Source organism: Streptomyces sp. NPDC059649, from assembly GCF_042734445.1.
Taxonomy (GTDB): Bacteria; Actinomycetota; Actinomycetes; order Streptomycetales; family Streptomycetaceae; genus Streptomyces.
Map to the genome: position 1 here is coordinate 1 of NZ_JBHWDV010000015.1, position 55499 is coordinate 55499.

Here is a 55499-nt window from a genome sequence, read left to right on the forward strand (position 1 = left end):
AAGGTACGTACGGGGCGCCGCAAAGCGCGCAACGGCGAGACGACCCGCGGCGGGACGGCAAGGTACGTGGGGAACTAGGCAGCCTTGAACGGCTGCCGTTGCCGGCCGAGGCCGTCGATCTCCAGCTCGACGACGTCGCCGGGCTTGAGGTACGGCTTGGGTTCGGGCTGGCCCATGGCGACGCCGGCCGGGGTGCCGGTGTTGATGATGTCGCCCGGGTACAGCGTCATGAACTGGCTGACGTAGCGGACCACTTCGGCCACCGGGAAGATCTGCTCCGCGGTCGTGCCGTCCTGTTTCAGTTCGCCGTTGACCCACAGCCGGAGGCCGAGCGCCTGCGGGTCCGGTACCTCGTCGGCGGTCACCAGCCAGGGGCCCAGCGGGTTGAACGTCTCGCAGTTCTTGCCCTTGTCCCACTGGCCGCCGCGTTCGATCTGGAAGGCGCGCTCGGAGACGTCGTGCGCCACCGCGTAACCGGCCACCGCCGCCAGCGCCTGCGCGTCGGTCTCCAGGTAGCGGGCGGTACGGCCGATGACGACCGCCAGTTCGACCTCCCAGTCGGTCTTCACGCTGCCGCGCGGGACGAGCACGGTGTCGTCCGGCCCGATGACCGTGTCCGGGGCCTTCATGAAGATGATCGGCTCCTCGGGGGTCGGGGCGCCGGTCTCGCGGGCGTGGTCGTGGTAGTTCAGCCCGATGCACACGATCTTGCCGATCCGGGCCACCGGCGGTCCGGTGCGCAGTCCCGCGGCGTCCAGCGCGGGCAGGTCGCCGGCGGCCGCGGCGGCGCGGATCCGGGCGAGCTTCTGGTCGTCCGCGAGCAGCGTTCCGTCGATGTCCGGCACCACTGGCGACAGGTCCCGCAGGACCCCTTCCTCGTCGAGCAGCGCCGGGCGTTCCGCCCCCACCGGTCCGACACGCAGCAGCTTCATCGGTTCAACTCCCGTGGTCGAAGGGTCGGCCCTGGAAGGGGTCTTCCGGGCCGGCCGATGGGGGACGGCCATCGAGTGATTTGGTCGATCCTCCGAGAACGGGGTCCAGTCCGCAAGACCCCGTTCACGGACTGGACCCTTACTGAGCGGTAGTAACGATCTGTTCGGCACCACCCGAGTCGGCCCGGGTCCGCGCGGGGGCGTCGCCCGCCCTGGCTGGGGAGCCGGCCGCCCGGGCCGGAGTGTGCGCCTGCTCGGTGGCGCGGGTGCGCGCCTGTGCGTGGGCCCTCGCCCGCGCCGCCCGCTGACGTGCCGCGCGGCTCTTCGGCGCGCGCTGCTGCGGTGCGCGGCGAGGGGTGGTGGTGCTGGCGATGGGCGCCGTACCGTCGGCGGGGGCTTCCGCCGGCTTCTTCCCCGCGGCCGGATCCTCACCTCCCCGTTGCTCCCTCTGCCCCCGCTGCTCCTGCTGCTCGTCCTCCTTGGGCGCCTTGCTCCCCTTGGGCCCCTTGGGCCCCTTGACCCCCTGGCTCTCCTTGACCCCCTGGATCCCCTTGGGCCCCCGGCTCCCCTTGTCCCGCTGCAGCAGCGCCCGTTCGCACGCCGTCCAGGTCGTCGTCGTCACCATGTACAGGCCGGCGGCCAGCGGGACCACCGCCACCGTGATCAGCGTGCCGAACGACAGCAGCGGCATCAGCTTCGCCATGGAGGCCATGCCGGGCAGCGCCCGGTCCGGGGACGAGGCCGGGGCCTGGGCCGTGGTCGCGCGGGCGCGCCGGTAGTTCCAGGTGGCGACCGCCGCGATCAGTACGAACAGCGCGAGGTAGACCAGGCCCTGCGGGCCGAAGGGGCCGCCGTCCGCCAGGGCCCCGGTCCAGTGGCCGCCGAGCGGTGCGCCCAGCAGTGTGTGGTCGAGCAGACCGCCGCCCCCGGTGGAGAAGAGGTGGTACATCACGAAGATCACCGGCAGTTGGAGCAGCGTCGGCAGACAGCCGGCCAGCGGCGAGGCGCCGGTCTTGGCATAGAGGTCGGCCATCGCCTTCCGCAGCCGCTCGGGGTCGTTCTTGTGCTTGCGCTGGAGTGCCTGGAGTTGTGGGGCGAGGGCCGCGCGGGCCTTCTCGCCGCGGACCGCGGCGCGGGCGAGCGGATGGAGTGCGGCGCGTACCGCGAGGGTGACCAGGACGATGGTGACGGCCACGGCCGCATCGCCGAAGAGCGGGTCGAGCACTGCGGCGCCGCGTTCGAGCGCGTCGCCGAGGAAGCCGAACATGGACATGGGTGAGCCCTCCACGGGTCTCGTCGTGCCGGGAGACGGGTTTTCGGCGTGACGAGCTGCGTGGACGCGGGCGAGGAGAAGCGCAACTGAGGTTCCTCGTGCGGCAATTCGCGCCCGGAATGCGGGAGTCTCCGTGGGCGGGAGTGGTCCCGGGGTGAGGGCGCCGCCCCCGAGGAATACGGGAGGTGCCCGTGCGTCTACGCGGCCGTCGGGAGGGGGTGCCCCGGTGCTCGGGGGCGCGGTCGGCCGGCCGCGTCGGGGTCGCGTTGTGGCAGGAAGGCCGTACGCCGCTCTCGGTCGCGGATCGCCGTACGGATCCGCCCGGGTGGCACCGGCTGGGCAGCGGCCGCGATCAGGAAGGCGCTGCACAGCAGCAGCAGCGCGGCGGTGGTCGCGGCCGCGGTCAGGGCCGTCGCGAGGCCCGACTGGGTGAGGAGCAGGCCGGCGAGGAGGAAGAGGGCCGCGGAGGTGTACAGCCGCCAGGCTTCGAGGAGCCGGTACATGCTGTGCCTCCTTCCGCCTACCCGCTTACCAGGACTTGTCGTCTTCCGCTCAAGAGTAGCCGTAGACCTGGGCAGCCGGGACGCCTGTGGGTAACTTGCCCTGCCTGCCGTCGGGACGGCGGTGGACCGGGGGTGGGGGACCGGGGACCAAGGGGGAACATCTAGGAGGTGCTGTGCGCGATATCAGCGTTCCGGCCCTGGCGGCTCCGCTGCGGACCGGCGGCCTCGCCGATTCCGTCTTCGACACCGCCACCCACCAGCCGGACTTCGTCCAGCTGGCGCGGCGCGACGACAGGACGCCGGACGGCTGGCAGGAGGTGACCGCCCGGGAATTCCGCAACGAGGTGATGGCCCTGGCCAGAGGGCTGTTGGCGGACGGGATACGGCCCGGCGAGCGGGTCGCGCTGATGTCCCGGACCCGTTACGAGTGGACGCTGTTCAGCTATGCGCTGTGGGCGATCGGCGGGGAGCTGGTGCCCGTCTACCCGACCGCGTCGGCCGAGCAGCTGCGCTGCATCCTCAACGGGGCGGACGTCACCGCGATCATCGTCGAGCACGAGGCGCACGCCATGACCGTGGCGGAGGCCTGCGACGCGCGCTCCCGGCTGCGCCGGCTGTGGCAGCTGGACCTGGACTGCGTCCAGCGGCTGATGGAGGAGGGCACCCGGCTGCCCGAGGCCGATGTGCACCGGCTGCGGCACGCCGTCGCGCCCGGTTCGACCGCCGCGATCGTGCACACCTCGGGCACCACCGGGCGGCCGCGCGGCTGCATCATCACGCACGCCAATCTCGCCGCCGAGTGCGACACCCTCTACGCGGGCTGGGGCGGGCTGCTCGCGCCGCCCGGGGAACGCCCGTCGCTGCTGGCGTTCCTGCCGTTCGCGCACGTCTACGGGATCGTGGTGCAGGTGGCGTGTCTGCGCGGCGGGGTCAAGCTCGCCCATCAGCCCGACCCGTCCACCGAGGTGCTGCTGCCCGCCCTCGCGTCGTTCCGGCCGACGTTCCTGTTCGCGGTGCCGCACGTCTTCGAGAAGATCTGCGCCCGCGCCCGGCTGGCCGCCGAACAGGCGGGCCGGCGGCGGACGTTCGACGCCGCCATGGCCGTCGCGGTGCGCTACGCGGAGGCGCAGGCCGCGGAGGCCCGGGGCACCGGGCGCGGCCCCGACCCGTTCCTGCGGGCCCGGCACGCGCTGTACGAGCGGCTGGTGTACTCCCGTATCCGGGACCTGCTGGGCGGCCGGGTGCGCACCGCGGTGTCCGGCGGTTCGCCCCTGCTGCGGGAGTTGGGGCTGCTCTTCGCCGGTATCGGCATCACCGTGTACGACGGTTACGGCCTGACGGAGACCAGCGGGGCGATCACCGCGCAGCCGCCGGGCCGGGTCCGCTTCGGGACGGTGGGGCTCCCGCTGCCCGGCAGCGCGATCCATCTGGCGCTGGACGGCGAGGTGTGGGTGCGCGGGCCGGTGGTGTTCGCGGGCTATCTGGACGAGGAGGAGGGGGTCGAGGCCCGGGACGGGGCTGCTGCGGCGGGCGGCCGGCACCGGCGCGGTGCGGGTCCGGTCAACGGGCCGTCCCCCGGCGCCGGCCGCGGTCACGGCAGTGGCCACGGTCCCGGCAGTGGCCACGGTCCCGGCAGTGGCCACGGTCCCGGCAGTGGCCTCGGTCCCGGCCGCGGGCTGTACGACGGCTGGCTGCCCACCGGCGATCTCGGGTATCTGGACGACGACGGCTATCTGGTCATCACCGGCCGCAAGAAGGACATCATCATCACCAGCAACGGCAAGAGCGTCGCCCCGCAGGGCCTGGAGCAGCGGCTGTGCGCCCATCCGCTGATCTCGCAGTGCGTGGTCGTCGGCGACAACCGGCCGTATGTGACGGCGTTGATCACCCTCGATCCGGAGGCGCTGGCGCAGTGGCGGAAGCTGCGCGGCGAGCCGGAGGAGGGCGGTGCGGGCGGTGGCGCGGGTTCGGGGCCGTCGCCGGAGGAGCAGTTGCAGGCGGAGGTCCGGCGGGCCGTGGCGCGCGCCAACGCCTCGGTGTCCCGCGCCGAGTCGATCCGCGCCTTCCGCATCCTGCCGGGCGAGTTCAGCCAGCGGGCCGGCCTGGTGACGCCCTCGATGAAGCTGCGCCGGGCCGCGATCGTACGGGCCTACGCGGCGGAGATCGACGCCCTGTACGCCCAGGGCGAGCGCCAGGAACCAGAGACCCGCAAGGAACGCCGCCGGTGGGCGGCGGCGGGCCTGTACGCACGCTGAAGGACGCGGCCCCGGCGGTGGGTTGGGCGCATGGCCCCGCCCGCGCGCCGGGCACACGCATGCCCGTCCGCGCACCGGTTCCCGGCCGGGCCCGCCCGCGGCACCGTAGCAGTGTCGCGGCGGGCCCGGCCGTAATTTGTCCAGGGGTGAGAACCCGCGTCCACGGGGCCGGTGCGCGGCCTAGCGTCCGGTGGCATTCCAGTCCATTCCCGTAGGGACGAACCGGGAGGCGCTCCGTGCGGTCGATCCTCAGCAATTCCGCAGCATCCGGGCGGTCCATCGCCACGGGGCTGGTGGTCGCCGCGCTCGTGGCCACGCTCGCGGCGCTGCTGCTGCCCGTACAGCTCTTCGGGGAGAGTGCGTCGGCGGCGACGAACACGGTCTCGTACGACGACGACGGCGGCGGCACGGTCAACACCCGTTACGGCCCGCTGACCGCCATGGACCGGGACTTCGTACGCAAGGTCAGGCTGGCCGGGCTGTGGGAGATGCCCGCGGGCCGGCAGGCCCAGGAACGCGGTAGGACGGCGGCGGTGCGTACCGCGGGCGACCACCTCGTGGCCGGCCACACCGAGCTGGACCGGCGGTCGGTGGAGGCCGGCCGGGCCCTGGGCATCCCGCTGCCCAACCAGCCCAGCGCCGAACAGCAGGGCTGGCTCGGGCAGTTGAACTCCGCCTCGGACGCCGAGTACCCCCGCCTCTTCGCCGAGCTGCTGCGCCGGTCGCACGGCAAGGTCTTCGGTCTGATCGCGATGGTCCGCGACCAGACCCGCAACACGATCGTGCGTTCCCTGGCGAACAAGGCCAACTCCACCGTGCTGGACCACATCACGGTCCTGGAGAACACCGGCCAGGTGGACTTCAACACCCTGCACAGCAGCTGAGCCGCCCGGCGGCGGGCCGTACCGGCCGCCCTACAAGGCGCATTCACCCCACACCCCCTACACCGGACGAAGCGAAGTGATCCCATGACGCAACGGCAAGGGCACCGCCCTCGGCAGCAGCGCCAGCAGTCCCACAAACGCTCCCGCCTGACGAACAGAATGCTGGTCGCCGCGGCCGCGCTCCTGCTGGGCGGCGGCGGCCTCGCAGCGGTCGCGACCACGGCACTGGCCGGCGGCTCCGACTCGGAGCCGACGGCCGGCCATCAGCACACCGTTCTGGCCAGCACGATCTCCTGTCCGGACGTGGGGATACGGCTCCGCCAGGTCCCGCACAGCGCCCAGCTCCAGGTCTCCAAGGGCCTGGCGACGCTCGACCGTCAGGTGCACGACGCCTACCACCGGATGATGGAGGGCAGCGGCAGCAGCGTCCTCAGCCAGCTCAAACAGCAGCGGCAGCGGACCATCAGCACGATGATCACCGCGATCGCGCGGGACGCCAAACGGCCGTCGTACCTCTCGGGCATGAGCGGCTGCACCATGAAGCCCGTCGACGAGGGCGCGGGCACCGGCGGCCACGACTCGACGAAGTCCACCCGGGACGGCTGGTACCAGGGCCAGCAGCCGCAGACCCAGGACGGCGGTCAGCAGCAGGGCCAGCAGCCGGGCCAGGACGGCGGCCAGCAACAGAGCCAGCAGCCGGGCCAGGACGGCGGCCAGCAGCAGGACCAGAACGGCGGTCAGCAGCAGGGCCAGCCCGGTGGCCCCTCCCCCGACGACTTCGTCGACATCAACGCCGTCCAGCCGAACGCCGGGGACCCGCCGTTCGCCGCGCCCGACGGCGACAACGCCACCACCGGCACCTTCACCACCGAGTGCGGCCGCAACGAGGAGGGCCACTTCAACCCCGACAACGTCATCGTCACGCCGGGCGTGAGCAACGGCGCCCACCACACCCACGACTACGTCGGCAACAAGACCACCGACGCCTTCTCCAACAACGACTCGCTCGCCTCCTCCGACACCACCTGCACCAACGGCGACCAGTCCACCTACTACTGGCCGGTGCTGCGCAAGCTCGACGGGAACGCCGAGCAGAAGCCGGGGGCCGCACAGGACGCCAACGTCGGCTCGGTGTTGACCCCGGCCACCGTGACCCTCACCTTCCGCGGCAGCCAGGCCGGCCAGGTCGAGGCGATGCCGCGCTTCCTGCGCATCATCACCGGTGACGCGAAGGCGTTCACCAACGGCACGAAGAACGCCAACGCCTCCTGGTCGTGCACCGGTTTCGAGGACCGCCAGCTCAAGGACAAGTACCCGATCTGCCCCGAGGGCTCGCAGGTCGTGCGTACCTTCGCGTTCCAGAACTGCTGGGACGGCCAGAACATCGACAGCGGCAACCACCGCGACCATGTGGCGTTCTCCGACCAGAACGGCAACTGCCCGAACAACTTCCGGGCGATCCCGCAGCTGGTCGAGCGGCTCACCTACGACGTCCCGCAGGGCAACAGCTTCGCCGTCGACAGCTTCCCCGAGCAGCTGCACAAACCCGTCACCGACCACGGCGACTTCATCAACGTGATGTCGGACGACTTGATGAACAAGGCGGTCTCCTGCATCAACAGCGGGCGCGAGTGCCGCTGATCCCCTGATGTGCCGGGCCCCGGGGCGGACGACCGCCCCGGGGCCCTCGCACGCGGTCCGGCCGCCCTCACCTGTGGTCGGTCATGACGCCCGGCCGGAAGGCGCGGGCCGCTGGTCGTCCGCCCGGTCCACGGACTCCATGAACGCCAGCATCCGCTCGTTGACCAGGTCCGCGTGATCGATCTGCGGACCGTGACCGGTCGCGGAGACGATCTCGGCGCGGGCCCCGGGAATCAGCCGCGGCACCCTCTCGGCCTGCCGCTTCGGGCGCAGCAGCAGGCTCCGCCTGCCGAGCACCAGGTACAACGGGGTGCGGATGGTGCGGAGTTCGTCCTCGGACAGCGGCAGCGGGGCCGGGCGGCGGATGCGGAAGGCGCGGACGCCGGCCCGGATCATCGCGCGCAGTTCCGGGACGATGAGCACCGGCTGCTCCAGCCACTTCGCCAGCCGGGGTCGCCAGGCCCGTGGCGCGGAGGTCGCGAAGAGGCTGATGAAGATCCAGACGAAGAAGCGCAGCCCCACCTTCTCCAGGCCGCCGGGGTCCAGCGGTATCACCGAGGCGAGCCGGCCGGGCGCGCGGTGCACCTGGTTCAGGACCAGCCATCCGCCGTACGAGGACCCGACCAGGTGCACCCGGTCGAGGCCGAGCGCGGCCAGCGTCTCGTCGAGCCATTGTGCGGCGTCCTCGGGCCGGTACAGGGGTGCGCGGTGCACGCTGCGGCCCGGGTCGCCCGGGGTGTCGATCGCGTAGACCGTCCGTTCGGCGGCGAGCGCGGGGGTGTTGGGGTACCACATGGCGGAGCAGCTGCCCGATCCGTGCATCAGGACGACGGGCGTGCGCCGCGCGGCGGCGGGGTCCGCCGGGCCGTACCGGTAGACGTGCGTGGTCCCGTAGGAGGTCTCCACGTCCCTCTCCTCACGGATGGGCGCGCCGAGGGCGTAGACCGCATCACAGGCCGCGAAGTAGCGGTCGCGCAGGGCGTCGTTCACATAGCGGCCGAGATCGGCCCGGCTACGGGTGGTGGACGGGGACACGGTCACCTCCAAGGGCGGCTGGTTTTCGTGATACGACCGTACCACGTTGTTGGTACAGCGGTATCATCAAATACGGCCCGGGCGGTCCGCCCGGGCACGGCAACCACGAGCGGAGACCCGACCCCATGCCCAAACGCGTGGACCACGCAGAGCGGCGCGCCCAGATCGCCGAGGCCCTCGTCCGGGTCGCCGGACGGCGCGGTCTGCACGCCGTCGGCATGCGGGACGTGGCGGCGGAGGCCGGCGTGTCCCTGCGGCTGGTGCAGTACTACTTCGAGACCAAGGAGAAGCTGCTGCTCCACGGACTGGAGCACCTGACCGCCCGCTTCGGCGAACGCGTCGCCGCCCGCGCCCGGTCCGCCGGCACCGCCCCCGAGGACCCGCGCGCCGCCGTGGAATCCCTGCTCATGACGTCCCTCCCCACCGACGAGGAGAGCCGCACCTTCCACCTCGTCCACACCTCGTACGCGGTGCTGTCGGTGACCGAACCGGCCCTCGCCGCCCAGCCCTTCCTCCAGCAGCCCGCCGCCGCCGAGGACGCCCTCACCGACCTGCTCCACCAGGCCCGGACCGCCGGCCTCACCCACCCCGACCTGGACGCCCGCACCGAGGCCATCACCCTCCTCGCCCTCTCCGCCGGCCTGGGCACCAGCATCCTGGTGGGCCACCGCACCCCCGACTCGGCCACCGCGGTCCTCCGACACCAGCTGGACCGGGTCTTCGAGGGGACGGGGCGGGACTGACGGAGCGCCGGCCCCCGGGCAGCACGACCGGGGCAGCACCGCGACCCCGCCCCGGATACCCGGGACGGGGCCGCATCCGGCGGACGGCCGCTGTCGTCAGATCAGCGGGTACGCCGGGACATCGTGGTCAACTCCCTTGCGCTCACAGCCCGTTCACCCGCGCCTCCCGGGCCATGCCCAGGGGGCGTATGGAGGAGGCGACGGCGCGGGCGCGGCGGCCGGCGCGGGCCCGGTAGGAGCGGACGTGGGCCATCAGGCGGCGACTGCGGAGGGCCATTTCGAGTTCGAAGCGGGTGCGGGGGTCGCGGAGCACCGGGCCGAAGAGCTTCTCGATCTGGCGCAAGCGGTAACGGACCGTTTGCGGGTGGACATGCAGGAGTTTCGCCGCCTCCGGGGCGCCGCCGCCCTCCAGCCAGGCGAGCAGGGTGACTTCCAGGCGTTCGCTCTGGCGGGGGGTCAGCTCCTCCAGGGGGCCGAGCCAGCGGGAGGTGAGGGCGTCGGCGAGGGACTCGTCCTGCAGGAGGAGCAGGGCGGAGAGGTGGTCGTCGACGAAGGCGGGACGGGCCTCCGGGCCGACCCGGCCGGGGCCCAGCGTGAGGAGGTAGCGGGCCCAGCGGAGCGAGGAGGCGGTGTCGGTCGCCGGTACGGCGTGGCCGACCGCGGCCGCGCGGCCCTTGAGGGCGGCCTCCAGGCGGGCCCGGGTCTGGGTGGCCGGGTCGGGGACGAAGAGACAGGTGTAGCCGTCGACCGTGCCGATGAGCGCATGGCCCAGTGCGGCGGCGAGTTGGGGCGCCTCGGCGGGGGTGGCGAGGACGACCGCCTGGAGGGTGTCGGGGACCGGCCAGCCGGCCGCGCGGGCCAGGTCGCCCAACCCCTCCTCCGGCGTCTCCCGTTGGCCGGCGAGCACCTCGAAGAGGTCCTGGCGGGCCCGGGCGACCGGCATCGGTGTGACCACCGATGGCAGGGCCGGACGTTTACTTTCCGACTCCTTTTGGTAACCCAGAACTGTCAGCAGCGCCTGTTCCAGGGCCCATTGAGCCTCTTCCACGGGGGTATCGCCGAGAAGTGCCGCCAATGCGGGAAATCCGCGTTGCAACTCCGCGACGACCTTCTCGGCGAGGCCCGGGAGTTCATTTCTGACTACTCGGGTCCACTCGCCTCGGGGACGCGACCAGATGCGGTTCAGGAGATCACACATCAGTTACCTCGATCCTGGCGGGGATGCAGTTGGACTGGAGATGGGCGCCCCCGTGCGCCTGACTGGGCATCATCCGGAGTCCTCCGGCGCGACCGCGACGCCGCTGCAGGAATTTGTCACAGCGCGATAAACCTTACGAAAGCTTGAACACGCTCGTAGATGCTTTTGCACATCCGGTTTACGGCCCTGTGTATCCACCCGGTTACGGAATGTTCAGTGTTACCGGGGGTCACCCACACAAAAGCCCCGCAATAGCTTGGGGCAAATACCCCGCCGACGGAATTTCACCGGAATTCGCGTCCCGCACCCGTGCCCCGACACCGGGAGGTCCGATGTCCGCACCGCGTTTGCAGACCCAGAACCGCCGGGCAGCACACCGCGCCAGGCCCTCGCCGGACCGCCAGCGCGCCCGGCGGCCCCCGAAGGAACCCGGGCCGCCGGGCCGCCGTGCGCCCGGCGGCCCCGCCCCGACCGCCCTGCTGCGGCCGGCACTTCCGGCCGCGTTGCTGCTCTTCATCGCCGTCACCCTGCACTCCGGGGCGATGGACACCCTGATGCGCTTCCTCGACTTCGGCGCGGGCGTCCTCGCACTGGTCTCGCTGTCGGTGACGGTGCTGTGGGGCCTGGCGGCCACCGACCGCATGGTGCTGCAGACCGGCCACCGGCTGCTCGCCCAGGCCGTGCACCGCGGCACCGGCGTCGCCGGACTCGGCTTCCTCGGCCTGCACATCTGGGTCAAGGTCGCCGAGGGCCACACCGGCACGGTGTCCGTCGCCGTGCCCTTCACCGACGGCGCCCGCCCGGTGCTCATCGGCCTGGGCACGCTCGCCGCCTACGTGTTCGTCGCCGTCGCGGTGACCGGCGCGGTGCGCGGTGCGTTCACCGGCATCGCGGCCTCCCGCTGGTGGCGGGCGCTGCACATGAGCGCCTACCTGGCGTGGGGACTGGCGCTGGTACACGGCCTCAAATCGGGCCGTGCCGCGGCCGGTTGGGCACTGGCCGGGTACGCCGTCTGTCTCGTCGCGGTGGCCGTACGGCTGGCGCTGCGACTGCGCGATGCACGCACGAACTCAGGAGAACTCCCATGACCGCCCCCGCCCCCACCCGTCTGCTGCCGGCGCTGACCACGCCGGAGCCCGTACCGACGCTGGCGTCGTTCGGCCCGCCACGGCTGCTGGCCGGGCTCGACGAGATGCCGCGCATGGACCGGGTGGCGCATCTGGCCCGGCACGGCAGCCTGCCGCAGCTCACCGCGCAGGAAGTGGTGGCGCTCGCCGAGGACATCGATCTGCGCGGCCGCGGCGGCGCCGGCTTCCCGTTCGCCCGCAAGGTCAGCGCGGTGCTGGACGGGATGCGGCGCGCCGAGGGCAAGGCCGCGGTGGTCGTCAACGGCAGCGAGGGCGAGCCGAGTTGCCTCAAGGACACCGCGCTGCTGCTGCACGCCCCGCATCTGGTGCTGGACGGCGCGCTGCTGGCCGCCGACGCGCTCGGCGCCCAGGAGGTCGCCCTCGGGGTGACCCGTAAGGACGTCGAGGACTCGGTGCGGCGGGCGATCGCCGAACGGGGCCCGGTGCGGCCGGCCTTACGGGTCACCCTGCTGACCGAGCGGTTCGTCACCGGCGAGGGCAGCGCGATGACCAACGGGCTGGGCGGCGGCCCCGGACTGCCCTCGGGCCGCAAGATCCGCTCCAGCGAGCGCGGGCTGAACGGGGTGCCGACCCTGCTGTCGAACACCGAGACCTACGCCCAGCTCGCCGTGGCGGCCCGGCTCGGCGCGCTCGGCTACCGGACCGTGGGCCTGCCCACGGAGCCGGGCACCCTGCTGCTGACCGTCGCCGGCAACCGGGTCGTGGAGGTCCCCTACGGGGTGCCGCTGGCCCGGGTCCTGGCACTGTGCGGGATGGACCAGGGGCAGGGCGTGCTGATCGGCGGCTACCACGGCACGTTCGTCTCCCCCACGGACGCGCAGACCGTCACGCTGTCCCGGGACTCGCTGGCCGAATGCGAGGCCGTACTGGGCGCGGGCGCGGTGCTGCCGCTGCCGTACGACACCTGTCCGGCCGGGGAGACGGTACGGGTCGCGCAGTGGATGGCCGCCGAGTCCGCCGGGCAGTGCGGCCCGTGCGTACTGGGCCTGCCGGCCCTCGCCGACCAGCTCGACCTGGCCGTACGGGGCGGCGGAGAGGCCGCCCTGGAAGCCGTGCAGGACCGGATGCGGGCGGTCCGGAAGCGCGGCGCATGCAGCCACCCGGACGGCACCGCGCGCTTCGTGGCCTCGGCCCTCGCCGCCTTCCCCGAGGAGTTCGAGCGCCATGCCCGCGGGTTCGGGTGCGGCCGCCCGGTGACCGGAGCGCTGCCGGTCACCGGGCACCGGCCGCCGCCCGCCGCGTTGCCCGCCCCGGTGCCCGCCCCGGCCAAGCCCGCCGCTCCGCCGCAGGAACGGCTGCTGGTCGACTGGACGCTGTGCCGTGGCCACGGCCTGTGCGCGGACGTCGTGCCGGGCGTCATCAAGCTCGGCCCGGACGGCTACCCGGAGCGGGCCAGCATGCCGCTGCCGGCCCGGATGCGGCGCCGGGCACAGCTCGCGGTACGCCGCTGCCCGGCCCTCGCGCTGCGGGTGCAGGGCGGCAACTGACCGCCCGGGGACCGTTCTTGGCCGCCGGAGAAAAACTTCGCGCGGCTTGAACGCCGGACACCCCGTACGCCGTATCCCCGTGCGACGGCAACCGGCAAGGCAAGCAACGCACCACCTCACCCATCGACTTCGCCCAACGGCAATTGGAGACACCATGATCACTCGTCGTCGTGCGGGACTCGCGGCCGCCGCGGTCGCCACCCTGGCGCTCACCGCCGGCTGCGGCAGCAGCGACAACCAGAGTGCCGGCACCACCACCGACAACGTCCAGCCCGCCGGCCAGGGCACCAGCCAATACGGCTACGGCTCCGCCGGCTCCGGGCAGGGCTCCGACCCCTACGGCGGGCAGGCGGGCGGGGACAGCGGCAAGCCCGCGGCGGCCGGGCCGAGCGCCGGGACGCTGGCACTGCACCAGGACGCCAAGCTCGGCCCCGTCGTCACCGACTCCAAGGGCATGACCCTCTACCGCTTCGACAAGGACACCGCCGAGCCGCCGAAGTCCAACTGCTCCGGCTCCTGCGCCACCACCTGGCCCCCGGTGCCGGCCGACGGCTCCTCGGCACCCGCGGGCATCGCCAAGAGCGCGCTGGGCTCGGTCACCCGCGCCGACGGCACCAAGCAGCTGACCATCGGCGGCTGGCCCGCCTACCGCTACGCCAAGGACACCAAGGCCGGCGACACCAAGGGCCAGGGCGTCGGCGGCACCTGGAACGCGCTGACCGCGGAGGGCAAGAAGGCGGTCGCCCAGGAGCCCATGGACGTCTCGGTGCTCAACCAGCCCGAGCTCGGCCAGATCCTCGTCGACGGCAACGGCATGACCCTCTACCGCTTCAACAAGGACAGCGCCTGGCCGATGAAGTTCGGCTGCAACGACGCCTGCCTGGACACCTGGAAGCCCGCCAAGCCCGCCGACCGCTCCAAGCTGAAGGGCATCGCCCCCAAGCTCATCTCCACCGTCACCCGCCCCGACGGCATCCGCCAGCTGGCCGTCGACTGCTGGCCGGTCTACACCTTCACCGGCGACAAGCAGCCCGGCGACATCAACGGCCAGGGCAAGATGGGCCTGTGGTTCGCGGTCTCCAAGGACGGCAAGAAGATCACGACGACGCCCTGACCGGTTCGGCCTCCCCCTCCGGGAACTCGTCGTCCACCGCCAGCACCTCGGCGTCCGGCCGGTCGTCCGCCTCCCGCGGCCCCAGCCAGGTGACCGTCAGCGCCACCGCCAGATTCACCGCGAGCCCGACGAGCCCCGCGTTCATCCCCCACACCGGGTCGTGTCCCCCGAAGACCAGGACACAGACCAGAGCGAAGCCCGCCACCAGGCCGCTCACCGCGGCGAGCCACGTCAGCCGCCGCCACACCAGCCCCAGCAGCAACATCGGCACGAGCTGCGCCATGCCCTCGTACGAGATCAGCGACAGCCGGACCAGGGTGTTCGGGGCGGTGTACGTCAGCAGCAGGGCCAGCGCACCGGCCGCCACCACGACCACCTGCGACCACAGCTTCTGCCGCATGGCCAGGCGCGGTACCGCACCCAGCACGCTCCTCCCCCACATCGTGCCGATGACCAGCATGAACACGGCCATCGGCACGATGGAGGAGAGCGCCGCGGCCACCCCGATCAGCCCCACGGCCCAGGCCGGAAGGGAGTCCACCACCAGCTTGAACAACGCGAGATTGGAATCCGCCCCGGTCAGCCCCGGCACCACGAACAGCGCCGCCAGTCCCAGCAGCACCGGCACGAACAGCAGCACGTTGTAGAAGGGCAGGTACATCGCATTGCGGCGCAGCGCCTCGGCGTTGCGGGCACCGAGGTAGCCGGCCACGGTCGTCGGGAAGACCACCACCGTGAGGGAGTTGACGACGGTGGTGGTGACGAACCAGACCTGCCCCAGCCCGCCCGAGGCGTGCCCCGGGAACGTCAGCCACTGGGCCTTCTCCGCGGTGACCCGGTGCAGGAACTCCCCGTACCCGCCGAAATAGTGCAGCGGCACGTACACCACGAGGAAACCGAGCGTCCCGATCACCAGGACGTCCTTGAGCACCGACACCCAGGCACTCCCGCGCAGCCCACTGACCACGACGAAGCCGCAGGTCACCGCGAACCCGAGGAAATAGGCCCAGTTGAGGCTGATGGTCCCGTACGAGATGGTCGAGACGACCACGCCCATGCCGGTGATCTGCAGCTGGACGTACGGCAGCAGACACACCGTCGCGAGGACGGCGACGGCGGCGCCCAGCCAGGGCCGGCGGTAGCGGTGGGTCACGATGTCGGTGATCCCGACCAGGCCGTGCCGGCGGGCGTAGCCCCACAGCATCGGCCCGACCACGTACCCCAGCGCATAGCCGCAGGACATGTAGGCCACCACGTAGAGCACCGGCGCACCGAAGTTGTAGCCCCAGCCGGCCGCACCGAGGTAGCTGAAGCTGGTGTAGCTCTCACCGGCCATCAGCACCCAGATGAAGACGGTCCCCAGGCTACGGCCGCCGACCGACCACTCCGCGAGCCCACCGCCGGAGCCCCGCCCCCGGACGGCCAGCAGCCCGAGGACGACGGTGACGACCATGAACCCGCCGAACAGGGCCGTGGAAACAGTCGCGTTCACGGTGCCGTTCACACCCCTTCCCGGTCGCGGCCCCGCACCCGCTCACCACGCCGCGCCAGCCACACGGCCAGCGGAGTCGCGAGCGTCGCCACCAGCATCCAGAAGAACAGGAACGGCAGCCCCAGCACGGTCGGCACCACACGGTTCGCCGCCGGCAGGACCGCGAGGAAGAGGACGTAGGGCAGCAACAGCCAGAGGAGGGCGGGCCGGCTTCTCGAACGCTTTCGCACGGGTCGAGGGTAGGGCCCCGGATGCTCGGCCGTCCCGCCGCGGGCGTTGGTCCTCGTTGCGGACAAGCCAGCGACGCGGGAAGTCAGCCGAGCGCCTGGGACACCGAGTAGATCGCCAGGCCCGCCAGGGCTCCCACCACCGTGCCGTTGATGCGGATGAACTGGAGGTCGCGGCCGATGTGGGCCTCGATCTTGCGGGAGGTGTGGGCCGCGTCCCAGCCGGCGACGGTGTCGGTGATCAGCGACGTGATCTCGTGCTGATACGTCGTCACGACGTACACCGCCGCGCCCTCCAGCCAGCCGTCCACCTTGCCCTGCAACCGTTCCTCGTCGGACAGCCGGCGGCCCAGGGACAGCAGCGCGGCCCGGACCCGGAGCCGCAGTTCGCTGCGTTCGTCCTCCGCGGCGGCGACGATCATCGCGCGGACCGCGCCCCAGGCCGAGGCGATCAGGTCCTGGACCTCGCCGCGGCCGAGGACCTCGGACTTCAGGTGCTCGACCCGGGCCCTGGTGTCCGGGTCGGTCTGCAGGTCCTCCGCGAAGTCCCGCAGGAAACGGTCGATGGCGCCGCGCGCGGGGTGTGCGGGCATGTCCCGCATCTCGGTGACGAAGCGCAGCAGTTCCTTGTAGACCCGGTCACCCACCTTGCGGTCGACGAACCGGGGCGTCCATCCGGGGGCGCCGCCGGAGACCGCCGCCATGACGGAGTCGCCGTGCTCGACCAGCCAGTCGTGGGCGCGGGCGACGACCAGGTCGACCACCCGCCGGTGACCGCCCTCGGCGACGACCTTCTCCAGCAGGGTGCCGAGGCCGGGCGCGATCTCCTGGTCGTGGGCGCGGCGGGTGATCGCCTCGCCGACCACCGCCTGGACGTCGGAGTCGCGCAGTACGGTCAGCGCGCCGCGCAGCGCGGTGGAGAGCTCGGCGGTGACCCGGTCGGCGTTCCGCGGTTCGGCGAGCCAGCCGCCGAGCCGGCGGCCGATGCCCACGGACCGCAGCCGGCGGCGGACGACCTCGGCGGAGAGGAAGTTCTCACCGACGAATTCCCCCAGACTCTGTCCGAGTTGGTCCTTTTTCGTGGGAATGATGGCGGTGTGCGGGATCGGTAGTCCCATGGGCCGTTTGAACAGTGCGGTGACCGCGAACCAGTCGGCCAGCGCACCGACCATGCCGGCCTCCGCGGCCGCCGCGACGAACCCGGTCCAGCCGCCCGCCCCGGCGCGGCCGGCCCACGTCGCCAGCGCGTAGACCAGCGCGACGGCCAGCAGCAGACCGGTGGCCAGCGTCTTCATCCGGCGTACGGCGCGCCGCCGCTCCTCGTCGGCGGCACCGTAGACGAAGCCGGCGACCGGCGCCACCGGGCCGCTCGGCGCCGCGGCGCCCGGCGCCGGGGAGACGTCCCCCGCCGACGCCCTGTCCGTTCTCGTGCGTTCCATCCGCTCCACCGCTCCCACCGTGCCCCCCGTCACTCCCACGGCCTATGCTGCGCCGCGGGTCCGGCCACCGGTCCGGCCGTATGTCCCACTGTGACCTACTCCTGGAGCGAACCACGAGTTCCCGGCGCCCGCCGGGGGGCGGCACCGAGCGGGGCGCCGGGCGGCTCCCGGAAGGTCCGTGGGATCATGGGGGACCGACCGGACGCCAACGGTGCCGCTGCCCACCCGCTGCCCTTGCCCGCCCGGAGCCTGGAGCTCCGCTTTCCCCAGGAGACCCTTCCCGCATGAAGAAAAGTGTGGGTTACGCCCTGCTCGCCGGCCTGGCGGCAGTGGTGGTGCTGATCTCGGCCGCGATATTCGCCGGCTTCGGCGGCGAGGACGGCGGACCGGGCAGCTCCCCGCACAAGCCGCGCGATCCCGCCGCACCGGCGGTCTCCGGACAGTGGGTCGGCACCTGGTCGGCGGCCGCGGCGGCGGCCGAGCCCGGCACCCTGGACGGCTACGCGGGGATGTCGATACGCAACGTCGTGCACACCAGCGTCGGCGGCTCCGGCGTCCGCATCCAGCTCTCCAACCTCTACGGCACCCGGCCGCTGGTGGTCAGCCACGCCACGGTGGCGCTGGCCGCGGCCCCCAGCGACCCCACCGCCGCGGACGGCACGATGCACCGGCTGTCCTTCGGCGGCAAGCCCGCGGTGACCATCCCCGCGGGCGGCGCGGTCACCAGCGACCCGACCCGGCTGAAGGTCCCCGGCGACGCGGACCTCCTGGTCACCACCTACTCCCCCTCCCCGTCCGGCCCGGCCACCTACCACCCGTACGCCCGGCAGACCTCCTACCTGGCGCGCGGTGACCGCGCCGAGGACGCCACCGGCGCCGCCTACACCGAGCAGAGCCCCTACTGGCGCTATCTGACCGGGGTCGACGTGTGGAGCACCGAGGCGCAGGGCTCGGTGGTCGCCATCGGCGACTCGATCACCGACGGCATCACCTCCACGGCCGGCGCCAACCACCGCTGGACGGACTTCCTGGCCGCCCGGCTGCGCAACGAGCCCGGCGCACCCCGCTACGGCGTCCTCAACCAGGGCATCAGCGGCAACCGCCTGCTGGTCAACGGCAACCGCTTCTCGCCGAACAACGGCCCCAGCGTGCTGTCCCGCCTCGACCGCGACGCGCTCTCCCGCACCGGCGTGAAGGCGGTGATCGTCGAGATCGGCCTGAACGACCTGTTCAAGTCCCCGCGCCAGCTCGACCCGCGGAAGATCGTCGCGGGCATGCGGCAGATCGTCCACGAGGCACACGCCCGGGGCCTGCGCGTCACCGGCTCCACCCTTACGCCGTTCGGCGGGCACCGCGGTTACTCCGCCCAGCTGAACTCGGTCCGCGAACGGGTCAACCGCATCATCCGCTCCGGCACCGTCTACGACGAGGTCGTCGACTTCGACAAGGCCCTCCGCGACCCCGCCGCCCCGGTCCGCCTCCGCCCCGTCTACGACTCCGGCGACCACCTCCACCCGAGCGACGAGGGCTACCGCGCCATGGCCAACACCGTCGACCTCGACCTGCTCAAACAGTCCGCCCCGGCGTCGCTGTAACGCCGGTCCCCGCACCTTACGCCGCCCGGGTGGGCCCCCGCGGCGCGCGGGGCCCCGCAACGGCGGCCGGTCAGTCGAGTTCCGTGCGCCGGTCGCGTTCCTCGGCCTTCAGGCGGCGGCGTTCCTCCTTCAGGCGGCGCTTTTCGGAGGTGGGCAGTTTGCGTTCGACGCCGACGCCGCCCATCAGGGCCAGGCCCCGGACGATCACCCGCGGCGCGCCGGGGTCGCCGGGGACGCCGTCCTCACGGGAGTCGAAGCCGCCCATGATGCCCAGGCCCCGTATGTCGACCTCGACGCCCGGCGGCACGATGACGTTGACGCCGCCCATGAACGTCCAGCAGTCGATCACGACCTCCGAGGCGGCGAAGTCGGCCTCGCGCAGGTCGATCTCCCCGCCGCCCATGAAGCAGACCGCGGCGAAGCGGCGGCCGATCGTCCAGCGGCCCTTGCGCTGGAAGCCGCCCAGCACCGCCAGGCCCGTCGTCGAACCGCGGGCGTCGCGGTCGATCCGTCCGGCCCAGGAGCCCGCCGCGGCCGTGTCCTTGTGCAGCGACACCGGGGCCGGCGATACCGGGGCGGCGGCCGTCGCGGCCGGCAGGTCGGCGGTGAGCGGCGCCAACTCCCCGTACGTACGGGCCAGATAGGCCGCCTCCAGCCGTTCGTCGAACTCGGCCATCTCCAGCCGCCCCTCCGTGAGGGCGTCCCGCAGGATCTCGGCGACCCGCTCACGGTCGGCGTCGGAGGCACGCAACTCGGCGGCGGAGGCCCGCGGCACCGGGAGGTCGTCAGTCATACCGACAGGGTAAGTGGCGGCGGCGGTGGCGGACCGGTGTGTTTCCCCCAAGGGGCGACGGGAGTTCGACGACAGGCCCTACGCCGGGGCGCCCTGGCCGTCCGATGCGCGAGCGGGCTCGGCGCGGGTGGCGCCGCGGGCGTACAGCTCGGCGATCAGCGACTCGACGTCCGGCTCGCGCAGCGACAGGTCCACCAGCGGATAGCGCTCGGCGACCGCGGTGACCAGCGGCGCCGCGCTCTGCGCCGCCGGGAACACCAGCCACTGCCGGGGGCCCTCCACCCGGACCGTACGGGCACCGGGCACGCCCTCGATGGGCGGCAGTTCGCGCTCCAGGTCGACCACCAGGGTGCGCTCGCCGTCGGCCGCCGCGCGCAGCCCGTCCAGCGCGCCGTCGTAGACCAGCCGGCCGTGGTCGATGACCATCACCCGGCGGCACAGCTGCTCGATGTCGGTCAGGTCGTGGGTGGTGAGCAGGACCGTGGTGCCCCGCTCGGCGTTCACCTCGCGGACGAACTCCCGCACCTTCGCCTTGCTGATGACGTCGAGCCCGATGGTCGGCTCGTCGAGGTAGAGCACCTCCGGGTCGTGCAGCAGGGCCGCCGCGATGTCGCCGCGCATCCGCTGCCCGAGGGAGAGCTGCCGCACGGGTACGGCCAGCAGCGGGGCCAGGTCGAGCAGTTCGACGCAGCGCGCCAGGTTGGCGCGGTAGACGGCGTCGGGGATCCGGTACATCCGGCGCACCAGCTCGTAGGAGTCCGCGAGCGGCAGGTCCCACCACAAGGTGGTGCGCTGGCCGAAGACGACTCCGATACGGCGGGCGAGCCGGGTCCGTTCGCGCGCGGGGTCGATCCCGGCGATCCGCAGCGTGCCGCCGCTGGGCACGAGGATGCCGGTCAGCATCTTGATGGTGGTGGACTTGCCCGCGCCGTTCGGGCCGATGTAGCCGACCATCTCGCCGCGCGGCACCTGGAAGGTGATGCCGTCGACGGCCCGCACCTCCTCGCGCACCCGGCGCAGCCGGCCGGCCTTGCGCCGTACCGAGAAGACCTTCTCGATGCCGCGGACATCGATCAGCGGATCCGGGCCGGTGCTGTCGGATGCGGTCATCGTGCGGTTCCTTTCGCCGGGTGGGACGTCGTACGGGACACGGGGTACGGAATGCCTGCTGACTGGGCGTCAGCTTCCGGTGCTGCGGTAGCCGCGCAGGCCGTACCGCCAGGCCAGCGCCGCGCCCGCGCACATCAGGGCGGCCACGGCGGGGCCGAGGAAGTCCACCCAGCCGGGCAGGCCGAGCGGATCCGGGCGGCCCAGCAGGCGCAGGGCGGGCAGCCAGTTGACGAAGGCCAGCGGGACGACGAAGGTGACGCCGCGCACCAGGTCCTTGGCGAACACCGTCGGCGGGTACTGCAGCAGGGCGTTGCCGCCGTAGGTGAAGGAGTTCTGCACCTCCGCCGCGTCCTGCGCCCAGAACTGGAAGGCCGCGCCGGTGGTGAAGACCGCCCCGAAGATGGCCGTACCGCACAGGGTCATCAGCACGACCAGCAGCATCCGGCCCACCGTCCAGTCCACGTCCAGCCGGGTCACCGACCAGCCCAGCACCAGCAGCGCCTGGCTGATCCGGCCCAGCCGGCGCAGCGCGAACCGGTCGGCGGCGACCTGCGCGAACACCGGGGCGGGCCGCAGCAGCAGCACGTCGAGGGTGCCGTCGCGGACCCGCCGGCCCAGCCGGTCCATGCTGCCCAGCAGCAGGTCGGCGAGGCCCAGCGCCAGCCCGGACGTGCCGTACAGGAACGCCACTTCGGGCAGCGAGAAGCCGCCGAGCGCGTCGATCTGCGAGAACATCAGCAGGATCGCGACGAAGTCCAGGGCGCAGGCGGCGAAGTTGCCGACCGCCATCATCACGAACGAGGCCCGGTAGGCGAGGGTCGAGCGCACCCACATCCGCACGATCAGCCCGTACGCGTACAGCCCCTGGGCCGCCGCAGCCCGCCACCCGTCCCGGGCCCCGATCGGCCCGCCGCCGTCAGCCACCGTGCACCACCACCCTGCGGGTCGCCGCGGACTGCACCAGCCGGCCCAGCGCCAGCAGCGCCGCGCCCCACGCCGCCTGGAACAGCAGCCCGCGCAGCAGCGCGCCGCCGCTGCGCGCGCCGACCAGCACATCGGCCGGCACCTGCAGGACCGCCGCCCAGGGCAGCAGCTGGACCACCTCCCCGAAGCCGCCGGGGAAGACCCGCAGCGGCAGCAGCATCCCGGAGAAGAACATGCAGGCCAGCCCGCTGATCAGGGCCAGCCCCGAGCCGTCCAGCAGCCAGAACGACGCCAGCGCCACCAGATAGCGCAGCCCGAAGCTGACCACGATGCCCAGCAGCACCGACAGCAGGAACCAGCCCCAGGTCAGCACGTCACCGGGCAGCGCCAGCGGGAAGAACAGCGCGCCCACCGCCATCGGCACCACCCCGCGGCCGATCAGCTGCATCCCGGCCCGGCCCAGGTCCGCGGCCAGCCACCACAGCTGCAGGTCCGCCGGCCGGTACAGGTCCACCACGATGTCGCCGGTGCGGATCCGCTCCTCCAGCTCCTCCAGCCCGCCGCCGCCCATCAGCGCAGCCGCCGCCAGCAGCGCCTGCGCGACCCAGACGAAGGTCAGCGCCTGCCCCTGCCCGTAGCCGCCCAGATGCGGCCGCTCGGCCCACAGGGCGACGAAGGTGTACGCCACGATGAAGCCGAAGACGGTGTTGGTGAACACCCCGGCCGCCGTCGCGACCCGATACGTGGCGTACCGCCGGAAGCTGCCGGCCGCCACCGCCACGCACCACACCCACGCTCACCCGGCCCGTTCTCGTTCCCGTGCGGACGACAAAGCACCGGAGCCTAAGTCGTGGGCGCGGCGGGCACCATCGAATTACCACCCTTCCGGGTGACCCATGGGCGCCATTCGGCCGCTCCGGTGGTGGGACCGGGTGCGCGCCCACCCCGCTGAACGGGACGCATGATGCGAAAGTTTCCCCACGGGCAACAGGTGCTTTTCCGGCGTACGGCGCACAACCCCCGACACGACACCGTTCCGCCGCGGTACAACCCTCGGCGGAGGCCGAGGAGTCCATACCGACATGAGCGGACATCGCACAGTCTGGCGGCGGGCGCTGCCCAGCTGGCGCACGGTGCTCGGCACCGTGCTGGGCTTCCTGCTGCTCGTCATCGGCGCACTGATCGCCGGCTACCTGCTCGTCGACATCCCGCCCGCCAACAGCGCCGCCAAGGCCCAGAGCAACGTCTACCTCTACTCCGACGGCTCCGAACTGGCCCGCGACGGTGACGTCAACCGGCAGAACGTGACGCTCAGCCAGGTCCCCAAACCCGTCCAGCAGGCCGTGCTCGCCGCCGAGGACCGCGACTTCTACTCCGAGTCCGCCGTCGACCCGGCCGCCATGCTGCGGGCCGCCTGGAACACCCTCACCGGCAAGGGCAAACAGTCCGGCTCCACCATCACCCAGCAGTACGTCAAGAACTACTACCTCGCCCAGGAACAGACCCTCACCCGCAAGGCCAAGGAGTTCTTCATCGCCGTCAAACTGGACCGCGAGGTGAGCAAGGACAACATCCTCCAGGGCTACCTCAACTCCAGCTACTACGGCCGCAACGCCTACGGCATCCAGGCCGCCGCCCAGGCCTACTACGGCGTCGACTCGGCGCAGCTCACCACCGCCCAGGGCGCCTACCTCGCGGCCCTCCTCAACGCCCCCAGCGTCTACGACGTCACCGCCCACCCCGCCAACTCCCCCCGCGCGATGGCCCGCTGGGCCTACGTCCTGGACGGCATGGTCAAGCAGAAGTGGCTCAGCCCCGGCGAACGCGCCGCGATGCGCTTCCCGGTGCCCCGGCCCGCCCGCACCTCGCCCGGACTGACCGGCCAGCGCGGCTACCTCGTCGAAGCGGTCAAGGACTACCTCACCGACCACCACATCCTCGACGAGGACACCCTGCGCGCCGGCGGCTACCGCATCACCACCACCCTCAGCCGACGACGCCAGAACGCCTTCGTGCACGCCGTCAACACCCGCCTGATGGACCGGCTCGACGACTCCCGCACCCCCGACGGCTACGTCCGCGCCGGCGGCGCCTCCATCGACGTCCGCACCGGCCGGGTCGTCGCCCTCTACGGCGGCATCGACTACGCCCGGCAGTACGTCAACAGCGCCACCCGCCGCGACTACCAGGTCGGCTCCACCTTCAAGCCGATCGTCTTCGCCTCCGCCGTGCAGCACCACGCCACCACCCAGGACGGCGACCCCATCACCCCGAACACCGTCTACGACGGCGACAACAAGCGGATGACCGTCAGCCACGGCCACGCCACCGGGTTCGCGCCCGCCAACGAGGACGACCGCTCCTACGGGCCGATCACCGTCACCGAGGCCACCGACAAGTCCGTCAACGCCGTCTACGCCCAGATGGGCATCGACGTCGGCCCGGACCAGGTCAAGGACACCGCCGTCGACCTGGGCATCCCCGCCGACGCCCCCGGCCTCGCCGCCTCCCGCGGCGCGATCGCCCTGGGCACCGCCACCCCCAGCGTGCTGGACATGGCCCAGGCGTACACCACCCTCGCCCGGCACGGCGAACGCCGCCCCTACACCCTCATCAACAAGATCGACAAGGGCGACGAGGAGATCGACCTGCCCGACCGCGAAACGACCACGGCCGTCCCCCGCGAGGCCGCCGACACCACCACCTCCATCCTGCGCAGCGTCGTCGACGGCGGCACCGGCACCGCCGCCCAGGCCGCCGGACGGCCCGCCGCCGGCAAGACCGGCACCGCCGAACAGGACAAGGCGGCCTGGTTCGCCGGCTACACCCCCGACCTCGCCACCGTCGTCGCCGTCCTCGGCCAGCACCCGGAGACCGCCGCACAGGAACCGCTGTACGGCGCGGCCGGCCTGGACCGGGTCAACGGCGGCGACTTCCCCGCCCAGATCTGGGCCGACTACACCGCGGCCGCCCTCCGCGGCCGCCCGGTCCACGACTTCGACCTGCAGCTCGCGGACGGCGCCGACCCCTCCCCGTCGGTCGAACCCTCCGACAGCGAGTCACCGTCCCCCGGCGACTCCGGCTCGCCCACCGCCGAGCCGTCCGCCTCCCCGGCCCGGCCCACCCCGACCACCGGCCCGCCGACCCCGCCGGTCACCCAGCCGCCCACCCCCACCTTCCCGACACCGACACCGCCCACGGCCGAGCCCACGAACGACTTCCCCACCCTGGGCCCGGACGGCGACGCGCTGAGCCGGCGACTGCGCGCCCGATGGGGCATGTGAAGCAGGGCGCCGGGTCGCGTACGGCGGCGGCTCAGTGGCCGGACGTCGCCTTCAGGCCGACCACGGCCACCAGCAGCAGACAGACGAAGAAGATCCGGGCCGCGGTCGCCGGCTCACCCAGCACCACCATCCCGACCAGCGCGGCACCCGCCGCCCCGATACCGACCCACACGCCATAGGCGGTCCCGATCGGCAAGGACCGGGCCGCGTACGACAGCAACACCATGCTGACGACGACCCCCGCACCGGTGAACACGCTCGGCCACAGCCGGGTGAACCCCTCGGTGAACTTCATCCCGATCGACCAGCCGACCTCCAGCAGACCGGCGACCACGAGCAGGACCCACGCCATGACGGCACCTCCGTGAACAGGTTCAACAGGGGTGCGTCGTCTTGTCCTGACCCGGTACGGCGCGTCTCGTCGGGTCCTTCGAGGCTAACAACGCGGGCAGGTCCGGGCAGCGGAACGGGCGGTGACCCCGGTCACCGCCCGCATCCCGTCCTTGCGCACCCGCCGCCGGCACCGGCTACAGGTACAGCCCCGTCGCATCGTCCGCGCCCTCCAGCCGCTCCGCGGCCACCGCGTGCAGGTCCCGCTCACGCATCAGCACGTACGCCACACCGCGCACCTCGACCTCGGCCCGGTCCTCCGGGTCGTACAGCACCCGGTCGCCCACCTCGACGGTCCGCACGTTCTGCCCCACCGCGACGACCTCGGCCCAGGCCAGGCGCCGGCCGACCGCCGCGGTCGCGGGAATGACGATGCCCCCGGACGAGCGGCGCTCGCCCTCGGGGATGTCCGTCCGGACCAGCACACGGTCGTGCAGCATCCGGATCGGCAGCTTGTCGTGGGTGTCCTTGGTGTTATTCGGGCTCACGCCATGACCGTACCTGGCCCGGCGCCCGATCACGCACCGCGGCCCGGATCGGCCCGGCCGCCGACGGCCGCGCGCCGCCGCACAGCCCGCCACCGCCCGGACACCCGACCGCCCAGGCAGGCCACCGCCCGGCCGGACCACCGCTCAGTCGCGCCGCCTGGCCCGCAGCGTCAGCAGCCCCACCACGGCCACACCGACCAACGCCACCGGAACGATCCGCTCCAGCCGCGGCGCCCCGTCCTCCGACACCAGCTGCCCCCGCACGTCCGCGAGCGCACGGTGGGCGACCACATACGCCCGCCCCGCCGTCCGGTCCACCGCCGACATCGCCTTCGCCTTCGCCTCACCCATGATCGTCTTCGGGTGCAGCCGCACACCGATCTCGTCGAGCGTGACGGCGAGCTCCTGCCGCCTGCGGACGATGTCCGCCTCGATCTGCGCCGGGGTCCTGGCCTCCGCCACCGCGCTGCCTCCGTCGTCTCGCGCCATTCGTGATGGACAGTCTGTCAGTTCACACCGGCACGCGCCCCACAGCACCCCCGTTTCGCGCGCCCGGAGCGCCCCACCGGCCCCGACCGTCGGTCCCGGTGGCTAATGTCGGAGGAGCACCGACCCCGCCGACACCGCCGTACGAGGAGAACCATGAGCGCGCGACTGCAGCCCGGCGACACCGCCCCCGCCTTCACCCTGCCCGACGCGGACGGCAAGCAGATCTCGCTCGCCGACCACAAGGGCCGCAAGGTCATCGTCTACTTCTACCCCGCCGCCCTCACCCCCGGCTGCACCAAGCAGGCCTGCGACTTCACCGACAACCTCGACTTCCTCACCGGCCACGGCTACGACGTCATCGGCATCTCCCCCGACAAGCCGGAGAAGCTCGCCAAGTTCCGCGACAAGGAAGACCTCAAGGTCACCCTCCTCGGCGACCCCGACAAGTCCGTCCTGGAGAGCTACGGCGCCTTCGGCGAGAAGAAGCTCTACGGCAAGACCGTCACCGGCGTCATCCGCTCCACCGTCATCGTCGACGAGGACGGCAAGGTCGAACGCGCCCTCTACAACGTCAAGGCCACCGGCCACGTCGCCAAGATCATCAAGGACCTCGGGCTGTAACGCTCACACCCCCGAAGCCGGCACCGCCAGCCCCACCGCCGCCCGGTCCGGCAGCTCCAGCACGGCCTCGGCGCCGCCCTCCGCGGCGGCGCCGAAGTCCAGCCGCGCCCCCAGCACCTCCGCCTGCCCCGCCGCGATCGTCAAGCCCAGACCATGCCCGGTCCCCCGCTCCGGCGCCGCCGTACGGAACCGCCGCGGCCCCTCCGCACACAACTCCGCCGGATAACCCGGCCCGTGATCCCGCACCACGATCCGCGACCCCGCCACCACCACCTCGATCGGCGGCTTCCCGTGCTTCGCCGCGTTCGCCAGCAGATTCACCAACACCCGCTCCACCCGCCGGCGATCCGTCTCCACGATCCGTGGCTCCCCCTCCACCGACACCGACACCTCATCCACCCCACGCTGCCGCGCCGCCCGCCGCACGATCCCCCGCACCAACGACGGCAGCTCACACGCATCAAGATCCGCCCGCTCCACCCCCGCGTCCAGCCGCGACACCTCCAGCAGATCCTCCACCAACCGCCGCATCGCCTGCGCCCGGTCCCGCACCAGCTCCACCGCCCGCGGCTGCGGCAACAACTCCGACGCCGCCACCAGACCCGCCACCGGCGTCCGCAACTCATGCGCCACATCCGCGGTGAACTCCCGCTCGGCCTCCACCCGCGCCGCCAGCGACATCGCCATGTGATGCACACTCCGGCCCAACTCGGCCACCTCGTCACGCCCGTTGCTCGCCAACGCATCCGCATCCGGCGGCTCCCCCGCCGCGATCCGCCGCGCCGCCGCCGCACTGAGCCGCAACCGCCGCGACAACCGCTGCGCCACGAACCACGACACCACCGCCATCAACACGACCGTGCCGCACCCCGCGATCAACAACGCCCGGTCCAACGCCACCTGCGCCGGATCGTCATCCGGATACGCCGCCGACACCGACAACGACCGCGCCGGCCGCCCCCCGCCACCGTCCCCGACCCCCGTCGCCGCCCACACCCGCGGATCCTCACCACCACTGACATACGTCCCCGAACGGTTCGTGAACACCGCCTCCCGCAACGGCCGCGGCAACGACGCATCGTCCAACTGCGCGCCCAGCACCAACTTGCTGTCCCGCTCATAGATCTGCAGCGCCGAACTCAGCCGGTCGTCCTGATACGCCCGCGCCGAACGCTCCCGCTCCGCATCCGCTATGTGGTGCACGGCGAACCCGAGCACCACCACCGCCAGCGCCGTCATACACGAAATGGCCAGGGCGATCCGGCCTCGAATGCCCATCACGCGAGGGTGTACATCTCCGTCGTGTCCCCGAGCGGCGTCGACCCCTCGTACGTCACCTCAAGACCCGTGAACGCCAACCCACCGTCCACCGGCTTCGGGTTGTACAGCCGGAACGTCGCCGGAAAACCCGAATCCGTCCCCACCCCGGCGGCAGTCTTCTCCACCTGCACCACACCCACCCCCAGGGCATCCCGCGCCCCGTACTTCTTCCACGTGATCGCGGTCGCCACCATCCCCGCGTCCGCACACGTCAACGTGATCACCTGCGGCTTCACCTCCGGCTCCCCCACACCGCAGTCCCGCACCCCCGGCAGTCCCCCCGACTGCTTGGCGTCCTCCTTGACGTCCTGCACCGCCGACGTCTTCGGCGCCGCATCCACCGCCGACGCCCGGTCCGACACCTGGCTGAACCACACCCCACCGGCCGCCAACGCCGTCACCACGACAAAGGCCACCAGCGCGGTACGCCCCCGCACCCAGCGGGACCCTTCGCGGTCGGTCATCACGATCTCCTCCCGGGGACCACACCCCGTACCCCCACCAGCAAACACGACTGCCACGCCCGGCGCCCCCACTCTCCCGCCCCCGCGACACAGGCTGATTGCCCGAATACTGCGGTGACCGCGCGGCTGTGTACCAGTCCTGTAACAAGCACCGTCACACCCCTGGCGAACCCCCGATCATCCGCCCCCGCCACCCCGGACGGCCCACCCTCACGTGACGTACGTCGCTTCGTACCGCAAGAGTGGTTTGATCCGCGCTCCACTGCGCAGGCGCACCTGTCGTATCCGTCGCACCCGCCGCGCCCCGCGCGCCGACCGACCGAGAGGACCGCCTCGTGCCGACCGGCAGCACAGCAGCCGAACGCGCTCCCGACCAGGACCGGGAAGCGCTCAAACGCCACCGGTGGCTCTTCCGTGCCGTCGCCCGGCGAAGAAACCCCCGGCTCCGGCGCACCGACATCACCGTCACCGACGAACGCGTCGTCAAGCGCGCGGTGAAGGCCGCCGCCCTCGGCAACGCCATGGAATGGTTCGACTTCGGGATCTACAGCTACCTCGCGGTCACCATCGGCAAGGTCTTCTTCCCCGGCGGCAGCGACACCACCAGCCTGCTGTCGTCCTTCGCCACCTTCGCCGTCGCCTTCCTCGTACGACCCCTCGGCGGCGCCTACTTCGGCCCGCTCGGCGACCGCATCGGCCGCAAGAAGGTCCTCGCCCTCACCATGATCATGATGGCCCTGGGCACCTTCTGCATCGGCCTCATCCCGTCCTACGACACCATCGGCTTCTGGTCCCCGGCCCTGCTCATCGCCTTCCGCCTCATCCAGGGCTTCTCCACCGGCGGCGAATACGGCGGCGCCTCGACCTTCATCGCCGAATACGCCCCCGACAAGAAGCGCGGCTTCTACGGCAGTTTCCTCGAACTCGGCACCCTCATCGGCTACACCGGCGCCGCCGGCATCGTCCTGCTCCTGACCACGCTGCTGGGCGACGACGCGATGAACTCCTGGGCCTGGCGCCTGCCCTTCCTCATCGCCGGCCCGCTCGGCCTGGTCGGCCTCTACCTGCGGGTCAAGCTCGACGAAACCCCCGCCTTCCAGAAATTCGAGGCCGCCCACACCCACCACGCCACCGGCTCCGTCGTCGAGGCCGAAGCGGAATTCTCCCACCTCTCCGAAAACGCCCCGAAGAAGAAACTGGGCGAGATCTTCGCCCAGCAGTGGCCCACCCTCATCCTCTGCATCGCCCTGGTCGGCGCGTACAACATCACCGACTACATGCTGCTCTCCTACATGCCGACCTACCTGACGGACACCCTCCACTACGAGGAGTCCCACGGCCTGCTGATCCTCCTCGGCACCATGGTCGCCCTGATGTGCGTCATCTCCTCGGTCGGCAAACTCAACGACCGCTACGGCCGCAAGCCCCTCCTGATGGCCGGCATGCTCGGCTTCTTCCTCCTGGCCGTCCCGGCCTTCCTGCTGGTCAAACAGGGCACGATCCTCACCGTCTGCCTCGGCATGGCCCTCCTCGGCCTCTCCCTGGTCTGCCTCCTGGGCACCATGTCCGCGGCCCTGCCCGCCCTGTTCCCCACCAGCGTCCGCTACGGCTCCCTCTCCATCGGCTACAACCTCGCCGTCTCCCTCTTCGGCGGCACCACCCCGCTCGTCATCACCGCCCTCATGGACGCCTTCGGCAAGAACGTGATGGTCCCCGCCTACTACACGATGGGCGCCGCCCTCGTCGGCGTCATCGCCGTCGCCTGCATGAAGGAAACCGCCCAACAACCCCTCGACGGCTCCCCACCCTCCGTAGCCACCAAGCAAGAAGCCGTCGAACTCATCACCGCCCAAACCCAGGAACCCCGCTTCTGACCGGAACCAGCGGACCCTCTTCCTGACCCTGCGTAACCGCCCCGGCGTTCGATCGTTGTTCTGTTCGAGCGAGCACCGGGGCGGTTCCGGTGCGGGAGGGGATGGCGTCATGCCGGTAAGTCCGTACACCAGGGAGCGACTGGAGGCCGCGGCATCGTCGTCGCGGACGCTGTCGGAGGCGTTGGGGAAGTTGGGGGTGGATCCGAAAGGGCCGAAGCGGAACTACCTCCGGGAGCGGATGAAGAAGCTGGGGGTGGACACGTCGCACTTCGAGCGGGAGGGGGTCAAATGGACCAGGGAGAGGCTTCAGGAAGCGGTGTCGGCGTCGACGAACGTGTGCGAGGTGCTGCGCCATCTCGGGCTTGAACTCGTCGGTGGCCACCACACGCACATCAGTCGCCGGATCAAGGCGTACGGGATCGACGTCTCGCATTTCACGCCGGTGGTCCGCACGGAGCGCATGAAGGACAACCGACGACGCCGATCTGCCGAAGAGATCCTCGTCGAGCACACATCAGGGCGCGCCACACGCGTGCCGAATGCCCGCCTCACAAGGGCGATGCGCGAGCTGGGCGTCGAAGAGCGCTGCGCATGGTGTGGCATTGAACCGATCTGGCTGGGGAATCCGCTGCCACTGGAGGTCGATCACATCGACGGTAACTGGCGCGACAACCGAATCGGAAACCTGCGGTTCCTCTGCCCCAACTGCCATTCCACGACGGACAGTTACCGGGGCCGCGGAAAGGGGCGCATCAAGGGCGTCGCCGCATGAGCAATGGCGTGCAGTACACCCGCGAGCGGCTCGCGAAGGCGGCCGAACAGTGCTCCGACATCGACGAGGTCATCGCCTTCCTCGGTACCCGGCCTTACGGCAACCTCCGTAGGTACCTCGCGCGGCGTTTCGCTCACTTCGGCATCGACGTCTCGCACTTTCGTCCCTGCGGCAGGCGAGCCCGGCCTACGCGCGGTGAGTTGCAGACCGCGGTCGCTGCGTCGTCCTCCATCGCAGAGGTGTTACGTCGCCTGGACCGGCCGAACAGCGGCGGACAACGTGCCCAACTGCACACGTGGATCGCCGAGGAAGGCCTCAGCACCTCGCACTTCCTGGGCCAGGCGCACCAGCGGGGGAAGCGCGCGGCGAACGCCAAACAGCCGGAAGACGTGCTGGTACGGCACAGCGGCCGGCACCGGACCGCAACCAAGCGCCTGCGTCGCGCGCTTCACGAAGTCGGCGTGCCGGACCGGTGCGCCAGGTGCGGCGTCGCACCCGAGTGGCTGGGCAGGCCCATGTCGTTGGAGGTCGACCACATCAACGGGGACTGGCACGACAACCGGCGGGAGAACCTGCGGTTGCTGTGCCCCAACTGCCACGCGGTCACGAGCACGTGGTGCAGGGGAGGCAGAAGGCGGCAGACGACTCCCGGTACGATGGCAGGCAGCTAGCGGCGGTGGCGCAACGGCGACGCAGCAGACTTAGGATCTGTGGCCCCTGATCGGGCTTGAGGGTTCGAATCCCTTCCGCCGCACATGAACGGCCTGCGAATCGAAGGCTACGATTCGCAGGCCGTTTCTGTGCGTGCGGACTGCCTCAGCCCAACAACTCCCGCACTACCGGAACCAGCGCCCGGAACGCCTTCCCCCGGTGGCTGATGGCGTTCTTCTCGTCGGGGGTGAGTTCGGCGCAGGTCCGGTCCTCGCCGAGGGGCTGGAGGATGGGGTCGTAGCCGAAGCCGCCGGTGCCGGCGGGGGCGTGGCGGAGGGTGCCTTCGAGCTTGCCCTCGACGACCCGTTCGGTGCCGTCCGGGAGGGCGAGGGCCGCGGCGCAGGCGAAGTGGGCGGCGCGGTGTTCGTCGGCGATGTCGGCGAGTTGGGCGAGCAGGAGGTCGAGGTTGGCCCGGTCGTCGCCGTGCTTGCCGGCCCAGCGGGCGGAGAAGATGCCCGGGGCGCCGCCGAGGACGTCGACGCAGAGGCCGGAGTCGTCGGCGACGGCCGGATGGCCGGTGGCCCGGGCCAGGGCGTGTGCCTTGAGGAGGGCGTTCTCGGCGAACGTGACGCCGGTTTCCTTGACGTCCGGGACGTCGGGATAGGCGTCGGCGCCGACGAGTTCGACGTCGAGGCCGGCCGCGTCGAGGATGGCGTGGAGCTCGCGGATCTTGCCGGCGTTGCGGGTGGCGAGGATCAGGCGGCGGGGGGTTGCGGGGCGTCCGCCGGTTTCTGGCTGCATGGGGGTGATTATCCCGGGCGCGGTTCCGGCGTCGTTCCGGGCGTGCTCCCCGGGTCGTTCCGGGCTGTCCTGGGCGTGCTCCCCAGGTTGGTGCGGGGTGTTCCGGGGTGGGACGCCGTCTCGTCCCCCGCCCGGTCGTCCCGGCCCGGTCGGTCCCCGGCCCGCCTCCGCGTCGGGGCTCCGGTCAGCCCGGGGTGCAGATCTTGGTCACCTGGCTCGTGCCGTCGACGATCGGCTGGATGTCGGGGGCCTTGTTGTTCTCGATGTCCTTGCGGGCGTTCTTGATGCCGGTGTTGGTCTTGTCGATGGCCTTGGAGAGTTCGGGGTCGTTGGCCTCGCTGCTGAGCTTGCGCAGGTTGCTGTCGATGTTGTCGAGGGCCTGCTGGGTCTTCTTCGGGTCGGTGAGGGCGTTGTCCGCGGCCTGCTGGAGTTTGTCGACGGCGTTGACGACGGAGGTCGCGGTCTTGGCGCAGTCCACGGCCTTCTGGACGGCTCCGCAGGAGGAGAGGAGCGGGACGGTGAGGGTGGCGGCGGCTAACGCGGCGAGGGCGAGGGGGGTGGGACGACGGCGGGAGGTGGTGCGGGGGGCCATGGGGCGCGTTTCCTTCCTCGACGGGGCATGAGCCGGGGCAGGCACCCCGGGTCATGTACAGGCAAAGAAGGAAACGCGGGGTGGGGGGTGTTTGGTTGCCCGGCGGCCCGGCGGCGGCGTGATCCGGCCGCCGGGCGGCGGAACGGCGGCGCGTTCCGGCCACCGGTCGCCCCGGGCGGCGGAGGTCCCGCCCTCGCAACGGGCGGGGGTCCCGCCCCTTCCCTGCCGGGCCCCCGCTCGCGGTACCCCTCGCGTCAGAGCGTCAGCGCGTCAGCGCGTGCCCGCCAGCGCCGTCCGCTGGATGGTGTCGAGGTCGGTGCAGCCGCTGACGGCCAGGTCGAGGAGGGCGTTGAGTTCGTCGCGGGCGAAGGGGGCGGCCTCGGCGGTGCCCTGGACCTCGACGAAGCGGCCGTCGCCGGTGCAGACGACGTTCATGTCGGTCTCGGCGCGGACGTCTTCCTCGTAGCAGAGGTCGAGGAGCGGGGTGCCGTCGACGATGCCGACGCTGACCGCGGAGACGGTGCCGGTGAGCGGCTTGCGGCCGTGCTTGACGAGCTTCTTGTGCTGGGCCCAGGCCACGGCGTCGGCGAGTGCCACGTACGCGCCGGTGATCGCCGCCGTGCGCGTTCCGCCGTCGGCCTGGAGGACGTCGCAGTCGAGGACGATGGTGTTCTCGCCGAGGGCCTTGTAGTCGATGACGGCGCGCAGCGAGCGGCCGATGAGGCGGCTGATTTCGTGGGTGCGGCCGCCGATCTTGCCGCGGACGGATTCGCGGTCGCCGCGGGTGTTGGTGGAGCGGGGCAGCATCGAGTATTCGGCGGTGACCCAGCCCTCGCCGGTGCCCTTGCGCCAGCGGGGTACGCCTTCGGTGACGGAGGCGGTACAGAAGACTTTGGTGTCGCCGAAGGCGATGAGGACGGAGCCTTCGGCGTGCTTGCTCCAGCCGCGTTCGATGGTGACGGGGCGGAGCTGTTCGGGGGTGCGGCCGTCGATGCGAGACATGGCGTAGACCCTATCGGGGAATGGTGAAGGCCCCGTTCCGGGCGGTGGGACGTCCGGGGGCGGGGCCTTGGGGAGGTGAGCGGGGCGCGGTCGGGGGGCCGGCCCGGCGGGCTCAGGTCCTCACATCATGTCTTCGATTTCGGCGGCGATGGGGTCGGCGTCGGTGCCGATGACGACCTGGATCGCGTTGCCCATCTTGACGACGCCGTGGGCGCCGGCGGCCTTGAGGGCGGCCTCGTCGACGAGGGAGGCGTCGGAGACCTCGGTGCGGAGGCGGGTGATGCAGCCTTCGACCTCTTCGATGTTGTCGAGTCCGCCGAGGCCGGCGACGATCTTCTCAGCCTTGCTGGCCATGTCCACTCCTGCTTGTCTCGGCCGCCGGCGGTTCCGCCGTGCGGTTTCACACCGTAACGCACGTTCAGCCCAACTATGTGGGCGTTTGTCCGCTGTCTGACGAAGGATGGCGATCACCGGGTGGGCGATCACCGGGACGGTGATCACGAGGCGGCGGGCGCGCGTAGGCGAACGCCGTCAAGTGGTCTACACCACCAGTATGCGGTACGCAGCGGGCCGGCCGTCGACGGGGCGGCTGCCGGGAGGACGGCGCGGATGAGTGCGGACGCAAGCGCGGCGGAGCCGAGGAGGAAGTGGGGGTCGGACCTCTTCCAGGGGCTGCAGAAGATGGGGCGGAGTCTGCAGCTGCCGATCGCGGTCCTGCCCGCGGCGGGGATCCTCAACCGGCTCGGGCAGCCGGACGTGTTCGGAGCGCAGGGGCTGGGCTGGGACGCGGTCTCCAAGGTCATGATGGGTGCGGGCAGCGCCCTCCTCGACGGCGCCCTCGGGCTCCCCCTGCTCTTCTGCGTGGGCGTGGCCATCGGCATGGCCAAGAAGTCCGACGGCTCGACCGCGCTTGCCGCCCTCGCCGGCTTCCTCGTCTACTACGGCGTGCTGCGGCAGTTCCCCAAGGACTGCGCCGGCGGCGCGAAGCCCGTGCCGGGGGTCGGCTGTGTGGCGCCGGACGCGACGGCCACGGCGTTCACGTACCAGAATCCCGGCGTGTTCGGCGGCATCGTCATCGGGCTGCTCGCCGCCTTCTTCTGGGCCCGGTACCACCGCACCAGACTCGTCGACTGGCTCGGCTTCTTCAACGGCCGCCGGCTGGTCCCGATCATCATGGCCTTCGTGGCGATCGCCTTCGCCGCGCTGTGCCTGTGGGTCTGGCCGCCCATCGGAGACGCCCTGGAGGGCTTCAGCCGATGGCTCAGCGGCCTCGGCGCCTGGGGAGCGGGCGTCTTCGGCGTCGCGAACAGAGCGCTGCTGGTGATCGGGCTGCACCAGTTCCTCAATGTGCCCATCTGGTTCCAGTTCGGCAGTTACACCAAGCCGGACGGCACGGTGGTGCACGGCGACATCAATATGTTCCTGGCGGGCGATCCGCACGCCGGTCAGTTCACCTCGGGCTTCTTCCCGATCATGATGTTCGCGCTCCCGGCGGCCGCCCTGGCGATCACGCACTGCGCCAAGCCGCACCGCCGTAAGGAGGTCGGCGGGCTGATGCTGTCCGTGGCGCTGACCTCGTTCGTGACCGGCATCACCGAGCCGATCGAGTACTCGTTCCTTTTCATCGCGCCGCTGCTGTACGCGGCCCATGCGCTGCTGACCGGTGCCTCGATGGCGGTGACCTGGGCGCTGGGGGTGCACGACGGCTTCAGCTTCTCGGCCGGCCTGATCGACTACGTCATCAACTGGGGGCTGGCGACGAAACCCTGGTTGATCATTCCGATCGGCCTGTGCTTCGCCGCCGTCTACTACCTCATCTTCCGTTTCGTGATCACGAGGTTCGACCTCCGGACGCCGGGGCGGGAGCCGGACGAGGTGGGGGACGCGATGGAGCGGGAGAACGTGAAGTAGGGGCGGGGTGCGGGGGCGGAGGGCGTCGGGAAGGCCGCGGAGAGCCTGCGGAAGGTGTCCGGAAGGGCCTCGGAAGGCCCCGGCGGGTCGTTGAGCAGGGCGTCTCCAGGGGCCGCCCCCCCTGTGGTCCACACCACTTGGAAGAATGGATTCCTTTATGCCCGGGCTACATGCTAAGAATGGTCTAAACCACCGGTGGTGTAGACCAAGGTGTAGACCAACCAGCGGGCCGTCCCCCCTCGTATGCCCGCTTCACCAGGAGGAATCCGATGAGTTCGGCCACCGCCGCGAAGGCGGCCCCCGCGAAGAAGCGGGGCTCCGGCCTGTTCCAGGGCCTGCAGAAGATCGGCCGCAGCCTCCAGCTGCCGATCGCCGTCCTGCCCGCCGCGGGCATCCTCAACCGCCTCGGCCAGCCGGACGTCTTCGGTGAGAAGGGCCTGGGCTGGATCGACGTCAGCAAGGTCTTCGCCGCGGCCGGTGGCGCGGTCTTCGACAACCTGCCGCTGCTGTTCTGCATAGGCGTGGCCATCGGCTTCGCGAAGAAGGCCGACGGCTCCACGGCGCTCGCCGCCCTGGTCGGCTTCCTGGTCTACAGCAACGTCCTCAAGGCGTTCCCGGTCACCGAGGGCCACATCGAGAAGGGCAAGTGGGTCGAGCCGGTCCTCAACAACCCCGGCGTCCTCGGCGGCATCGTCATGGGCCTGCTCGCCGCGACCCTCTGGCAGCGCTACCACCGCAAGAAGCTGGTGGAATGGCTGGGCTTCTTCAACGGCCGCCGGCTCGTCCCGATCATCATGGCGTTCGTCGGCACCGCCGTCGGCGTGCTGTTCCTCCTCATCTGGGAGCCGGTGGGCAGCGCCATCTCCAGCTTCGGCGAGTGGATGACCGGGCTCGGCGCGGCCGGCTCCGGCCTCTTCGGCCTGATCAACCGGGCGCTGCTGCCGATCGGCATGCACCAGTTCGTCAACACCGTCTCGTGGTTCCAGCTCGGTGACTTCACCGACGCCGCGGGCAAGGTCGCGCACGGCGACATCGGCCGCTTCTTCGCCGGTGACCCGTCCGCCGGCCAGTTCATGTCCGGCTTCTTCCCGATCATGATGTTCGGCCTGCCGGCCGCGGCGCTGGCCATCGCGCACGCCGCCCGTCCCGAGCGCCGCAAGGCCGTGCTGGGCATGATGATCTCGCTGGCGCTGACCTCGTTCGTCTGCGGCATCACCGAGCCGATCGAGTTCTCGTTCATGTTCATCGCCCCGGTGCTGTACGCCATCCACGCCGTGCTGACCGCCGTCTCGATGGCGCTGACCTGGGCGCTGGGCGTGCACGACGGCTTCACCTTCTCGGCGGGCTTCATCGACTACGCGCTGAACTGGAACCTCGCCACCAAGCCGTGGATGATCATTCCGATCGGTCTGGTCTTCGGAGTCGTCTACTACGTGCTGTTCCGGTTCGCGATCAGCAAGTTCAACCTGACCACCCCGGGCCGGGAGCCCGAGGAGGAGGTCGAGGACCTGACGAAGGCGTAGGCCGCCCGCGTCCACGGGCGCCGCGCCTCGGCACGACAACGGCCCCGGAACCAGCTGTGGTTCCGGGGCCGTTGTCGTTTCGGGGCGTCCGCTGGCGTCCGCCCGCTCAGATCTCGTAGACCGCGCCCGCCCGGGCGACCTCGACCGGCCCGTCGTAGACCTTCTGCGCGTCGCGGATGTTGATCTCGGGGTCGGTCCACGGCGGGATGTGGGTGAGCACCAGCCGGCCGACGCCCGCGCGCCGGGCGTGCTCGCCGGCCTCCCGGCCGTTGAGGTGCAGTTCCGGGATGTCTTCCTTGCCGTAGGTGAACGACGCCTCGCACAGGAAGAGGTCGCTGCCCGCCGCCAGGGAGTCCAGCGCCTCGCACGGCCCGGTGTCGCCGGAGTACGTCAGCGTCCGGCCGCCGTGCTCGATGCGGAAGCCGAACGCCTCCACCGGGTGGCTGACCCGCTCGGTGCGGATGGTGAACGGCCCGACGGTGAACGTGCCCGGTGTCAGCGTGCGGAAGTCGAAGACCTCGCTCATCGCGCCGTCGTGCGGCACGTCGGCGTGTGCGACCGTGATCCGCTGCTCGGTGCCGGCCGGCCCGTAGACCGGCATCGGGTCGCACCGGCCGCCGTCCGGGCGGTAGTAGCGCACCACGAAGTAGCCGCACAGGTCGATGCAGTGATCGGCGTGCAGGTGCGACAGGAGCACTGCGTCCAGGTCGTACAGGCCGGAGTGGCGCTGCAGCTCGCCCAGGGCGCCGTTACCCATGTCGAGGAGCAGCCTGAAGCCGTCGGCCTCCAGGAGGTAGCTCGAGCAGGCCGATTCCGTGGAAGGGAACGACCCCGAGCAACCGACGACAGTGAGCTTCATACGGGGGTGAACCTCCGTGGGCGGGGGCGGCGGCCGGCGGTCCGTACGGGTACTCCCGGCGGGGCCTTGCCGGGTGCTGCCGGGTCTCTGGCGTTCTGTGCGGTGCCCACGAGCGTAAGGCGCAAAAGGTCCGGTGGCTCCTCCGGCGGGGCGAGCTGTGGTTGGAATCACCAGTCCGGGCTGACGGCCCGCACGGCCGTACGACGCCCGCCGCAAGCGGCCCCCGCCCGGCCTGCGACGCCCGCTGCCGGGCCGCCCCGGCCCCCGCCGGAGTCGGCCGGCAGCGGGGTCCCGCTAGGCCCAGAGCTGCCCGTGCAGCGTGGCGATCGCCGCCTCGGTGGACTCGGCGGTGTAGACGCCGGTCGAGAGGTACTTCCAGCCGCCGTCGGCGACGACGAAGACGATGTCGGCGCTCTGCCCGGCCTTGACCGCCTTGCGGCCGACGCCGATCGCGGCGTGCAGTGCCGCGCCGGTCGAGATGCCGGCGAAGATCCCTTCCTCGGCGAGGAGTTCACGGGTGCGGCGGACCGCGTCCTCGGAGCCGACCGAGAAGCGGGTGGTGAGCACCGACTCGTCGTACAGCTCGGGGATGAAGCCCTCGTCGAGGTTGCGCAGGCCGTAGACCACGTCGTCGTAGCGCGGTTCGGCGGCCACGATCTGGACGCCGGGGACCTGCTCGCGCAGGTAGCGGCCGACGCCCATCAGGGTGCCGGTGGTGCCCAGGCCGGCCACGAAGTGGGTGACCGAGGGCAGGTCGGCGAGGATCTCGGGGCCGGTGGTGGCGTAGTGCGCACCGGCGTTGTCGGGGTTGCCGTACTGGTAGAGCATCACCCAGTCCGGGTGCTCGGCGGCGAGCTCCTTGGCGACCCGTACGGCGGTGTTGGAGCCGCCGGCCGCGGGCGAGGAGATGATCTCGGCGCCCCACATGGCGAGCAGCTCGCGCCGTTCGGAAGAGGTGTTCTCCGGCATGACGCACACCATGCGGTAGCCCTTGAGCTTGGCCGCCATGGCGAGCGAGATGCCGGTGTTGCCGCTGGTGGGCTCCAGGATCGTGCAGCCGGGGGTGAGCCGGCCGTCCTTCTCGGCCTGCTCGATCATGTGCAGCGCCGGGCGGTCCTTGACCGAGCCCGTGGGGTTGCGGTCCTCCAGCTTCGCCCAGATACGGACGTCCTCGGAGGGCGAGAGGCGCGGGAGGCGGACGAGAGGGGTGTTCCCGACCGCCGCCAGCGGGGAGTCGTACCGCACGCTCAGACCATTCCGCCGGCGACGGCCGGCAGGATCGTCACGCTGTCGCCGTCGGCCAGCTTGGTGGAGATGCCTTCGAGGAAGCGCACGTCCTCGTCGTTGAGATAGACGTTCACGAAGCGGCGCAGCTGCTCGCCCTCGACGAGGCGCTCGCGGATGCCCGCGTGCCGCTTCTCAAGGTCGGCGAAGAGGTCGGCGAGGGTCTCGCCGTTGCCCTCGACGGCCTTCTGGCCGTCGGTGTAGGTGCGCAGGATGGTGGGGATTCGGACCTCGATGGCCATGGGAGAGCTCCTGTGGGAGTGGGTGCGGTGGCGGGTGCGGTGCGTCCCGTCGCACGGCGGCGGGTCGGCCGGGTGGGCGGCGGGTGACGCGGGAGGTGCGGGGTTCCGGTGGCGCGCGCCGCGCGCCCGGGCGGGCCGGGTCAGCCGGCGGCGCAGCGCGGACAGATGGCGCTGGACAGGCGGCACAGATCGACGTGCAGCCGTGCGGCTCCGCAGCCGAACGCGCCCAGCAGGGCCGATGCGGAGCGACGCGTGGCGAGCGGAGCGAGCAGCAGCATGCCCGGCCTCTTCTCGCTCACGTCGTGGTCAACCATGCGGGCATCGTATCGATTCCCGGTCCGGGTATTGGAACCACGTCCCATCATGCGGACGGTTGGTGTACGCCAGTTGGGACGCGATCTTCCCGCGCCGGCCATCCGGCCGCCGGGCGCGCTTCCGGGGCCGGTCAGGAGTACTCCGCCACGACCTCGACGTCCTCCTCGGTGACCGTGCCGTCGACGATCCGGAACGAGCGGAACTGGAAGGGTCCGGCGTCGTCGGTGTCGGCGGTGGAGACCAGCACGTAGTGGGCGCCGGGCTCGTTGGCGTACGAGATGTCGGTGCGCGAGGGGTAGGCCTCGGTGGCGGTGTGCGAGTGGTAGACGATCACCGGCTCCTCGTCCCGGTCGTCCATCTCGCGGTAGAGCTTGAGCAGGTCCGAGGAGTCGAATTCGTAGAACGTGGGCGAGCGGGCGGCGTTCAGCATCGGGATGAACCGCTCGGGGCGGCCGCTACCGGCCGGGCCCGCGACCACGCCACAGGCCTCGTCGGGGTGGTCCTGGCGGGCGTGCTCGACGATCCGGTCGTAGAGGGCCTTGGTGAGGGTCAGCATGGCGCCAAGAATAAACAGGCGGGCCGGCGCGTACCGAAGAGTGGTACGCACCGGCCCGCATGCTGGACAGCCGGTCGGTCAGCCCTGGTTCGCCGGGGTGTTGGCTGCGTCGGCGGCGTTGGCTTCGTTGGCGGCGTTCTTGCGCTGGATGCACAGGTAGCCGACGCCCATGATGAGCGCCCAGACGGGAGCCGCGTAGAGCGAGATCCGCGCGTCCGGGTCGACGCCCATCATCACGATCACCATGGCGATGAAGGCCAGCGCGAACACCGAGGTGTACGGGCTGCCGGGGGCCTTGAACTCCGACTGCGGGAGCTCACCGCGGTTCGCCTTGGCCCGGTAGCGCAGCTGGGAGAGCAGGATGACGATCCAGGCCCACATACCGGAGATCGTGGCGAAGGAGACGACGTAGTTGAACGCCTCGCCGGGCCACTGGTAGTTGATCCACACGCCGGCCAGCATCATCGCGACGGAGACGCCGGTGCCCCAGGTGGGCAGGCCGTTCTTGCTCAGGCGGGTGAAGAACTTCGGGCCCTGGCCGTTCAGCGCCAGGTCGCGCAGCATCCGGCCGGTGGAGTACATGCCGGAGTTGGCCGAGGAGAGCGCGGCGGTCAGCACGACGAAGTTGACGATGCCGGCGCCGGCGGGCAGGCCGATCTGCTGGAAGGCGGCGACGAACGGGCTCACGCCCGGCTTGAAGACCGTCCAGCTCACCACGGACAGGATGATGATCAGCGCACCGATGTAGAAGAGGCCGATCCGCCACGGCACGGTGTTGATGGCCTGGGGCAGGACCTTCTTCGGGTTGGTCGCCTCACCGGCGGTGACGCCGACGAGTTCGACGGCCAGGAAGGCGAACATCACGATCTGGAGCGTCATCAGCGTGCCGCCGATGCCCTTGGGGAAGAACCCGCCGTGGGACCAGAGAAGCGTGAACGAGGCGGTGTCACCGGCGTCGGAGAAGCCGAGGGTGATCACGCCGATGCCGATCAGGATCATGCCGATGATCGCGGTGACCTTGACCATCGAGAACCAGAATTCGAGCTCACCGAAGAGCTTCACCGAGATCAGGTTGATCCCGAACAGCGCGACGGTGAAGACCAGCGCCGACACCCATTGCGGTATGCCCTTGTTCCAGTACTGGACATAGGTGGCCGCGGCGGTGACCTCGGTAATGCCGGTGACGACCCAGAAAAGCCAGTACGTCCAGCCGGTCACAAAGCCGATGAACGGGCCGAGGAATTCACGGCCGTATTCCGAGAAAGACCCGGAAACGGGCCGGTACATGAGCAGTTCGCCCAGGGCCCGCATGATGAAGAAGATGACCAGCCCGACGATGGCGTAGGCGAGGATGATGCTCGGCCCGGCCATCGAAATAGCCTTGCCCGCTCCCAGGAACAGGCCCGTACCGATGGCGCCACCAATGGCGATCATCTGGATCTGCCGGTTGCCCAGACCTCGCTGGTAGCCCTCTTCGGGAGCCTTTCCAGCTGCCTCGTTGCCGTCGTGCTGCTTGTCGACCTGCACAGAGGTCATGAGTCGTGCGCCTTTCTCCATACCGACCCGGTCTGTCCGGATCGGGTCCCGATCCCCCCGGATGGAGTCCTGCACGCCGACGGTCGGCCGGCACAGCGCTCCCGCGGCGACAAGGGTGGCGTCACGCGCGGCAGGTCGTGAACATTTATCACGGCGTTAGGTTGATCGACCAGGGATGAGATACGCCACACCACGGGCAAATGGGGACAAGAGGTACGAATGCCGGCGCACTACACGGCTGGGTGTGACGCGATCGTTATCCGGATTTGAGCCTCCGCTGAGCGAACACCTCGCCCCCGGCAGACCCGGACACCTCGGGCGGAATGCCCGACTCCTCCCCTTCGGGGGGCCTTTTCCGCGCCCCCGGCACTCCGACGCACGGCTGAATCCGCCCCTACGCACCGCCGGGGAGACGATCGACCGCCCTCAGCAACCGCGACCCAACCGCGACCCTTGACCCCGGCAAGTAGATTTCAGGCCGTCAGCGACTCGACGAGCGTCTCCTGCAGCCCGCCCAGCCACAGATACGCCATCACCATCGGCTTGCGCGGATCACTGTCCGGCAGCCGCAGCAGCTCGCCGCCGTCCTCCTCGTCGGTGACCTCCAGACGCGTGCCGATGGCCAGCCGGAGGTCGTTGAGGGCACCCAGCCACTGCCGGCACTCCTCGGCGGTCAGCCGCAGCACCGCCGGATCCCCGCCGGACGGCGAGAGGGTGTCCAGCGCCCGGATGAGCGCGAGCGCATCCGCCCGCTTACGGGCGCGCAGATCGTTCTCCGTATAGCGGCGGAACTCCGCGGCGGCGGCGCGCACGTCGTCGTCCGGGACCAGGTCCGGGCCGCCGTAGGCATCGGGGAAGAACCGGGCCAGGACCGGGTCGGCGGGCGGCTCGCTGGGACCGTCGTTGAACACCGACGCCAGCAGGTCCTCGCCCTCGTCACCGGCGGCCTGATCGCCCGGGCCGATCAGCTCCATCAGCTGGACGGCGAGGCTGCGCAGGATGGAGATCTCGACCTCGTCGAGCGGTACCGCCGCGCCGCCGTCGGGCAGCGGCTCGAAGTGTCCGGTCATCGGCGGTCCTGCTGAAGGGTCGCCCACAGGCCGTAGCCGTGCATGGCCTGTACGTCCCGTTCCATTTCCTCGCGGCTGCCGCTGGAGACCACCGCGCGGCCCTTGTGGTGGACGTCGAGCATCAACTGGTGCGCCTTGTCCTTGGAGTAACCGAAGTACGTCTGGAAGACATAGGAGACGTAGCTCATGAGGTTGACGGGGTCGTTGTGGACGATCGTGACCCACGGGACGTCCGGCTCGGGCACCTCGAACGGGGCCTCGCTCGACTCGGGACGCTCGATCTCGACCGGCACACTGAGCGTGCAGTGATACGGCCGGAGCGTGATCGTGGGTGACGGGTGGGCGCTCACACGCCCCATGCTGCCACCCACCGGCCTGCCATGCACAAATGCCCCTCACCTGGGCCGCGTCGGGGGGTGGGGTGAGGCCGGGGCGAGATCACCGTGAGGGCTGGGGCGGGACGGGTCCGGTGAGGTGGGGCGCGGCTGGCGGCTGGGCTCGTACGGGGGGGGTGGGGTGAGGTGGGGCGCGGGCGGGTGGCGGGGCTCGTAGGGGGAGGGTGCGGTGGCGGCTCGTGCGGAGGTGCGCCGAGGTCGCCAGGGCGCCGGGGCGGGGGGGCGGGGGGGGGCGATGAGGTGGCGCTCGGGCGGGTGGCGGGGCCCGGTCGGGTCGGGCACTGAGTCCGGCCGGATCGTGCACGGGGTCCGGTCGGGTCGGGCACGGGGGCCGGTCGGGTCGGGCACGGGGGCCGGCCGGGTCGGGCACGGGGGCCGGAGCTGGCCCCTCGACCGCTATCGTCAAAGTGACGAGTATCGGGGGTAGCATCTCCCCCATGAACACAGCAGACCTGGGGCTGCCGGTGGCCGTGCCGTCGACTGCGCTCTTCACCGACCAGTACGAACTCACCATGCTGCAGGCCGCGTTGCGGGCCGGCACCGCGGACCGGCGCGCCGTCTTCGAGGTCTTCACCCGCCGGCTGCCCGAGGGCCGCCGCTACGGCGTGGTGGCCGGCACCGGCCGGGTACTCGACGCGGTGGAGAACTTCCGCTTCGACGACACGATGCTCGACTTCCTGCGCCAGCGCGGCATCCTCGACGAGCCGACCCTGGCCTGGCTCGCCGACTACCGCTTCCGCGGCGACATCTGGGGCTACCCCGAGGGCGAGGTCTACTTCCCCGGCTCGCCGATCATGCGCGTCGAGGGCACCTTCGCCGAGGCCGTCCTCCTGGAGACGGTCATCCTCTCGATCCTCAACCACGACTCCGCGGTGGCCGCGGCCGCCTCCCGGATGGCCGTGGCCGCCGGCGACCGCCCCCTGATGGAGATGGGCGCCCGCCGCACCCACGAACTCTCCGCCGTCGCCGCGGCCCGCGCCGCCTACGTCGGCGGCTTCCACGTCACCTCCGACCTGGCCGCCGGCTTCCGCTACAACATCCCCACCGTCGGCACCAGCGCGCACGCCTTCACCCTCCTCCACGACACCGAGCGCGACGCATTCACCGCTCAGGTGGAGACCCTCGGCAGCGGCACCACCCTGCTCGTGGACACCTTCGACGTCGCCGAGGCGGTGCGCACCGCCGTCGACGTGGCCGGCCCGAACCTGGGCGCCGTCCGGATCGACTCCGGCGACCTGCTGCTCATCGCCCACCGGGTGCGCCAGCAGTTGGACGAGCTGGGCGCCGAGAAGACCAAGATCGTGGTGACCAGCGACCTGGACGAGTACGCCATCGCGTCGCTGGCCGCCGCCCCGGTGGACGCGTACGGCGTCGGCACCCAGCTGGTGACCGGCAGCGGACACCCGACCTGCTCCATGGTCTACAAGCTGGTCGCCCGCGCCGACAGCAACGCCCCGGGCGCCCCGCTGCGGCCGGTCGCGAAGAAGTCGATGGGCGCCAAGACGTCGGTCGGCGGCCGCAAATGGGCCGCCCGCCGGCTCGACGAGCACGGCGTCGCGGAAGCCGAGGTCCTCGGCACCGGGCCGGTCCCGGCGGAACTGGCCGACCACCAGCTGCAGGTACCGCTGGTGACCGGGGGCGAGGTCGTGGCCCGTGAACCGCTGGACGCCGCCCGCGACCGCCACATCACCGCCCGCGCCCGACTGCCCCTGTCGGCCACCCAGCTGTCACGCGGCGAGCCGGTGCTGCCGACGGAGTTCGTGTGACCTGACCTGGTCGTGTGACTAGCTCGCGGGGGGCTCGTGGGGGGGGAGTTCGCGGGACCTGCCACGTCGACTTGAGCTGGTCTGGGGTCCTGTTGCGCGGGCCCGACCTGGGCCTTGGTGCGCGGGCCTGACCTGGGCCCTGGTGCGCGGGCCTGGCCCGGGTCCCGTTGCGGCCGACGGGGCGTATATGACGTAGACGTATGTAGACGTATATGACGCGCATGTCGGGCGTGTCGGGCGCTGGGTGCCTGCTGTTGCTTGGGCCGGGCGGGCCTCCTTCTTTTCCGGCAACGATTACGGAGCGTGATTTGTTCCCCGTAAGATATCACAGTGTGTAGCTGGCGGGGAGTGGGAGGGTGGGGCACTCCCGGAAATGCCCGGCAGTGGCTACCCTCGGTCACACCACCGCTCCGCGCTTCGCGCCCTCTTACCGATTCCAGCCGGAAGGCACGCACCATGCACCGGGCATTGATCGTCGTTGACGTGCAGAACGACTTCTGCGAGGGCGGCAGCCTCGCGGTGGCGGGAGGTGCGGATGTCGCGGCGGCCATCACCGATCTGATCGCCGAGACCGCCGGCAGCTGTTACCGCCACGTCGTGGCCACCCGGGACCATCACGTCGATCCGGGCGACCACTTCTCCGACCACCCGGACTACGAGCACTCCTGGCCGCCGCACTGCGTGGCCGGCACGGAGGGCAGCGGTTTCCACCCGAACTTCGCCCCGGCCATCGCCTCCGGGGCGATCGACGCGGTCTTCGACAAGGGCGCGTACTCCGCCGCGTACAGCGGCTTCGAGGGCGCCGACGAGAACGGCACCGGGCTCGGCGACTGGCTGCGCGCGCACGACGTCACCGAGGTCGACGTGGTCGGCATCGCCACCGATCACTGCGTACGGCGTACCGCCCTGGACGCGGTCGGGGCCGGGCTGCGGACGCATGTGCTGCTGGACCTGACCGCGGGGGTGGCCGCCCGTACGACCGAGCGGGCGCTGGAGGAGCTGCGGGCGGCCGGTGCGGAGCTGACGGGCAAGCCGGTCGTTCTGGGCGGCTGAACCGCCACGGCAGCCGGCCACCACGGCGGCCCGGTCGTTTTTCCGGGCGGCCAACCCACCACGGAATCCACCACGGAATCCACTACGGAACCCACCACACCAGCCGACCACCACGAAGGCGAACCACCACGGCGGCCGGCCACCACGGTGACCGACCGCCACGCCAGCCGACCGCCACACCAGCCGACCCCCAGTCCAGCCGACCGCCACGCCGGGCCGGCCGGCCCGGCCGCTTTGTCTACCGGCCCCCTCAGGCCGCCGAAGCCGGGCGTTCGTCCTCTGCTGCGGTGAGGGGGGTGAGGGGTTCGGGCTCGGGGGATGCGGGGTGGGGCGGGCGGGTCGGGTGGAGGGGGCGGGGGCGCCAGAGGGCGCGTATGGGGTGCCAGGACTCGGTGTCGTCGTCGGGGGTCTCGCGCCAGACGAGGCCGTCGGGGTGGTGCAGGACGGCCGTGACCTCGTCCGGGGTGGGCGGCTTGGTGTTGCCGCGGAGGTAGACCGCGCGCAGGCCGAGGTTGCGCAGCCTGGTCAGGGCGCGCTGGCGGTTCACGGCGTGCACCAGGACCCGGACCCGGCAGCCGCACTCGTACGGGCCGGAGCGCGGGCCGTGGGCCGGTCTGGGCAGGGACAGGGCGACCACCACGCTTCCGCCGGGAAGCCTGGTGAAACCGCCGCCGGACATGTGCATATCTCCCCCGTGAGACTTGGCGTCAACAAGGAACTGTAGGTCGCATCTAAACGCGAATCGGCCGCCGCCCGCTAGGGGGCAACGACCGATCGCGTGTTGACCTGCTGTTTTTATCTTTTACTTACCTGCAGGGGCGACCTTGATCGTCACCGTGGAGCCGTCCCGGGCCTCCTTGGTGATCTTGATCCGGGTGTTGGTGTCAGGAACGATCACACCGCCGGTCGGGTTCGACTTGTCGTACCAGACGCCGTGCCGGTCGTCGAAGAGCGTGACGCCCTTCTTCGAGCCGATCTTGACCTCCGCGCCGTCCTTGTGGAGGGTCAGCGCGTCGGTCCGGAACCGGGTGAAGGGCGAGTCGTAGGACTGGAAGCGGTTGCGCATCAGCGTGCCGTCGGCCCAGTGCTCGGCCGTCGGGTGCGCGTCGACCGGGAGGATCTGCCCGTGGCCCGGGTGCTGGCCGACGTTGTTGTCCGCCTGCGAGGTGTCCCACAGCCAGATCAGCACGCCGTTCTGGAACGGGAAGTGCTCCACCCAGGTCGGCTTGGCCGTGCGCCAGCCGAAGTTGTACGGGCCGACCTTGAGGGTCTTGTCGTACGACACGTACTGGCGGTTCTCGGCGATGTAGTACTGCGGGTAGTCCTTGGTGAAGGACCCGCCGATGCGCGAGAAGCCCTTGCTGGTCCAGCCGTTGTCGTCGCCCTCGGCGTTGTCGCTGAACAGCGGCGTGCCGTCGGCGACCACGCTGATGCTGTCGGCCGCGAAGCCCTTCTGGGCGGCGCCGCCGTCGGTCTGGTAGCGGAAGCGCAGGTCGATCTTCTTGCCGGCGTAGGCGTCCAGCGGGTAGACGAGGTCCTGGTAGGCGGTGACGGTGCCGGTCAGGGCGGGCTTGTCGCTGCCGTCACGCGGGATGGCCTTGCCGGCCGCGGTGCCGTCCAGGGCGGTCCAGTTGGCGCCGCCGTCCGTGGAGACCTCGGCGTAGAGGAAGTCGTAGTCCTTCTCGATGTCCCACCAGCCCTTGAGGTTCAGCGCTGCCTTCGCCTTGCCGGTGAGGTCCACGGAACGGGTGAGGGTGTTCTTCAGGTCGTCGCCCATGCCGCTCCACCACTGCTTGGAGCCTTCCGCGGGCGGGACGATGTCGGTCTTGACGGCCTTGGCGGGCAGTTCGACGACCACCGCCTGCTTGTCCTTGGTGTTGTACTCGGCGACGCCCAGCTTGTGGGTGGACTTCGTCGCGGCCTTCGCCTTGGCGTAGTTGAGCCAGCCCAGCTGCAGCTTGTCCCAGGCGCTCATGTCGCCGGGCAGGTCACCGATGGCGTCCTTGCCGGTGCCGAGCCAGGAGCCGGCCGACATCAGCGACCAGAAGTCGACGGAGGACTCGCCGGTGCCGGTGGTGTCGTACTCGTCCGGCAGGCCCAGGTCGTGGCCGTATTCGTGGGCGAAGACGCCGAGGCCGCCGTTCTCCGGCTGCATGGTGTAGTCGCCGACCCAGAAACCGGTGTCGCCGACCTGCGTGCCGCCCGCCTTGTTGTCCGCGGGGCCGGTCCTGCCGGCGTCGCTGCCGTACGCGTACCAGCGGTGCGCCCAGATCGCGTTGGTCTTCTGGACGCCGCCGCCCGCGGACTCGTCCTCACCGGCGTGCACGATCTGGAAGTGGTCGAGGTAGCCGTCGGGCTCGTTGAAGTTGCCGTCGCCGTCGTGGTCGTAGCGGTCCCACTGGTCGTACTTGGCGAGGTCGGCCTTGATCTGGGCGTCGGTGCGGCCCTTGGCCTTCTGGTCCTTGGCCCACTGGTTGACGCCGTCGCGGATCAGGTCCCAGGCGTTGGCGCAGTTGGTCTGGCCGCAGTAGTTGGAGCCGTAACGGGCCTCGTTCCAGTCGACCTTGACCCAGTCGGAGACCTCGCCGTCGACGGAGTAGCGGCCCGAGGACTGCTTCTCGTAGTACTTGGCGAGCGACTGCTTCTTCTTGTCGTGCGAGAAGTACAGGTCCTGGTAGTGCTGCTGGTTGTAGTCCTTCTGCCAGGCCGTGCTGTTGTCCTTGGCACGGTCCGGCTGGGCTATCTGGTTGTGCGCGGGGCCGGCGTCGCCGCCGTACTTCTTGACCGGGGGCTTGGGGCCGTCGCCGTCCGGGTCGAACATCGTGGTGTTGTCGACCTTGTCGCCGAAGTCCACGAGGATGGTGAAGATCTTGTCGGTCTTCTGCCGGGCCAGCTCGACGTACTTGCTGCGGCCGAGCTTGACGACCTTCGAGCCGCCCCGGTCGGTGGCCTCGGCCTCGCCGGAGATGACCTGCTGGATCGCCTCCTTGCGGGCGGCCTCCTGCCGGTCGGTGTAGGGACCCTTGAGGTCGTGGTCCACGCTGCGCTCGGGCGCCGGGTCCTGGTGCCGGGCCACGGGCGACGGGCCCTGCGCGTCGGCCGCCGCCACCCCCGAAGACAAAGCGGCCGCCCCGATCACGGCGATCGCCGTGGCCAGGACGGCCGGTCTGAACGGTCTTCTCTGCTCTCTCACTTCGAGCGGTCCTCCCCTTCGAACACGGTCACTGTTCGAGGGGCATTCGACCGGAAGTGCGGGGGAAAAGACAGGTCTTGACTTGGTCACATCAGGGAAGTACGTTAACCGGTCCGCCAACTACGGGTATCGGACGGCGAACGGGACGGCGAACTCACCCTGCCGCCGGGCGAGTTGGGGGTCGAGCCGGAAGGATCAGGTCCGGATAGCTCGCGCAGGGGCCGGGCGTATATGCCTGCCGGGCATGCGCCCCCTTTGTCAACAGCCAGGACGCCTCCGTACATACGTTCACGCGCTTGGCATGTGCGCCCCCTGTGCCCCCGCTCGGTGGGTTAGGTCACGCTTACTTGCCGTTCCGCTCGGGCAGTAAGGACCGTAGGCTCGTGTGATGGCGCGCCCTTGACCAACTCTCCCTGCCGACCCTCCGAGGACGGATTCCGCCATGCCTCGTCCGACCGCCACCCAGCTCGCCTACGGTTCGGCCACCGTCTTTCTCTCCACCCTCGCGATGCTGCTGCTTTCGCAGACGCGGACCGGGATCGGGGTCGCGGTCATCGCCATCGCCGGACTCGGGCTCGGGCTGCTGGTCGCGATGACGGCGCCGATGCCCGGGGTGTCCCGGGTCGTCCGCCGGCACGTCGTACGGACCAAGTCGCCCGCCGCACCTGCCCCGTTGAGGGCCGTGCCGGCGCCGTACGACCGGCTGCCGCGGCCGCGGGTGAGCGAGCCGGCCGGCGCGGCGGAGGCCCGGGTCGGCGAGCACTCGCGCTGAACGCCGAGCGGTGAACGCCGAGCGGTGAGCGGTGAACGCCGAGCGGTGAGCAGTGAGCGGTGAGCGCCGAGCGGTGAGCGCCGAGCTAAGGGCGGCTCCGGGTTCCGGGCTCGGGGCGGTGGCCGATCGCCGGTGTTCCGGCTGCTAGCGCGGTTGCGTGGAGACCACCACCGTTTTCGCCGCCTTGTCGTGCAGGCACTGCTGGTACGGCTTGTCCCAGGTGCACCACAGGACGTTGACCAGCCAGAAGACGAAGCCGCAGCACGGCACGATCTCCGGCAGGGTGTAGACGGCGGCCCGGATCCAGGCGGCCTGGCCGGTCGGGATCGAGCCGTTCGCGAGCATCGCCACACGGATCTTCATCGCCATCTTGCCGACGGTCTGGCCCCGGTTGGCGAGCATCAGCCCTTCGTAGATCAGGTAGGCGAGCATCGTGACGCCCGACACCGTCGACTGTCTGCTGGCCTGGGCGCTGCTGGTGCTGAAGTAGTCCACCCCGCCGACGATCACGTACATGATGAGGGACACCGGGACGCCGATGAGGACGGCGTCGATGATGCGCGCGACCAGCCGGCGGCCGCGGTTGGCCAGCGGCGGCATTCCGGCCAACGGGTCGACGCCGTATCCGCTGCCGTAGGGGTCGCTGTAGGGGGCGCCGCCGTAGGGGGGCTCACCGTAGGGCGGCGTTCCACCGGGCGGCAACCCGCCGGGCGGGGGCGTCCCGCCAGGAGGCGGGGTACCGCCAGGAGGCGGGGTCCCGCCCGGCGGCGTGCCTCCGGGGGGCGGCGTCCCGCCCGGCGGCGGCGTCCCGCCCGGGGGCGGTGCGCCGCCTTCGCCGCCGCCCGTGCCGCCGCCCTGCGGTGCGTTGTTACGGGGGGAGCCGTTGCCGGGCTGGTCGGTGCTCATGGCCCGAGTCGACCGCTTGTCGCGGCCGGCCGCATCCGGCGAAGTCCGTTCGGGGGAAGGGTTCCGGTCGGGCGGATCAGTCGGAGCCGGCGGGCGGGCGGATCAGAGGGAGCCGAGGGCGGGCGGATCAGTCGGCGGCGACGAACGTCCGGGCCAGCTTGTCGTGCCAGCACTGCCGCCACGGCCGGTCGAACAGGCACCAGACGACGTTCACCACGCCGATGGCGAGGACGCCGAGCAGGCTGTAGCAGAACCAGCGCTTGAGCGCGGCGGCGAGCATCGGGCTGTCATGGCTCTCGATGTCCAGCACGCGGACGCCGCACAGCTTCTTGCCCAGCGTGCGGCCCCACTTGAGGACCGGCAGCGCCTCGTAGAGCGCACCGCCGATGAGCAGCACGGCGAGGATCGTGGCGAAGACCGGGGCGGTGGTGCCGTCGATCAGATAGACCGTCACCTGGCGGCCGGACTGCCGGGCCGCCTCGACCTTGGCGTCGATGTGGTCGGTGACGGTGCCCCACATGGGGATCGCGACGGCGGCGGTGACCGCGCCCAGCACCAGGGTGTCGATCAGCCGGGCGGCCAGCCGGCGGCCGAGTCCGGCCGGGTGGCCCTGCGCGGCCTGGGCGGCCGCGAAGAAGGGGTCCGCGGCGCTCGGCGGCTTCCAGGGGATGACGCCCTCGGCACCGGGCCCCTGCGCGGGCCCGGAGGCCGGCGGCGTGGGCGTGGCGGGCGCGGCGGCGTTCTGCGCCGGGAATCCGGCCGCGGGCGCGGACGGCTGTCCCTGCTGCGGGGCCGGCTGTCCCTGCTGCGGGGCCGGGTTCTGCGGTACGGGGCTCTGGGCCGGGCGCTGCTGGGCCGGACTCTGCTGGGCCGGGCCCTGCTGGGGCTGGGCGCCGCCGGACGGCAGCGACTGCGGGGCGCTGCCGGGCGTGCGGGAGGTGTTGCTGCCGCCGCCCGCGACGCGGATCGCCATGGTCTCGTTGCGCTTGGCGGGTTCGGCGGCGCCGGGGCGTACCGCGCGGATCGCCGTGGTGCCGTGGTCACCGGAGTTCCCGCGGCGGGCCGCCGGGTTGACGGCGCGAATGGCGACCGTGCCGTCGGACGGGGCGTCGGGGGTCCGCGGGGCGCCGGGCGCGGGCGTCGCGGAGGAGGGGGTGCCGGGCACGTCGCCGGACGCGGGGTCGGCGGCGGGCTGTTCGTCGCGCTGCTGCGGCACCGAGCCCCAGGAAGCCGCGCCGGACGGCGTACCGGGCGGGCTCTGGTCGTGGGCGCCCCAGGAGATGCGGCGGTCGGTCTCGTTGCCGAAGCCGCTCTGCCGGGAGGCGTCGGCCTGCCAGGCGGAGGCCGGTTCCGGGCTGGCGCCGTGCAGCCGGGCCGGGTCGTCCCAGCTCGCGGCGGCGGGCCGGGCCTCGACCTCGCCGCTGCGGCGCAACACGGGGAGCCCGGCGCCGTCGGCCGGCTCGTCCTCGTCGAGGAAGACCGGGCCGGTCTCCTCGACCGCGGGCGGCGGGACCGCGCCGGGCGGCGGGGCGGGCATCGCCTCGCCCTCGGCGGGGGCGGGTCGGCTGGTGCCCGGCACCCATGCGGCACCGTTCCAGTACCGGATGTAGCCGGGGATGGACGGGTCCGGGTAGAAGCCTGGCGTGGGGCTGCCGCCGGCGGATCCTGAGGTAGGGGCGCTCATGTCCGAAGTCCCGTATCTGTTCTCGGCCTGGTGGGTGTGGGGTGCAGTCTGCCGCAACGCGGCGTCCACATCTATCAGACCCCGGGTCACAACAGTGCCCTTGCCCGCCCACGACCACCTGGAAGAGGCCCGGGAAAAAAAGTTGTACGAAGTCGTGTAAGAGTCCGGCAGCCGGTGCCTCTCTCCTGGTGCGGGCCCGGTCCCAGGGTGCCCGCGGAGACGGGACGGGAGAGGCGGACCTCATGCACACCGTGGTGGAACGAGAACTGGAACTGGGCCTGGTGCTGTCCCCGGAGCGCAGCATTCCGGTGCCGGCGCGGCTGACGTACCGGACGGATGACCCCTACGCCGTCCATGTCACCTTCCATGTCGGTTCGGACGCGCCGGTGAACTGGACGTTCGCCCGGGAGCTGCTCGTGGAGGGCGTGTTCCGGCCGTGCGGCGAGGGTGATGTGCGGGTGTGGCCGGTGAAGGTGGACGGCCGGAGCCTGGTGTGCCTGGCGCTGGACTCGCCGGACGGGGAGGCGCTGTTGGAGGCGCCGGCGACGGCGGTGTCGGCGTGGCTGGAGCGCACGCTGCGGGTGGTGCCGCCCGGGGCGGAGCAGGAGCATCTGGGCCTGGACGCAGGGCTGAACGAGCTGTTCGCGCTGGCGTCCCGGGACGAGCCGCGGCCGGGCGGCGAATCGTCCGGCTGGTCGCCGGACGAGCCGCCGGAGCCGGGGGCGTAGGGCGTCATGCGCCGGTGATCGGTCGGCCCGCGGGCGGTCAGCCCGTGACCGGTCGGCCCGCGGGCGGTCAGCCGCGGTAGCTCTCCAGCAGCCGCAGCCACACCTCGCTGATGGTCGGGTAGGCGGGTACCGCGTGCCACAGCCGCTCGATGGGGACCTCGCCGGCCACCGCGACGGTCGCCGAGTGCAGCAGTTCGCCGACGCCCGGGCCGACGAAGGTGGCGCCGAGCAGCACCTCGCGGTCCAGGTCGACGACCATGCGGGCGCGGCCGCGGTAGCCGTCGGCGTACAGGAAGGCCCCGGCGACCGCGCCCAGGTCCTGGTCGACGACGCGGAAGCGGTGCCCGGCGCGTTCGGCCGCGGCGGCGGTCAGGCCGACCGAGGCGGCTTCGGGGTCGCTGAAGACGACCTGGGGGACGGCGCGGGAGTCCGCGGTGGCGGCGTGCGCGCCCCAGGGGTCGGACTCCAGGATCGGGACGCCGCGGGCGCGGGCGGTGATGGCGGCGCCGGCGATCCTGGCCTGGTACTTGCCCTGGTGGGTCAGGAGGGCGCGGCGGTTGACGTCGCCGACGCCGTAGAGCCAGCCGCCGGTCACGCCGGTCACCCGGCAGCTGTCGTCGACGTCGAACCAGGAGCCGGGGGTCAGGCCGATCGTTTCGAGGCCGAGGTCGTCGGTGCGCGGGGCGCGGCCGGTGGCGATGAGCAGTTCGTCGGCGACGATCTCGTCGTCGGTGTCGAGGGCGACGGTGACCGGGCCGCCGGGGACGTCCCGGCGGACCTCGCGGACCTCGACGCCGGTGCGCAGGTCGACGCCGGCCTCGGTGAGCGAGTCCGCGACGAGCTGGCCGGCGAAGGGTTCCATGCGGGGCAGCAGCCCGTCGCCGCGGACCAGGAGCGTGACGGAGGCGCCCAGGGCGCGCCAGGCGGTGGCCATCTCGACGCCGACGACGCCGCCGCCGACCACGACGAGGCGGCCGGGTACGGCCTTGGAGCTGGTGGCGTCGCGGCTGGTCCAGGGGCGGGCCTCGGCGAGGCCGGGGACGGGCGGGAGGACCGGGCGGCTGCCGGTGCAGACGGCGACCGCGTGCCGGGCGGTCAGGGTGCGTTCCCGGTCGACGACGACGCGGCGGGGGCCGGCGAGCCGGCCGTGGCCGCGGACGAGGTC

The 55499-nt window shown here is 71.5% G+C and carries 53 protein-coding genes, 1 tRNA gene and 1 riboswitch (1 of these 55 running past the window's edge); of the genes, 20 read left to right on the forward strand and 34 right to left on the reverse strand.

Annotated features, from left to right (window positions below; translation table 11 throughout):
* Window positions 1-74: 74 nt before the first annotated feature.
* From ACFV1J_RS18210 to ACFV1J_RS18220, 3 genes are all read right to left on the reverse strand, one after another.
* Window positions 75-932: a fumarylacetoacetate hydrolase family protein gene (locus ACFV1J_RS18210; RefSeq protein WP_385859227.1), complete on the reverse strand. Its 858-nt coding sequence runs from the start codon at window positions 930-932 to the stop codon at window positions 75-77.
* Between the two features lie 139 nt (window positions 933-1071).
* Window positions 1072-2205, reverse strand: a complete 1134-nt coding sequence (yidC, locus tag ACFV1J_RS18215; protein ID WP_385859229.1) for a membrane protein insertase YidC — start codon at window positions 2203-2205, stop codon at window positions 1072-1074.
* A 197-nt stretch (window positions 2206-2402) separates the two neighbouring features.
* Window positions 2403-2708, reverse strand: coding sequence for a DUF6412 domain-containing protein (locus ACFV1J_RS18220; RefSeq protein WP_385859231.1), 306 nt, complete (start codon window positions 2706-2708; stop codon window positions 2403-2405).
* A gap of 173 nt (window positions 2709-2881) precedes the next feature.
* Here ACFV1J_RS18220 and ACFV1J_RS18225 point away from each other — a divergent pair, with 173 nt between their 5' ends.
* From ACFV1J_RS18225 to ACFV1J_RS18235, 3 genes are all read left to right on the forward strand, one after another.
* On the forward strand, window positions 2882-4963 hold the full coding sequence (locus tag ACFV1J_RS18225; protein WP_385859233.1) for an AMP-dependent synthetase/ligase: 2082 nt from the start codon (window positions 2882-2884) through the stop codon (window positions 4961-4963).
* A gap of 236 nt (window positions 4964-5199) precedes the next feature.
* Complete coding sequence (locus ACFV1J_RS18230; protein WP_385859235.1) at window positions 5200-5847, forward strand: DUF4142 domain-containing protein; 648 nt, start codon at window positions 5200-5202, stop codon at window positions 5845-5847.
* Window positions 5848-6006: 159 nt separating this feature from the next.
* Complete coding sequence (locus ACFV1J_RS18235; RefSeq protein WP_385859467.1) at window positions 6007-7488, forward strand: DUF1996 domain-containing protein; 1482 nt, start codon at window positions 6007-6009, stop codon at window positions 7486-7488.
* Between the two features lie 81 nt (window positions 7489-7569).
* Here ACFV1J_RS18235 and ACFV1J_RS18240 read toward each other — a convergent pair whose 3' ends face one another.
* Window positions 7570-8529 (reverse strand): alpha/beta fold hydrolase, encoded by a 960-nt coding sequence (locus tag ACFV1J_RS18240; RefSeq protein WP_385859237.1) that lies wholly within the window; start codon window positions 8527-8529, stop codon window positions 7570-7572.
* A 119-nt stretch (window positions 8530-8648) separates the two neighbouring features.
* Between ACFV1J_RS18240 and ACFV1J_RS18245 the strand changes: the two genes are divergently transcribed.
* Window positions 8649-9266, forward strand: a complete 618-nt coding sequence (locus ACFV1J_RS18245; protein ID WP_385859239.1) for a TetR/AcrR family transcriptional regulator — start codon at window positions 8649-8651, stop codon at window positions 9264-9266.
* A 142-nt stretch (window positions 9267-9408) separates the two neighbouring features.
* On the opposite strand, the gene ACFV1J_RS18250 is transcribed toward ACFV1J_RS18245, so the two are convergent.
* Window positions 9409-10221 carry a PucR family transcriptional regulator gene (locus ACFV1J_RS18250; protein WP_385859241.1) on the reverse strand — a complete coding sequence of 271 codons (813 nt, stop codon included), beginning with the start codon at window positions 10219-10221 and terminating at the stop codon, window positions 9409-9411.
* 575 nt (window positions 10222-10796) lie between these two features.
* Between ACFV1J_RS18250 and ACFV1J_RS18255 the strand changes: the two genes are divergently transcribed.
* The 3 genes from ACFV1J_RS18255 to ACFV1J_RS18265 all read left to right on the forward strand — a co-directional run bounded on the left by ACFV1J_RS18255 (window position 10797) and on the right by ACFV1J_RS18265 (window position 14213).
* A complete protein-coding gene (locus ACFV1J_RS18255) occupies window positions 10797-11552 on the forward strand; it encodes a hypothetical protein (protein WP_385859243.1) in 756 nt (251 codons plus the stop codon).
* Complete coding sequence (locus tag ACFV1J_RS18260) at window positions 11549-13099, forward strand: NADH-ubiquinone oxidoreductase-F iron-sulfur binding region domain-containing protein (RefSeq protein ID WP_385859245.1); 1551 nt, start codon at window positions 11549-11551, stop codon at window positions 13097-13099. The genes ACFV1J_RS18255 and ACFV1J_RS18260 overlap by 4 nt, the downstream gene beginning before the upstream one ends.
* Before the next feature lie 154 nt (window positions 13100-13253).
* The gene (locus ACFV1J_RS18265; protein WP_385859246.1) at window positions 13254-14213 is read left to right on the forward strand and encodes an SCO0930 family lipoprotein; all 960 of its coding nucleotides are present in this window, start codon (window positions 13254-13256) and stop codon (window positions 14211-14213) included.
* Here ACFV1J_RS18265 and ACFV1J_RS18270 read toward each other — a convergent pair.
* From ACFV1J_RS18270 to ACFV1J_RS18280, 3 genes are all read right to left on the reverse strand, one after another.
* The gene (locus ACFV1J_RS18270; protein WP_385859248.1) at window positions 14197-15705 is read right to left on the reverse strand and encodes a sodium:solute symporter; all 1509 of its coding nucleotides are present in this window, start codon (window positions 15703-15705) and stop codon (window positions 14197-14199) included. The two genes, ACFV1J_RS18265 and ACFV1J_RS18270, sit on opposite strands and share 17 nt — an antisense overlap.
* 8 nt (window positions 15706-15713) lie before the next feature.
* Complete coding sequence (locus ACFV1J_RS18275; protein WP_385859250.1) at window positions 15714-15935, reverse strand: DUF3311 domain-containing protein; 222 nt, start codon at window positions 15933-15935, stop codon at window positions 15714-15716.
* An 83-nt stretch (window positions 15936-16018) separates the two neighbouring features.
* Entirely contained in the window at window positions 16019-17371 is a 1353-nt protein-coding gene (locus ACFV1J_RS18280) for a DUF445 domain-containing protein (protein WP_385859252.1), read from the reverse strand.
* 284 nt (window positions 17372-17655) lie between these two features.
* On the opposite strand from ACFV1J_RS18280, the gene ACFV1J_RS18285 reads away from it, so the two are divergent.
* Window positions 17656-18966 (forward strand): SGNH/GDSL hydrolase family protein, encoded by a 1311-nt coding sequence (locus ACFV1J_RS18285; protein WP_385859254.1) that lies wholly within the window; start codon window positions 17656-17658, stop codon window positions 18964-18966.
* 70 nt (window positions 18967-19036) lie between these two features.
* On the opposite strand, the gene ACFV1J_RS18290 is transcribed toward ACFV1J_RS18285, so the two are convergent.
* From ACFV1J_RS18290 to ACFV1J_RS18305, 4 genes are all read right to left on the reverse strand, one after another.
* Window positions 19037-19759 carry a DUF1707 domain-containing protein gene (locus ACFV1J_RS18290; protein WP_385859256.1) on the reverse strand — a complete coding sequence of 241 codons (723 nt, stop codon included), beginning with the start codon at window positions 19757-19759 and terminating at the stop codon, window positions 19037-19039.
* A gap of 78 nt (window positions 19760-19837) precedes the next feature.
* Complete coding sequence (locus ACFV1J_RS18295) at window positions 19838-20869, reverse strand: ATP-binding cassette domain-containing protein (protein ID WP_385859257.1); 1032 nt, start codon at window positions 20867-20869, stop codon at window positions 19838-19840.
* A 69-nt stretch (window positions 20870-20938) separates the two neighbouring features.
* Complete coding sequence (locus ACFV1J_RS18300; protein WP_385859469.1) at window positions 20939-21703, reverse strand: ABC transporter permease; 765 nt, start codon at window positions 21701-21703, stop codon at window positions 20939-20941.
* Between the two features lie 82 nt (window positions 21704-21785).
* Window positions 21786-22583: an ABC transporter permease gene (locus tag ACFV1J_RS18305; protein ID WP_385859259.1), complete on the reverse strand. Its 798-nt coding sequence runs from the start codon at window positions 22581-22583 to the stop codon at window positions 21786-21788.
* Window positions 22584-22875: 292 nt separating this feature from the next.
* On the opposite strand from ACFV1J_RS18305, the gene ACFV1J_RS18310 reads away from it, so the two are divergent.
* Entirely contained in the window at window positions 22876-25077 is a 2202-nt protein-coding gene (locus ACFV1J_RS18310; RefSeq protein ID WP_385859261.1) for a transglycosylase domain-containing protein, read from the forward strand.
* Between the two features lie 31 nt (window positions 25078-25108).
* On the opposite strand, the gene ACFV1J_RS18315 is transcribed toward ACFV1J_RS18310, so the two are convergent.
* The 3 genes from ACFV1J_RS18315 to ACFV1J_RS18325 all read right to left on the reverse strand — a co-directional run bounded on the left by ACFV1J_RS18315 (window position 25109) and on the right by ACFV1J_RS18325 (window position 26417).
* Window positions 25109-25429, reverse strand: a complete 321-nt coding sequence (locus ACFV1J_RS18315; RefSeq protein ID WP_385859263.1) for a DMT family transporter — start codon at window positions 25427-25429, stop codon at window positions 25109-25111.
* 30 nt (window positions 25430-25459) lie between these two features.
* Window positions 25460-25518: riboswitch (guanidine-III (ykkC-III) riboswitch) on the reverse strand.
* 86 nt (window positions 25519-25604) lie between these two features.
* Window positions 25605-25907, reverse strand: a complete 303-nt coding sequence (locus ACFV1J_RS18320; RefSeq protein ID WP_051798423.1) for a co-chaperone GroES — start codon at window positions 25905-25907, stop codon at window positions 25605-25607.
* Window positions 25908-26099: 192 nt separating this feature from the next.
* Window positions 26100-26417, reverse strand: coding sequence for a DUF3618 domain-containing protein (locus tag ACFV1J_RS18325; RefSeq protein ID WP_385859472.1), 318 nt, complete (start codon window positions 26415-26417; stop codon window positions 26100-26102).
* A 180-nt stretch (window positions 26418-26597) separates the two neighbouring features.
* On the opposite strand from ACFV1J_RS18325, the gene bcp reads away from it, so the two are divergent.
* A complete protein-coding gene (gene bcp, locus ACFV1J_RS18330; protein ID WP_385859265.1) occupies window positions 26598-27065 on the forward strand; it encodes a thioredoxin-dependent thiol peroxidase in 468 nt (155 codons plus the stop codon).
* A gap of 3 nt (window positions 27066-27068) precedes the next feature.
* On the opposite strand, the gene ACFV1J_RS18335 is transcribed toward bcp, so the two are convergent.
* Both ACFV1J_RS18335 and ACFV1J_RS18340 read right to left on the reverse strand, forming a co-directional pair.
* Window positions 27069-28343 carry a sensor histidine kinase gene (locus ACFV1J_RS18335; RefSeq protein ID WP_385859267.1) on the reverse strand — a complete coding sequence of 425 codons (1275 nt, stop codon included), beginning with the start codon at window positions 28341-28343 and terminating at the stop codon, window positions 27069-27071.
* On the reverse strand, window positions 28343-28849 hold the full coding sequence (locus tag ACFV1J_RS18340; protein WP_385859269.1) for a hypothetical protein: 507 nt from the start codon (window positions 28847-28849) through the stop codon (window positions 28343-28345). The genes ACFV1J_RS18335 and ACFV1J_RS18340 overlap by 1 nt, the downstream gene beginning before the upstream one ends.
* A 335-nt stretch (window positions 28850-29184) precedes the next feature.
* Here ACFV1J_RS18340 and ACFV1J_RS18345 point away from each other — a divergent pair, with 335 nt between their 5' ends.
* The 4 genes from ACFV1J_RS18345 (at window position 29185) to ACFV1J_RS18360 (ending at window position 32249) form a co-directional block, all read left to right on the forward strand.
* Window positions 29185-30723 (forward strand): MFS transporter, encoded by a 1539-nt coding sequence (locus tag ACFV1J_RS18345; RefSeq protein WP_385859271.1) that lies wholly within the window; start codon window positions 29185-29187, stop codon window positions 30721-30723.
* Window positions 30724-30832: 109 nt separating this feature from the next.
* Window positions 30833-31495, forward strand: coding sequence for an HNH endonuclease signature motif containing protein (locus ACFV1J_RS18350; protein WP_385859273.1), 663 nt, complete (start codon window positions 30833-30835; stop codon window positions 31493-31495).
* A complete protein-coding gene (locus tag ACFV1J_RS18355; RefSeq protein WP_385859275.1) occupies window positions 31492-32166 on the forward strand; it encodes an HNH endonuclease in 675 nt (224 codons plus the stop codon). The genes ACFV1J_RS18350 and ACFV1J_RS18355 overlap by 4 nt, the downstream gene beginning before the upstream one ends.
* Window positions 32166-32249, forward strand: a tRNA-Leu gene (locus tag ACFV1J_RS18360). The genes ACFV1J_RS18355 and ACFV1J_RS18360 overlap by 1 nt, the downstream gene beginning before the upstream one ends.
* A 62-nt stretch (window positions 32250-32311) precedes the next feature.
* Here the strand turns inward: ACFV1J_RS18360 and rdgB are convergent.
* From rdgB to ACFV1J_RS18380, 4 genes are all read right to left on the reverse strand, one after another.
* The gene (gene rdgB, locus ACFV1J_RS18365; RefSeq protein WP_385859277.1) at window positions 32312-32947 is read right to left on the reverse strand and encodes an RdgB/HAM1 family non-canonical purine NTP pyrophosphatase; all 636 of its coding nucleotides are present in this window, start codon (window positions 32945-32947) and stop codon (window positions 32312-32314) included.
* Window positions 32948-33131: 184 nt separating this feature from the next.
* Window positions 33132-33539 (reverse strand): hypothetical protein, encoded by a 408-nt coding sequence (locus ACFV1J_RS18370; RefSeq protein ID WP_385859279.1) that lies wholly within the window; start codon window positions 33537-33539, stop codon window positions 33132-33134.
* 270 nt (window positions 33540-33809) lie between these two features.
* A complete protein-coding gene (rph, locus tag ACFV1J_RS18375; protein ID WP_385859281.1) occupies window positions 33810-34541 on the reverse strand; it encodes a ribonuclease PH in 732 nt (243 codons plus the stop codon).
* A gap of 120 nt (window positions 34542-34661) precedes the next feature.
* Complete coding sequence (locus ACFV1J_RS18380; RefSeq protein ID WP_385859283.1) at window positions 34662-34901, reverse strand: glucose PTS transporter subunit EIIB; 240 nt, start codon at window positions 34899-34901, stop codon at window positions 34662-34664.
* Window positions 34902-35150: 249 nt separating this feature from the next.
* On the opposite strand from ACFV1J_RS18380, the gene ACFV1J_RS18385 reads away from it, so the two are divergent.
* Together ACFV1J_RS18385 and ACFV1J_RS18390 are read left to right on the forward strand one after the other, a co-directional pair.
* Window positions 35151-36452 carry a PTS transporter subunit EIIC gene (locus ACFV1J_RS18385; protein ID WP_385859285.1) on the forward strand — a complete coding sequence of 434 codons (1302 nt, stop codon included), beginning with the start codon at window positions 35151-35153 and terminating at the stop codon, window positions 36450-36452.
* A 269-nt stretch (window positions 36453-36721) separates the two neighbouring features.
* Window positions 36722-37975 (forward strand): PTS transporter subunit EIIC, encoded by a 1254-nt coding sequence (locus ACFV1J_RS18390; RefSeq protein WP_385859286.1) that lies wholly within the window; start codon window positions 36722-36724, stop codon window positions 37973-37975.
* A 106-nt stretch (window positions 37976-38081) separates the two neighbouring features.
* Here the strand turns inward: ACFV1J_RS18390 and ACFV1J_RS18395 are convergent, their stop codons facing one another.
* The 8 genes from ACFV1J_RS18395 to clpS form a co-directional block, all read right to left on the reverse strand.
* Entirely contained in the window at window positions 38082-38834 is a 753-nt protein-coding gene (locus ACFV1J_RS18395) for an MBL fold metallo-hydrolase (protein WP_385859288.1), read from the reverse strand.
* A 294-nt stretch (window positions 38835-39128) separates the two neighbouring features.
* Window positions 39129-40079 carry a cysteine synthase gene (locus ACFV1J_RS18400; protein ID WP_362142299.1) on the reverse strand — a complete coding sequence of 317 codons (951 nt, stop codon included), beginning with the start codon at window positions 40077-40079 and terminating at the stop codon, window positions 39129-39131.
* Between the two features lie 2 nt (window positions 40080-40081).
* Window positions 40082-40360 carry a MoaD/ThiS family protein gene (locus ACFV1J_RS18405; protein ID WP_385859291.1) on the reverse strand — a complete coding sequence of 93 codons (279 nt, stop codon included), beginning with the start codon at window positions 40358-40360 and terminating at the stop codon, window positions 40082-40084.
* Between the two features lie 140 nt (window positions 40361-40500).
* A complete protein-coding gene (locus ACFV1J_RS18410) occupies window positions 40501-40674 on the reverse strand; it encodes a putative leader peptide (protein WP_199816418.1) in 174 nt (57 codons plus the stop codon).
* A gap of 131 nt (window positions 40675-40805) precedes the next feature.
* On the reverse strand, window positions 40806-41231 hold the full coding sequence (locus ACFV1J_RS18415; RefSeq protein ID WP_385859294.1) for a Mov34/MPN/PAD-1 family protein: 426 nt from the start codon (window positions 41229-41231) through the stop codon (window positions 40806-40808).
* Window positions 41232-41309: 78 nt separating this feature from the next.
* Entirely contained in the window at window positions 41310-42767 is a 1458-nt protein-coding gene (locus ACFV1J_RS18420) for an amino acid permease (protein WP_385859296.1), read from the reverse strand.
* A 473-nt stretch (window positions 42768-43240) separates the two neighbouring features.
* Window positions 43241-43837 (reverse strand): DUF2017 domain-containing protein, encoded by a 597-nt coding sequence (locus tag ACFV1J_RS18425; RefSeq protein WP_385859298.1) that lies wholly within the window; start codon window positions 43835-43837, stop codon window positions 43241-43243.
* The gene (gene clpS, locus ACFV1J_RS18430; RefSeq protein WP_385859300.1) at window positions 43834-44187 is read right to left on the reverse strand and encodes an ATP-dependent Clp protease adapter ClpS; all 354 of its coding nucleotides are present in this window, start codon (window positions 44185-44187) and stop codon (window positions 43834-43836) included. Before clpS ends, ACFV1J_RS18425 begins: the two co-directional genes overlap by 4 nt.
* Window positions 44188-44669: 482 nt before the next feature.
* Here clpS and ACFV1J_RS18435 point away from each other — a divergent pair, with 482 nt between their 5' ends.
* On the forward strand, window positions 44670-45998 hold the full coding sequence (locus ACFV1J_RS18435) for a nicotinate phosphoribosyltransferase (RefSeq protein WP_385859302.1): 1329 nt from the start codon (window positions 44670-44672) through the stop codon (window positions 45996-45998).
* A gap of 456 nt (window positions 45999-46454) precedes the next feature.
* Window positions 46455-47051: an isochorismatase family protein gene (locus tag ACFV1J_RS18440; protein WP_385859304.1), complete on the forward strand. Its 597-nt coding sequence runs from the start codon at window positions 46455-46457 to the stop codon at window positions 47049-47051.
* Window positions 47052-47301: 250 nt separating this feature from the next.
* Here the strand turns inward: ACFV1J_RS18440 and ACFV1J_RS18445 are convergent, their stop codons facing one another.
* Window positions 47302-47730, reverse strand: coding sequence for a hypothetical protein (locus tag ACFV1J_RS18445; RefSeq protein ID WP_385859305.1), 429 nt, complete (start codon window positions 47728-47730; stop codon window positions 47302-47304).
* Window positions 47731-47853: 123 nt separating this feature from the next.
* On the reverse strand, window positions 47854-50244 hold the full coding sequence (locus ACFV1J_RS18450) for an immune inhibitor A domain-containing protein (RefSeq protein ID WP_385859307.1): 2391 nt from the start codon (window positions 50242-50244) through the stop codon (window positions 47854-47856).
* A gap of 442 nt (window positions 50245-50686) precedes the next feature.
* Here ACFV1J_RS18450 and ACFV1J_RS18455 point away from each other — a divergent pair, with 442 nt between their 5' ends.
* Complete coding sequence (locus ACFV1J_RS18455; RefSeq protein ID WP_385859309.1) at window positions 50687-51016, forward strand: hypothetical protein; 330 nt, start codon at window positions 50687-50689, stop codon at window positions 51014-51016.
* Between the two features lie 144 nt (window positions 51017-51160).
* Here ACFV1J_RS18455 and ACFV1J_RS18460 read toward each other — a convergent pair whose 3' ends face one another.
* Entirely contained in the window at window positions 51161-51922 is a 762-nt protein-coding gene (locus ACFV1J_RS18460; protein ID WP_385859311.1) for an RDD family protein, read from the reverse strand.
* A 127-nt stretch (window positions 51923-52049) separates the two neighbouring features.
* Entirely contained in the window at window positions 52050-53606 is a 1557-nt protein-coding gene (locus tag ACFV1J_RS18465; RefSeq protein ID WP_385859313.1) for an RDD family protein, read from the reverse strand.
* 242 nt (window positions 53607-53848) lie between these two features.
* Between ACFV1J_RS18465 and ACFV1J_RS18470 the strand changes: the two genes are divergently transcribed.
* Window positions 53849-54334, forward strand: a complete 486-nt coding sequence (locus ACFV1J_RS18470) for an SsgA family sporulation/cell division regulator (protein ID WP_385859315.1) — start codon at window positions 53849-53851, stop codon at window positions 54332-54334.
* Window positions 54335-54401: 67 nt separating this feature from the next.
* Here ACFV1J_RS18470 and ACFV1J_RS18475 read toward each other — a convergent pair whose 3' ends face one another.
* On the reverse strand, window positions 54402-55499 hold the 3' portion of the coding sequence (locus ACFV1J_RS18475; RefSeq protein ID WP_385859317.1) for a dihydrolipoyl dehydrogenase family protein. Its footprint extends 348 nt past the window's final position; the window shows 1098 of its 1446 coding nt (coding positions 349-1446); its start codon lies beyond the right edge, outside the window — the gene reads right to left on this strand; the stop codon is at window positions 54402-54404.

Bases quoted from the DNA above. Each gene is read 5' to 3' on its own strand.
- ACFV1J_RS18210 (WP_385859227.1), bottom strand. From the start codon at position 932: ATGAAGCTGCTGCGTGTCGGACCGGTGGGGGCGGAACGCCCGGCGCTG.
- yidC (WP_385859229.1), bottom strand. From the start codon at position 2,205: ATGTCCATGTTCGGCTTCCTCGGCGACGCGCTCGAACGCGGCGCCGCA.
- ACFV1J_RS18220 (WP_385859231.1), bottom strand. From the start codon at position 2,708: ATGTACCGGCTCCTCGAAGCCTGGCGGCTGTACACCTCCGCGGCCCTC.
- ACFV1J_RS18235 (WP_385859467.1), top strand. From the start codon at position 6,007: ATGCTGGTCGCCGCGGCCGCGCTCCTGCTGGGCGGCGGCGGCCTCGCA.
- ACFV1J_RS18245 (WP_385859239.1), top strand. From the start codon at position 8,649: ATGCCCAAACGCGTGGACCACGCAGAGCGGCGCGCCCAGATCGCCGAG.
- ACFV1J_RS18255 (WP_385859243.1), top strand. From the start codon at position 10,797: ATGTCCGCACCGCGTTTGCAGACCCAGAACCGCCGGGCAGCACACCGC.
- ACFV1J_RS18260 (WP_385859245.1), top strand. From the start codon at position 11,549: ATGACCGCCCCCGCCCCCACCCGTCTGCTGCCGGCGCTGACCACGCCG.
- ACFV1J_RS18265 (WP_385859246.1), top strand. From the start codon at position 13,254: ATGATCACTCGTCGTCGTGCGGGACTCGCGGCCGCCGCGGTCGCCACC.
- ACFV1J_RS18280 (WP_385859252.1), bottom strand. From the start codon at position 17,371: ATGGAACGCACGAGAACGGACAGGGCGTCGGCGGGGGACGTCTCCCCG.
- ACFV1J_RS18285 (WP_385859254.1), top strand. From the start codon at position 17,656: ATGAAGAAAAGTGTGGGTTACGCCCTGCTCGCCGGCCTGGCGGCAGTG.
- ACFV1J_RS18290 (WP_385859256.1), bottom strand. From the start codon at position 19,759: ATGACTGACGACCTCCCGGTGCCGCGGGCCTCCGCCGCCGAGTTGCGT.
- ACFV1J_RS18295 (WP_385859257.1), bottom strand. From the start codon at position 20,869: ATGACCGCATCCGACAGCACCGGCCCGGATCCGCTGATCGATGTCCGC.
- ACFV1J_RS18300 (WP_385859469.1), bottom strand. From the start codon at position 21,703: ATGTGGGTGCGCTCGACCCTCGCCTACCGGGCCTCGTTCGTGATGATG.
- ACFV1J_RS18310 (WP_385859261.1), top strand. From the start codon at position 22,876: ATGAGCGGACATCGCACAGTCTGGCGGCGGGCGCTGCCCAGCTGGCGC.
- ACFV1J_RS18315 (WP_385859263.1), bottom strand. From the start codon at position 25,429: ATGGCGTGGGTCCTGCTCGTGGTCGCCGGTCTGCTGGAGGTCGGCTGG.
- ACFV1J_RS18320 (WP_051798423.1), bottom strand. From the start codon at position 25,907: ATGCTGCACGACCGTGTGCTGGTCCGGACGGACATCCCCGAGGGCGAG.
- bcp (WP_385859265.1), top strand. From the start codon at position 26,598: ATGAGCGCGCGACTGCAGCCCGGCGACACCGCCCCCGCCTTCACCCTG.
- ACFV1J_RS18335 (WP_385859267.1), bottom strand. From the start codon at position 28,343: ATGGGCATTCGAGGCCGGATCGCCCTGGCCATTTCGTGTATGACGGCG.
- ACFV1J_RS18340 (WP_385859269.1), bottom strand. From the start codon at position 28,849: ATGACCGACCGCGAAGGGTCCCGCTGGGTGCGGGGGCGTACCGCGCTG.
- ACFV1J_RS18350 (WP_385859273.1), top strand. From the start codon at position 30,833: ATGCCGGTAAGTCCGTACACCAGGGAGCGACTGGAGGCCGCGGCATCG.
- ACFV1J_RS18355 (WP_385859275.1), top strand. From the start codon at position 31,492: ATGAGCAATGGCGTGCAGTACACCCGCGAGCGGCTCGCGAAGGCGGCC.
- rdgB (WP_385859277.1), bottom strand. From the start codon at position 32,947: ATGCAGCCAGAAACCGGCGGACGCCCCGCAACCCCCCGCCGCCTGATC.
- ACFV1J_RS18370 (WP_385859279.1), bottom strand. From the start codon at position 33,539: ATGGCCCCCCGCACCACCTCCCGCCGTCGTCCCACCCCCCTCGCCCTC.
- rph (WP_385859281.1), bottom strand. From the start codon at position 34,541: ATGTCTCGCATCGACGGCCGCACCCCCGAACAGCTCCGCCCCGTCACC.
- ACFV1J_RS18385 (WP_385859285.1), top strand. From the start codon at position 35,151: ATGAGTGCGGACGCAAGCGCGGCGGAGCCGAGGAGGAAGTGGGGGTCG.
- ACFV1J_RS18390 (WP_385859286.1), top strand. From the start codon at position 36,722: ATGAGTTCGGCCACCGCCGCGAAGGCGGCCCCCGCGAAGAAGCGGGGC.
- ACFV1J_RS18395 (WP_385859288.1), bottom strand. From the start codon at position 38,834: ATGAAGCTCACTGTCGTCGGTTGCTCGGGGTCGTTCCCTTCCACGGAA.
- ACFV1J_RS18405 (WP_385859291.1), bottom strand. From the start codon at position 40,360: ATGGCCATCGAGGTCCGAATCCCCACCATCCTGCGCACCTACACCGAC.
- ACFV1J_RS18410 (WP_199816418.1), bottom strand. From the start codon at position 40,674: ATGGTTGACCACGACGTGAGCGAGAAGAGGCCGGGCATGCTGCTGCTC.
- ACFV1J_RS18415 (WP_385859294.1), bottom strand. From the start codon at position 41,231: ATGCTGACCCTCACCAAGGCCCTCTACGACCGGATCGTCGAGCACGCC.
- ACFV1J_RS18420 (WP_385859296.1), bottom strand. From the start codon at position 42,767: ATGACCTCTGTGCAGGTCGACAAGCAGCACGACGGCAACGAGGCAGCT.
- ACFV1J_RS18425 (WP_385859298.1), bottom strand. From the start codon at position 43,837: ATGACCGGACACTTCGAGCCGCTGCCCGACGGCGGCGCGGCGGTACCG.
- ACFV1J_RS18435 (WP_385859302.1), top strand. From the start codon at position 44,670: ATGAACACAGCAGACCTGGGGCTGCCGGTGGCCGTGCCGTCGACTGCG.
- ACFV1J_RS18440 (WP_385859304.1), top strand. From the start codon at position 46,455: ATGCACCGGGCATTGATCGTCGTTGACGTGCAGAACGACTTCTGCGAG.
- ACFV1J_RS18445 (WP_385859305.1), bottom strand. From the start codon at position 47,730: ATGTCCGGCGGCGGTTTCACCAGGCTTCCCGGCGGAAGCGTGGTGGTC.
- ACFV1J_RS18455 (WP_385859309.1), top strand. From the start codon at position 50,687: ATGCCTCGTCCGACCGCCACCCAGCTCGCCTACGGTTCGGCCACCGTC.
- ACFV1J_RS18460 (WP_385859311.1), bottom strand. From the start codon at position 51,922: ATGAGCACCGACCAGCCCGGCAACGGCTCCCCCCGTAACAACGCACCG.
- ACFV1J_RS18465 (WP_385859313.1), bottom strand. From the start codon at position 53,606: ATGAGCGCCCCTACCTCAGGATCCGCCGGCGGCAGCCCCACGCCAGGC.
- ACFV1J_RS18470 (WP_385859315.1), top strand. From the start codon at position 53,849: ATGCACACCGTGGTGGAACGAGAACTGGAACTGGGCCTGGTGCTGTCC.